This is a genomic window from Ruegeria sp. G2 (genome assembly GCF_056533505.1).
This window is the reverse complement of record NZ_JBQFON010000009.1, coordinates 1-57671: the sequence shown is the minus strand read 5'-3', so window position 1 is coordinate 57671 and position 57671 is coordinate 1. Positions and strand designations below refer to the sequence as shown.

The following is a 57671-nucleotide window of genomic DNA, read 5'->3' as shown; positions in this document are numbered from 1 at the left end:
GCCACCACACCATAGATGATCATCCCGATGCTCGGCGGGATCAGAAATGCGATGTCGCTCGAATTCACGATCAGGGCGAGGATGAACGAATCCTTGTAACCCCCTTTGAGCATCCGGGGCCGCAAGGGCGTACCGACGGCGACAACGGTTGCTTGGGTGGAACCCGACACAGCGCCAAACAAGGCGCAGGCCGTCGCAGTGCTGACCGCCAGACCCCCTCGAATGTGGCGGACAAAGGCCATGACCATATCGATCAAACGGCCTGCGGATTGGCCCCGAGTCATGATGTCCGCTGCCAATATGAACATAGGCACGGCGATCAAAGACGCGGGTCGGATTCCCCCAAGCATCTGTTGAACCAGAAATTCGGTCTTATCGATGGAGCCGAACAATTGAACGACACCGATGAACGCCCCGGCAATCAGCGGAACCATCATCGGAAAGCCTAGCAGCAGAAGCACGACCATTACGGAAAACATCAACAGGGCCATATTAAAGCTCCAATTCCAGTTCCTGCGCATCCGCTTCGCGCAGATCCGTGGACAGATAGATGTCCGGCTCTTTGAGGTTTTGAAGGCAGGTCAATGCGTACTGAATGCCCGAGACGAGCAGCCCCACTGGGACCCAAAGAAAGCTGAGGTAAACAGGAAATCCAAGCGCAGGATAAACGCGCCCCTTCGATTGAATGCTTACGATGTATTGCACCGCATACCAGGCCAGAAGCAGCAGCAGTATCGAAGTGATCCCTGTGATGATGATCATCAGAATTTTCCGGATGCGTTTAGGCATAGCATCGGAAATGGCCGACATCCGAATATGGCGCCCGTGTCGGGCGGCGTAGCCAAGCCCCGCAAACGTCACCAACAAAATGAAAATGCTATTCAATTCTTCCGCGAAGATGATCGAGTGATTGAACAGGAACCGGCTGATGACATTGGCAATGGTATTCACGGCCATCAGGATCACGCCGATAGCCATGATCACTCGCTCCAGTGCGGCTATGCCGTTGTCCAAACTGTCGATCAGACCCGTGACGCCGCCTTTTTTGTCTGACGTGTCGTTCATTTTCTCTCCCCACTGCCAGCCGACCCGGCGCATCATTTTGATTTTTTTTGACGGCCTGCGGGCCCCGGAATTTTGGAAAGGGCCCGCAGTGCACCGCACCGTGAGAGGTTTTGGTTCTTCTGGTGCAGCCTATTGCCGCGCTGCTTCCAGATCTTTCTTCATCTGCTCAAGGATGGCCTCGCCTCGTGGCCCCGCCCGCTCGATGAATGCAGCTTCCACCAATGCAGCCCGTTCTTTGAACGCTTCGCGTTCTTCTTCCGTCAGGCGCACGATCTTGTAATCAGGATTGGATTCCTGGATCTTTTTCAGGCCGATGGCGTCCAGCTCGACCGCCACATCCAGAATGTAGTCCAGAGCTTCCTGCGATGCCTTTTGAACAAGGGCTTTGTCCTCGTCGCTCAACCCGTCATAGAATTCGGCGTTTGCCATAACGGCTGTCGTATATTGCCCGTGACCGGTATAGGTCATGACCTTGGTGAGATTGTCCAAGTCATAGGCTTCAATCCAGACCGTGGGGTTTTCCTGCCCGTCAACCATGTTGGTTTTTAGGGCCCCGATCAGTTCGCCCCATGGCATAGCAATCGGAGACGCACCAAAGGCCTTGTATGTCTCCAGAAGCAATGGTGAGGTCATGGTGCGGATTTTCATCCCCTCCATATCTTCTGGCGTTCGGAATTCTTCCATTGTGGTCACGACCATCTCGCCCTCGGGGAACATGGCCAAAAGCTCCAGACCCTGTTCGCGATAGCTGTCGTGGAACATCTCGTTGACGGCGACGCCTTCCTTGAAGAACTTGCGCACTTCCTGCGGATCTGTCGGCTGAACATAGGGTACCAGAAACGCTTCGGCCTCGGGGATCATTGCGCCTGTAAAGCCCGGCGACTGATCAATGAACTGAAGCAATCCGGCCTGTGCCTGTTCCATGGCATCAGCGGATTCCCCAAGCGAGCCGATGGGGAAGATCTGAACGGTATGATCGGAATTGGCTTCGATCACCTCTTTGAACTTCAACGCATACATGCCCTGCGGATCCGTCAGCGCCTCTTCCATGGCATAGCGCCAGTTGTCGGCGCTGGCCGAGGTCGCTCCGACCAACATTGCAAGTGCAGACGCCGCTGCAGCAAATTTCTTAATTGTCATGTTTGACTCCCTGTTTCATTGGCACGTCTCAGGTTGGCCCTGATTGGCCGCTGGTAACTTCGAGGGCGCATGACACAGCATCCGGCCCTGACGCGGCCAATGTTTTTGTGGAAATTAAAATCATGTCAATTTAATTATTAAATCATGACAATTTTATCCAGTGTTTCTCAACAAACTCAAATTGCAAGAAGCGCCGGTTCCGGCGAATTGCCTGCCAAACGGGCGATAATACTCAATCCTTTTGCAAGCTCTTGTTCTGTCCCGATTCCGACACATACGCGGACGGCTTCCGGCGCGGCCTCTTCTCCGGTCCGAAAATTCGAGGACGCCGCAACCGCGACACCTTCGTTGCGCGCATGTTCGACAAAATCCCGCGCTTTCCACGGCTCGGGCAGCGGAAGCCAGACGTGCATTCCATATGGCGAAGAGGCAAAATCAAGCGGGCCGAACTTGGATCTCACGATCGCGTTTCTGTGGTCGAGATTTTTCCTTTGCCACTTCAAAAGGGTTTGCGCCGTTCCATCTATGATCCAGCGCGTGGCGATCTCGGCCATAAGGGGTGTCGCCATCCAGTTCGTGACAAGATGCCGGTTCCGCGCGGCCGATATCATCGAGTCCGGAACCACCAGCCAGCCAAGCCGTAACCCGGGCAGCAGGCATTTGGTCACCCCGGTAAAGTAGAAGGTTTGATCCGGCGCCAGTTCAGCAAATGCCGGGGATCTTGCCGGGTTGATCGGACCCCAGGCATCGCTTTCGATGATCCAGACACCATACTTATTTGCGATGTCACACAAGGCCTGCCTACGCTCAGTCCCCGCGAAGGCGCAAGTCGGGCCGAGGCCGGATGGCATTAAAAACAAAGCTTTGACAGCTTCACCTATGCAGGCTGCTTCAAACGCCTCGGGCACGACACCTTCTGCGTCAATGGACAAACCCTGCAGGCGCAGACCCAGCGTTGAGGTCAGCGATTTGAGCGTATGGTGGCCCAGCGTTTCAGTGACAACCAGCTCGCCCGGCAAGGCGGCCGTCTGCAGTGCGACGCTCATGGCCGCGGTATTGCCATTTGTCGGAATAACGCGCTCGGGGTCGACCGGCACCCCGCCCGATGTGATCCAGCGCGCGGCCTCGGTGACATGTCGTTCCAGTGTCGAGCGCGGTCGAAACGAAACGAGCGTGCTTTGCGGCAAGTCCTTGGACAGCTCGCTCAGCGTCCGGGCCATACATTCTGCGTGTATGTCACCGGTGACAGGGGCGAGCATCGAGAGGTCAATAATGTCCAAACCACCCGACGTGCGATTCCACGGCACCTGAGCATCACCATCGCGCCCGCGCACAAAGCTGCCGCGTCCGACCTCTCCGCTGATGAAGCCCAAGCGGCTCAACTCGTCATAGGCACGGCTGACTGTCTGAACACTCAGCTCCAGCTCATACGACAGCGCCCGATGGGTCGGAAGCTGCGTTCCGGCGGGCAAGTCGCCGCTCTCAATCGCCTCAACCAGCTTTCTCGCCAGCGAGCGGTAAGCCGGGCGCACCAGATCTTGTTTTTGTATCGGCCATTTTGTCATGATATTATCCTGAATAATACCAATACAATTGACAAGTACATTCCGATTTCGGATTGGTTTCATATGAGCATGCAACTTGACAATCGGGACCTCGAAATCCTGCGCATCCTGAGCCGCGAGGGTCGGATATCGAAAACCGAGCTCGCCAAGCGCGTGAACCTCTCTCCGACACCCTGTTGGGAGCGTTTGAAACGATTGGAGAATTCAGGGCTGATCCGGGGCTACCGCGCAGATATCGAGCTTTCGGCGCTCGGACCCAGCGTCACAATATTCGTTACTGTCGAATTGGAACGACACAGGGTGCAGGATTTTCGCGCCTTCGAAGACACGGTTATCCAGCGCGATGAGGTCACCGCCTGCTGGGCATTAGGTGGTGGGTTTGACTACATCCTGCAAGTTGTGACGAAAGACGTAGACACTTATCAACGCTTCATAGACACGCTTCTGCACGCCGATCTCGGGCTGGCGCGATACTTCACTTACATCGTCACATCGACCGTCAAGGCCAGCGCACCCCCGTTTGCCGTCCTCGATGGCACACAGAAAAAGTGATGCCTTTCCCCGGCTGATTTCAGAGAAATCGTCTACCCAAAGCCCCACAATCAGAAACACCCTCTGCGGCGTCTCGCGCTAACAAGGGTGCAGCCTTTGTCCAGGAGTTGCACCCATGCTTGCAGAAACTGACCTTACTCACGCTCCAACGGTTGATCTGGCTGATGCGTCACTGCTCAGGCATTTCGCCTATGTCGGAAATCAGTGGATTGCCGGACGCCGCCGAGAAGAATTTGGCGTCACCGATCCGGCCACAGGACATGTGCTGGGCCAGGTCGCCGCGATTGATGGCGAAGACAGCGCAGGCGCGGTCAATGTAGCCCATCGCGCCTTCACGTCCTGGGCAAAATCGCTGCCGCAGGACCGGGCAAAGGTGCTGCGCAAATGGCATGATCTGATTGTGGCCAACCGAGAGGACCTCGCGCAAATCATGACTGCCGAGCAGGGCAAGCCAATCTCGGAGGCGCGCGGCGAAATCGACTATGCTGCATCATTTGTTGAATTCTACGCAGAAGAAACCCGCCGACCCAATATCGAAGGGGTCACGTCGCATCTGAACACAGCCGAAGTCGAACTTTGGCGCGAACCGGTCGGTGTTGCGGCCCTGATCACACCGTGGAATTTCCCCTGCGCGATGATCACCCGAAAGGCGGCAGCAGCCATCGCTGCGGGCTGCAGCGTGCTTGTCCACCCGTCGAAAGAGACACCTTTTTCCGCGCTGGCCCTCGCCGAGCTGGCTGATCGTGCGGGTTTTCCGGACGGTGTCTTCAATGTTGTCACCGGAGACCCTGCGACAATCGTCGAGCCCTGGCTGACCGACACCCGGGTTCGGGCGCTGTCCTTCACCGGCAGCACCGAAATTGGGCGGATGCTTTATGCCCGGTCGGCGGAAACCGTTAAACGGCTGGTCCTGGAACTTGGTGGGCACGCCCCCTTCATCGTTTTCGAAGATGCCGATCTGGACGTCGCTGTGCGCGAAGCCATCAACGCGAAATTCGCGACAACTGGGCAGGATTGCCTCGGCGCCAACCGGTTCCTTGTTGCTCGACCGATCTATGATGAATTCGTCGAACGATTCGTCAAAGCCACCGCGGCGCTTTCGATGGATGCGGGGATCAACGATCCAGACCTCGGCCCACTGATGAACGCGGCAGCTGTCGCGAAGCAAGTCGAACAGGTCGAAGACGCCGTCGCGCAAGGCGCTCACTGCCTGCTCGGCGGCAAGGTATCGGACAAAGGCCCTCTGTTCTTTGAGGCCACTGTTCTTAGCAACGTGCCGAAAAGCGCAAAGATCTTCCACGAAGAGACATTTGGCCCGGTGGCAGCGATCACGCCCTTCGATACCGAGGAGGAGGCGGTCGAGATCGCAAATGCGACGGAATACGGGCTGGTTGCGTATGTCCACACACAGGACCCGCGTCGGATTTATCGAACAAGCCGGGCCTTGCAATTCGGCATGGTTGCCGTGAACCGGACCAAAATTACCGGCGCGCCGATCCCGTTCGGCGGCGTCAAACAGTCCGGGCTTGGGCGCGAAGGCGCCAGACAAGGGCTCGAGGCTTTCACAGAAATCAAATATGTCTGCCGCGACTGGGCGTGACAAAGGCGAGGAACAAAACAATGCTGACAAATGATCAACTGGCCGCATGGGATCGCGAGAATTTCTTTCACCCCTCAACACATCTGGCCAACCATGCGCGCGGCGACACGCCGTCTCGAGTCATCACGGGCGGGGAAGGTGTGTATATCGAAGACCGCGATGGCAAGCGTATGCTGGACGCGTTTGCCGGGCTCTATTGCGTCAACGTCGGCTATGGACGACAGGAAATAGCCGACGCAATTGCCGAACAAGCCAAAGAGCTGGCTTACTATCACGCCTATGTCGGCCATGGTACAGAGGCGTCGATCACGCTAGCCAAACTGATTCTGGATCGCGCGCCGGATCATATGTCCAAGGTATACTTCGGACTGGGCGGCTCCGATGCGAATGAGACCAACATCAAGCTTGTCTGGTACTACAACAACATCCTCGGCCGCCCTGAAAAGAAGAAGATCATCAGCCGGTGGCGGGGGTATCACGGATCAGGCCTAATGACCGGTTCACTCACCGGGTTAGAACTCTTCCACAAGAAATTCGATCTGCCGCTGGCGCAGGTCATTCATACCGAAGCGCCGTATTACCTGCGCCGCCCCGAGGCGGGCATGAGCGAACAGGAATTTTCCAAATGGTGCGCCGCGCGCCTCGACGACCTGATCCTCGCCGAAGGGCCCGACACGATTGCTGCGTTCATTGGAGAACCCATTCTTGGAACCGGCGGGATCGTCCCGCCGCCTGAAGGGTATTGGGCGGCCATTCAGGAAGTGCTGAACAAATACGATATTCTGCTGATCGCAGATGAAGTGGTCACCGGCTTCGGACGGCTCGGCAGCATGTTCGGCTCGACGCACTATGGATTGCAGCCGGATATCATCACAATCGCCAAAGGCCTGACCTCGGCCTACGCGCCGCTATCCGGTTCGATCATGTCCGAAAAGATGTGGTCTGTTCTGGAACAGGGGACAGATGAAAACGGCCCCATCGGTCATGGATGGACATATTCCGCCCATCCCATCGGGGCCGCCGCCGGTATTGCCAATCTGCAGCTAATAGACTCGCTGGATCTGGTAAGTAACGCAGGTACCACCGGCGCCTATCTGAATGCCGAGATGCAAAAAGCCTTGGGTAACCATCCAAACGTCGTTGAAATACGCGGCGAGGGTATGCTCTGCGCCGTCGAATTCGCGCGTGATCCTTCATCCCGGTCGTTCTTCGAGCCCGGCAAAGGAATCGGTGCAAAGGTTGCTGGAGCACTCTTGGCAGAAGGCGTCATCGCACGAGCCATGCCGCAAGGCGACATTCTGGGCTTCGCCCCTCCATTATGCCTCACGCGCGACGAGGCCGACCGGATCGTCGAAGCAACACGCCGAGCGGTTGCTTCCACCGACTTTGCATAGGCTCATCTTTTCGTTGCCACACCGCAGAGTCTTAAGTCGAACGTGCTGGGGCACCAGGGCCAATTGAAACTCGACGCATCGGTAGCTTTTGGGTTCACTTTGAACCGCAATTGCTACCGTCGACGTGTTTGAAAGGACGCGCGCCCTGTAGCCTTTTGTGCTGATATTGTTGTGCTCTCCTCAACAGTGGTTCTGAACCAGGCTCCATAAAGCGGTCGTTGGACCAATGGCCGGTCTGTCCGCAACTGGATCTTTGAGGGCGTGGTGTCCGCGGCGGCTTGCATGAATGGCCGGTCTTCCCGCCGCACAGCAGCATCGAGATTGACGCGGTTGCAGCGATTTCTACGCTGCGTGCGCACGCAGCACAAAACTCGAATTCACAGGGTGGGCTCCGAGTAGTCTTTCGCTGCGGTGTGCATCAATGTCCGCTTGCAAAAAAACCAGGTGCAAAGCTCGTCAGCTGTCACCCAAAATGTCACCCAGAACCAAAATGTCACCCAGAACAAGGAGTCATCGCTACTAGTGATGCCAGAATGCATCCAGTATTCTGATATTGTTAAGGGAATTTGGTAGCGGAGGAGGGACTTGAACCCCCGACACGCGGATTATGATTCCGCTGCTCTAACCAACTGAGCTACTCCGCCACGAGTGAGAGGCGATGTAAGCGACGGACCGGAGAGGGTCAAGAGGGAAATGAGGGTCTGATGGGATTCTTTATGTGCGCTTTCAGTGAGGGTTTTGTTTTGCCATGTCGGCGTGGGCCATGCCGGCGATTTGGCGGATGAAACGTGCGCAGATATCAGGCTCAGTGATCAGGATCATGTGACCTCGGTGTTCCAGTTTTTCGAAGGTGAGGCCGAATTTCGTCATTGATGCACCGTGTGTCTCAGCCGACAGGATCGGATCTTCGGTGCCGAACAGGATGCCTCCGGGCGTTTTCAGATCACTGTATCGTTGGGCTAATTCACCCATGCTGCTTTCTACGCCGATGACGTCTTGCGACGCGGTTATGAAGGCCGAAGGTCGCAGGCCCAGAGCGCCCCCTGCGCGGTTTAGAAAATCGGCAGGCGCGGGTTCGGGGGCGAAGACATCTTTCAGGACCAGCGGTGCTGTTTTACGGGCCATCGGGACGGCGATGGTGTTTCCGATCAGGCTACGCAACCAATCCGTGCGGATTTCCAGTGGCTTAAAGACGGCAGGCGGTTCGGGCATCTGCTGCGTGAGAGGGGCCAGAAGTGCCAGTGCCGAGATAGTGTCGGGATAGTCCAATGCCATTGCCAGCGATAGCGCTCCGCCAAGCGAATGGCCAACCAGTATCGCCTGGTCGACGTTCTTGGTTTCCAGAAACGCGTGGATCATCCGGGCCTGTTCAGGCAGGGCGGCCAGCGCAGCGGTATCACGGGTTGAGTAACCGCAGCCTGGTCGGTCGACCGCGAGAACGTGATAGTCCTCTGCCAGATCATCCATCAATGCGTATGTAAAGTGCTGCAATTGGCCCGAGAGGCCGTGGATCATGACAATGGTCGGGTTGGCGGGGTCGCCCTTTTCGACATAGTGGATGCTACCGCCTCGAACGGGCACGATTTGCCCCAATTGTGGCACCATCTCGATCCCTTGACGGGTCAGGCGGCGCGTCCAGAGGTTCATGCACAGCAGGAAAGCCGCCAGCAGCAGGACAATCGTCAGCAGGATCGACATCATGGGTCTCCGATTGTTTCTCTTACAGAATGGTATTGTTCGAGCCCGGATCGCGCCATGCGTTTTCTGAACTCGGACACAGTGCCCGGCCAAAGCGTTGTATTGCGCCCCTCAGCGTCCTGATACCATGAGGTGCAGCCACCTGATTGCCAGACGCTTTCGAGGTGACGGTCCTGCATCTCTTTCGTAAACGCCGCCTGTTTGTCGGTTTTCGGGGTGATGGTACGAAGACCACCCTCCTGCATTTCTGTTAGAACACGACCTATATGAGCCACCTGTGCTTCGATCATAAGCACGACAGAGTTGTGCCCCAGCCCGGTATGCGGGCCGAGTAACATGAAGAAATTAGGAAACCCGGCAATTGCGGTGCCAAAGTTGGCCTGCATACCCCCTGACCAGGCCTGTTTCAGTGTCCGATCATTGGTTCCAGTTATGTCGAGATTATCGACCACATCAGTGACATGGAATCCAGTTCCCCAGACCAGAACATCAGCGATGAACTCGCGGCCGTCACCCGCGATGATGTGATCACCTTCGACCCTGGAGACGGCATGCGGCACCACATCCACGTTGTTTCGTGCCAGTGCCGGATACCAGTCATTTGAGCTGAGGATGCGTTTACATCCAATTGTGTAGTCAGGCGTCAGCGCGGCTTTCAGGTCTGGATCGGTGATCGCGCCGTCCAAGGCCTGGCGCCACATTTTCATTGCAAAATCGACAGCCCGCGGTTCGCCCCGAAACACGCGATGACGAAACTCAAACAGCATATAGATCAGTTGGCGCCGGATGCGGGGCAGCACTGGGAAGTACCGATACAAGCGGCGCACCCATGGTGCAATCGGGCCGTCCGGGCGAGGCAGAACATAGGGCGCGCTGCGTTGGAAGATGGTGACCTGCGCCGCAGTTTTAGCGATCTCGGGGACGAACTGAACGGCTGAAGCTCCAGTACCGATCACAGCCACTCTTTTACCAGCAAGCGAAACATCGTGATCCCATTCTGCGGAATGGAAGCTAGGGCCGGGAAAGCTATCAGCGCCGGGGATTTGCGGGATGCGCGGCACGTGCAGCGCGCCGATAGCCGAGACCAGAAACCGCGCTGAACAATGGTGACCGTCCGCTGTCTCGACCTGCCATCGCGCACCATCCCACCGCGCAGATTTGAGTTTCCGATGAAATTGACAGAGTTCGTACAGCCCCTCATCCCGCGCGATTTTCTGTAAATAGGATTGGATTTCGGCACCACCTGCATAGGCGCGGCTCCAATCCGGGTTCAGATGTGTCGCCATCGAGTAGAGATGCGAGGGGATATCGCAGGCGACGCCAGGATAAGTATTTTCTCGCCATGTACCGCCGATGTCGGCTGCTTTCTCCAATATGACAATATCTGCGATGCCGCGCTTTCGCGCCTCAATTGCCATAATTAACCCGGAAAAACCTGCGCCGATGATAAGCATATCTGTTTGCTTCGTCATCCTTCGGCCTCCTCCGTATGCGCTCCACTCGGCTTATCAGATGATAAAGGTGGCAAACGCATTTTGAACAGAGTGCCGTTTGGTCAACCACTCCCGCTTAGAATGGCAGCTGAGGGCCGTGGAAGCAGATCAAGCATGCGAATAATGCTGTTTCGACAGGCAGGGCCGACCCAATCCGGTGGGTAAAAGGCTGCGGGCAGGTCCGGTTGGCGCAGCACCACACGCCGCCATCGATGCACCAGCAGAGTCCGTAATGTGGCGCTCTGCAATGGTGTTGGTGTCCATTCCTCGGGGTGAGTTTTTGCTGCGTTCTGGACTGCAGTTAGCAATGCCCGGCACGAAGCGCGCAGCTCGGGTGGGCATAACCGATCCTGAATCCACTTCGGGGCTGTTTGCGGCGAGATATCCAGCGCAAGTAATCCTTCCGCCTGAAGCGGAGCCGCACCTGCCCTCATTGCTATGTTGCGTCCGATTGGAATATAGTCATCGCTGAGCATTACATCGTCAAGCAACTGCGTACCCGTTCCGTCCTCTGCAATCAGCAGATGCCAATGTTCAACAGGCGCCGAGTCACGCGCATAAATGCGCGGTGTGACAGCCGCTGATTGGGTTCTGCCAAATTCCGAGAGGACATGGCGCGAGACGCGACCGATCCGGTCACTCTCGATCCAACCGTCCTTGCGCAATCGGTGGAGCGCCACCCGGATCGCTTCGGGTTTGATGCCCATCGGTTCAATGATCTGGGTCAGCGCGCCGCCTGAAATCTGCGCGCCCGGTTCCTGTGCCATATCTCCGAACAAAGAGACAATAATCGACCAGACCCGCTGGTCTTGCGGATCCACTAGATCGGCTACGGCCGTTTCGAACCATGAGCTTTGATTGGTCATGGGACCAGTTTAACCCATTAGGCCCAATAAGAAAAACAGGTTACGCTACCGAGTTAGCGGGCATTCATAGTCAAAAGTTCGTATTCTGCGACCGGCTCGTCATCCTGATTGGTCAGGGACACGTGCCAGCGAACCTCACCATAATCGTCATTGCGTGGGGTTTTCTGCTTGACCGTCAAACGCACTTTGATGCTGTCCCCGGCGACGACCGGCTTCATGAACCGCAACCCGTCCAACCCGGTATTGGCCAACACCGGCCCCTCGTTCGGTTCAACAAACAAGCCCGCCGCGAAGCTGAGCAAAAGATAGCCATGCGCCACACGACCGGGGAAGAACGGGTTTCGCGCCGCCGCGTCCTCGTCCATATGAGCGTAGAAGGTATCACCGGTGAAATTGGCGAAGTGTTCGATTTCCTCCAGCGTGATTACGCGCGAGGCGGTGTGCAGCGACTCTCCGACCTGCAACTCACCGAATTTACGAGTGAACGGATGTGCCGGACCTTGGATTTCAGGCGCCCCAGGCACCCATTTGGTGCTGATACCACTGAGCATGCGCGGCGAGCCCTGAATGGCGGTGCGTTGCATAAAGTGTTTCACACCGCGCACGCCGCCCATTTCCTCACCGCCGCCCGCGCGGCCCGGCCCGCCATGCACCATATGCGGAAGAGGAGAGCCGTGGCCGGTCGATTCTGCCATCGAGTCGCGGTCGTTGATGTAAATCCGCCCGTTATAGGCCGCGGCCCCCATCACCACATCCCGCGCAACCTCAGTGTCGTGGGTAATCAGTGAGGTGACCAGAGACCCCTGCCCGCGATTGGCCAGTGCCACCGCATGATCCAGATCGCGGTAACCCATCAAGGTTGAGACCGGGCCGAACGCCTCGGTATCGTGCACGCGCTGCGCCTTGTCGGGGTCAGCGCAGTGAAACAGCATTGGGGGAACGAAGGCCCCAGTTTCGGGGCCGTTCAGGTCGAACGCGTCGGGGTTTCCATAAACCCGCTCAGCCTCTTGCCCGATCAGGTTGGCCTTTTCCAAAACGTCTACTTTTTGTCCGTTCGACACAAGTGCGCCCATGCGCGTGGTCTCGGCCCGCGGATCGCCGATGGTGATCTTCGCCAACCGCTCCGAGAGCGCGGAAATCACGGCGTCGACCTGACTATCGGGCGCAATGATGCGTCGGATAGCGGTGCATTTCTGGCCCGCCTTGGTGGTCATTTCACGAGAGACTTCCTTAACGAACAGATCGAATTCCGGCGTGCCGGGCTCTGCATCCCGGCCGAGGATTGAAGCATTCAAGCTATCCTGCTCAGCAACGAACCGGACTGAGTTCTGCAAGATCGCAGGTGTCTGGCGTAGCTTCAACGCGGTGTTCGCCGAACCGGTGAAGCTGACCACATCCTGACAGCTTAAGTGATCGAGCATATCTCCCAACCCGCCTGACACCAATTGCAGCGCACCGGCGGGCAGGATGCCACTGTCCAGAATTATCCGCACGGCCAGTTCGGTGACATAACAACTATTGGTGGCTGGTTTCACGATGGCAGGAACGCCCGCCAAAAGTGTTGGAGCGAGTTTCTCCAACATGCCCCATACCGGGAAATTGAACGCGTTGATGTGGACCGCAACACCCTGCAGAGGGGTGCAGATATGTTGCCCCAGAAACGTGCCGTTGCGCGACAGTTGCTCGATATCTCCATCCAGGTAGACCTGCGCGTCGGGCATCTCGCGCCTACCCTTGGAGGCGAAGACAAACATCGTGCCGATGCCACCGTCTATATCGATCAGGTGGTCCTTCTGCGTGGCCCCGGTTTCGAAACTCAGGTCGTAAAGGGCTTGTTTGTGCGCTGACAGCTCTTGCGCCAGTGCCTTGAGCATCCGGGCACGATCATGAAACGTGAGTTTGCGTAGGGCTGGGCCACCGGTGTTGCGTGCATAATCAAGCATCGCCTGCACGTCGAGCGCCGCGTTGCCAGCGCTGGCAAACGGTGCGCCGGTGATGGCGGATGCGATGGTGCGTGCGCCTTCTCCGGGCGCGACCCAAGTGCCAGCGGCAAAGCTGGAAATCTGATGCAGGGACATGATGTTCTCCTGTTTGATGAGGCGGGGCTCAGTGCCCCAGCGCGCCCATTTGCTCCGGCAGATACAGCACCACGATGGGCACCAGCACGATCAGCGCGAGGCGGAAGATATCGGCTACCCAGAACGGAGTGACGCCGCGAAAGATGGTTCCTGTCGAGACGTCGCCCACAACGCCTTTCAGAATGAAAACGTTCAGACCAACGGGTGGGGTGATTAGCGAGATTTCGGTAACAACCACAACGACGATGCCGAACCAGATTGGGTCATAGCCCAGAGACGTGACCAGCGGGAAGAAGATCGGAACGGTCAGCAACAGCATCGAGAGGGATTCGAAGACGCAACCCAGAATGATATAGATACCAAGGATCATCAGGATCACGACAAACGGTGCCACATCATAGGCCGTGACCATCGCGATCAATGCCTCGGGTAAGCCAGCCAGATTGATGAAGTTCGAAAATATTTGAGCGCCGATCAGTACTGCAAACAAGGCAGACGCGGTAAAGCAAGTCTCTTTCAGCACCTCAAAGGTCGAGCCCACAGTAAGACCGCCTCGAAACAGGGCGATCAGGAAGGCCCCGGCGGCGCCCATGCCTGCAGCCTCGGTCGGTGAGAAGGTTAGGTTCAGCGGCTCAAAGTCGAAAGCTCCGTACAGCCCGCCGATCACCAGAAAGAACAACAGCAGCACGGCCCAGACCGAGCCCAGCGCGCGGATGCGTTCGGACCAGGTGGCGCGTTCCCCGGCTGGTCCGGCCTCGGGGTTGCGCCAGACGGTCCAGCGCACGGCGAAGAGGTAAAAGAGGATCCCGAGGATGCCAGGGATGATTCCCGCCATGAACAGTTTCCCGATCGAGGTTTCGGTCAACAGCCCGTAAATGACCAGAATGACCGATGGGGGGATCAGAATGCCCAACGTACCACCGGCGGCAATCGACGCGGTCGAGAGTTCATCGGAGTAGCCATAGCGGCGCATCTGCGGCATCGCGACCTTTGACATGGTCGCGGCGGTGGCCAGAGACGAGCCGCAAATGGCCGAGAACCCGCCGCAGGCTGCGACCGTGGCCATAGCGATTCCGCCGCGCATGTGGCCCAAGAAAGCGTTGGACACCGCATAAAGCTCGCGCGCCATGCCACCCTTGTTCACGAACAGGCCCATCAAGATGAAAAGCGGAACAACGGATAGACCATAATCCTGAGCAGTATCAGTGATCTGGCGGCCCACCATGGACATGGCAGCCTTCAACCCGCGCTCATCAAAGATCGATCCGCCACGTTCGTAGGCGAAGCCCAATGTGCCGACCAGTCCCATGGCAAAGACGATGGGCAGGCGCACCAGCACCAAGATCAATACAATCGCAAATCCGATCAGCGCTGCGGTCATTACATAGGCTCCGACAGTGTATCTGGGGCAAAGGCCTTTAGCAGGCCGGTAGCAATCATCACTAGTGCGGTGACGGCAACTGACAGGGTAATGAACCAGCCGATCAGGTAGGTGGGGATTGAAAGATATTCGGTCACATCCCCATAATCCCGCGCCCGCTCGGCCAAGACCCAGACGCGTTGGACCGGCCAGAACAGCATGATGCCGCTGACCACATAGATCACCACGTCCCGCGCGCGCGACAGGTGCAGACGGTGGAAGAACCCGTCGGTCAGATCGACCGCGATATGGCCGTTGGTAGTGGAGACAATCGGTAGGACTGAAAACACCAGAATGGCCATCAGAATCCGCGTCAGTTCGGTTGCGGCCTCAATGGGCGCATTGAAGACCGAACGCAGGGTCACGTCGCAAAAAGTCATTGCCATCAGGATGAACAGGGCGATGCACGCCACGATCACGGGAAGGGCGCTGGCGCGTCGCACAAGCTGGATTATCGGGGTCATGGGAAACTCGCGCAGGGTAAGTCAGGGCGGCGCAAAGGCCGCCCTGAAGTTGGATCAGTTCGAGGACATTTCCGATTTGATCATGTCATAGGCGGCCTGAGCGTCGACACCTGTTGCGTCAACCTCGGCGATGACCTTGCCGCGGATGTCTTCGGCAATGGCCGAGAACTTCTCCATATCGGCGTCTGTGGCAGCGTTGATGGCATTACCTTCTGCCGCCTCGGTTGCCTCGCGACCTGTGGCGTCAATCTCATCCCAGATCTTGCCGATCTCACGGCTCAACGGTTCACCGAATACGTTTTCTTCCAGCGCCGCCTGCAGCTCGGCTGGCAGATCTGCGAAGGTGTCTTCGTTCATGATGAAGGCAAACGAGCCACGATAAAGGCCACCGGGCATCTCGTAGACATTCTGTGCAACTTCGGTCAGCTTGAAACCCTTACGCGATTCCAACGGCATGACGACACCGTCAGCGGCTTTCGACGCCAGTGTCTCATAGACCTTCGGGGCCGGAACCTGGATGCCGGTCGCGCCCAGCGCGGCACCAACGTCACCGCCAACACCGCCCGGGATACGTACTTTCAGGCCCGAAACTTCATCCAGAGTGGTGACCGGCGCGCTGGAATGCAGCTGCGCGGGTCCATGTGTGTGCAGGGCGATGACTTTGACACCACGGTGCTCGTCAGCAGCTTTCAGATGCTGGTCATAGGCGCGCCAGTAAGCAACCGAAGCGTCCTCGGCCGAGCCTTCATAGCCTGGCAGTTCGATCAGCTTGGTGGTGACAAAACGCCCGGGCTGATAGCCGTGGAAAATAATCGAGGCATCGGCGGCGCCGTCCATGATCAGATCCATCTGAGCGGGTGGAGGGGCGATACCCAGCTTGAGCTCTGCAGTAACCTGCCCGTCAGTGGCCTCTTCCACCATCTCGACGAACTTGGGCCACATCTTCGCGTTGATGCCGTGGGTGGGTGGGGCCCAGCTGGAAATTGTCAGGGTGTAGTCAGCCGCAAAAGCAATGGTGCCTGACACCGCCAATGTTGCCGAAGCCAGCAGCGTGGTGAGCTTGGTGATTTTCATGACCGGGTCTCCTCCTCAAAAGCGCAAGTCGTGAATGTGTTAATGGTACGTTTTGTAACTATCAACGACGAGAAAAGCAGTTCAGCGCGTAGGCCAGTGGGCATTTCTGATCGCCGAGTCACAAACGGCTATAGAATTTATTGACCAACCGTTCGGTTTATGCAAGAAGTTTGTTGTAACTTATGAAAAGCGAACCGGGCATGTCTGATACGATTATTTCGCAGAATATGGGGCAATGGGTTGAAATCACACTCAATCGCCCAGATCGCCTGAACAGTTTCACGGATGAGATGCACTATGCCTTGCGCGCCTCGCTTGAGGCCGCGCGTGATGGTGGAACCCGCGCTGTGTTGCTGACTGGGGCCGGACGCGGGTTCTGTGCCGGGCAGGATTTGGGGGATCGAAACCCTGCAACGATGGAGGGCCCGCCAGACCTGGGCAACACGGTGCGCACGTTTTATGCACCTCTGGTGCGCCTAATCCGGTCGCTGAATTTCCCCGTCGTCTGCGCCGTCAATGGTGTTGCGGCAGGCGCGGGTGCCAATATCGCCTTGGCATGTGACCTGGTACTGGCCGCCGAATCTGCCAAGTTCATACAGTCGTTTTCCAAAGTGGGACTGATCCCCGATACCGGGGGCAGTTGGCATCTGCCCCACCTGCTAGGTGAGGCACGGGCCAAAGGGCTGGCTTTGACCGGGCAGACATTGCCCGCGCAACAGGCTGCGGATTGGGGACTGATCTGGAAGGCCATCCCTGACGCTGACCTGATGACTGAGGCGCGAGCGATGACGGAACAGTTCGCCAATGGTCCAACGCTGGGACTTGGCTTGACGAAACAGACGATTCAGGCAGCAGCCATGAATTCCCTGACCGACCATCTGGAGGTTGAAGCAGACGCGATGAAAACCTGCGGTGAAAGCGCGGACTATGCTGAAGGTGTCACAGCGTTTCTGGAAAAACGCGCGCCGGTCTTTCGGGGAGAATAAGATGACGCCAAAGGAGCGCGCCCAAAAAGCCGCGGCCGAAATGTGGGGGCGAGACAATGCCTCGAAATGGGCGGGCATGGAATTGGGCGAAGTTGACGAAGGGACCGCGATCCTGATGCTCGCCGTTCAGGACCATCACTGCAATGGGCACGGTATTTGCCATGGCGGTGTAACCTTCATGCTGGCCGACAGTGCCTTTGCCTTTGCCTGCAACAGCCGCAACCAATCGACAGTCGCGCAGCACAATGTGATCAGCTACGTCGCGCCCGCGCGATCCGGTGACTTGCTGACGGCCCGCGCAACGGAACTGAGCCTGACCGGGCGCAGCGGCATCTATGACGTAACCGTAACCAACCAGACCGGCCAGAAGATCGCTGAATTTCGGGGCTTTTCCCGCGCGGTCAAAGGCCCGGTGTTTGACGAGACCTGAGATGAGGGGGATGGCATGAAGGATCTTACTCCGAACAAGGCGGATCTTGATCCGATCGAGATCGCCTCGGTTGATGAAATTCGCAGCTTACAGTTGGATCGGCTTAAATGGTCGCTGCGCCATGCCTACGACAACGTACCTATGTACCGGCAGCGGTTTGATGAGGCCGGGGTGCATCCTGATGACCTGCAATCTCTCAGTGATCTCGCGCGTTTTCCGTTTACCTACAAAAACGATCTGAGGGAAAACTATCCTTTCGGTCTGTTTGCCGTACCGCGTGAGCGGATCATCCGTGTTCACGCTTCGTCAGGAACCACGGGCAAGCCAACCGTGGTGGGCTATACGCAAGGCGATATCGATAATTGGGCCGATCTGGTCGCAAGGTCACTACGTGCCAGCGGGTTGCGCCGGGGTGACATGGTACATAACGCCTATGGCTATGGCCTGTTCACCGGTGGTCTGGGCGCGCACTACGGGATTGAGCGTCTGGGGGCCACAGTTGTGCCGATGAGCGGCGGGCAGACTGCCAAACAGGTTGATCTGATCACCGATTTCAAACCAGACGGGATCATGGTTACGCCATCCTATATGCTAAATATTCTTGAACAGTATCATAAGGTTGGCCTAGATCCGCGCGAATGCTCTCTGGCTGTCGGCGTCTTTGGCGCCGAACCTTGGACAGATTCCATGCGCTCCGAGGTTGAACAGGCCTTCGACATGCACGCTGTCGATATCTACGGCCTGTCCGAGATCATGGGACCAGGCGTCGCCAATGAGTGCGTCGAAACCAAAGACGGACCGGTGATCTGGGAAGATCACTTCTATCCAGAAATCATCGACCCCCAAACCGGTGAGGTCATGCCCGACGGTGAGATCGGTGAACTGGTCTTCACCACGCTGACCAAAGAGGGCCTTCCGATGATCCGCTATCGTACCCGCGACCTGACGCGGCTGTTACCCGGTACGGCGCGGTCGATGCGACGGATGGAAAAGATCACCGGCCGCTCGGACGATATGATCATCCTACGCGGCGTAAACGTCTTCCCCAGCCAGATCGAAGAGCAGGTTTTGGCAACCGGCGGTCTAGCACCCTATTACCAGATCGAACTTTACAAAGCCGGACGGATGGACGCGATGCGCGTACATGTAGAGGCAACGCCGGATGCGGCGGATGAACTGAGCAAAACCGCTGCCGCCCGGATGTTGTCGCGACGGATCAAAGAGGTGGTTGGAATCTCGACCGAGATCGATATAGGCGAGCCGGGCGAGGTCGAACGCTCGCAGGGCAAGGCGCGGCGCGTGATCGACAATCGGGATAGTTAAACAAGAGACGGAGGGTCGGCCCTTGGCGCGGACGATAGCAAAAGACCACGACGATAAGCGGGCTCGTATCCTGAAATCCGCCGCCCGCGTCTTCGCGCAGGAAGGGTTTGACCGGGCGTCGATGTCTCAACTGGCGCGCGAGTGTGGAATATCCAAGGCCAATATCTATCACTATTATGACAGCAAGGACGCGATCCTGTTTGACATACTCGACAGCTATCTACGACAGTTACGCGACCAAATTTGCGGCCTTGATCTTGAGAGGCAGGCCCCTGCGGACCGCCTGAGACGGGTGCTGCAGGAAATCCTGCTGGCCTATCAGGGCGTGGATGATGAGCATCGTGTGCAAACCAGCGGCATGTCCGCCTTGCCCGAGGAGCAGCAGAAACTGCTGCGTGGCTATCAGCGGGATCTGGTGGAGTTTGTCAGCGACATCATCGCCGGCGTTGCGCCCCAAACTTTCACGAACGACACCGCCAAGCTTCGGGCGACCACGATGTCCGTTTTCGGGATGTTGAACTGGTTCTATATGTGGAACGCAGGCGCAGATGCCGAGGCGCGTAGTGACTACGCTGCGCTGGTAAGCAATCTGACTTTGTTCGGCGTTGACGGTCTCTGACGCTCGGCTGGCACAGAGTTGATTTGGCTCAGTCACTCAAATGGGTTTGAATGGGGGCGGAGGTCGCCCATGCAACGCCCTGATCGTTTCGACAAATTCTATTTCGCCAAAGTGGGTTTGGGCGAAGCCTGTGGTTGCGCCGAACGCGTGATTGATGTGTTTGAATTCAACCGGAAGGCTGGCGCGCAGACACAATCAGCGAAGAAGGACCGACGCAAACGGCGATCTCTGCGTGGGTTGGCCGTGAAATACGGATTGCTCAGCCGCAAGCGTCAGCCCTGAAGGTCAGGGCGCTTTTAGCCCCAGATTCGCTACCTGCTCAGTCGCCTTCGCCACCCACTGATCTTTCATCTCGGCTCCGGTCAGTTGTCGTAGCCCCAGCTTGCGCAGCGTCTCGATTTTCTCCGCACCCCCGGCCCCAAAACTGGCCGCCACGCGGGGCCACCAATAGTCAATTGACGCCTGCATCTCGGCAGCCTTCCCCTGTTCGATCAGCTTGAGCGCGCCTTCAAGGGCCAGTTCTCCATGGCGCGCCTCGATCGGAGCGATATCCCGGAAGGCTTCGGCTAGAGGTTGATAAGATATCTGAGAGAATTGAGCGAGTTGAACTGCAACCGCCTGGCTCATCAGCAGGTTCATCACCACAGCGTCCTCCCACCCTTCGATGGGATAGTTGAACACCGCAAGTCGCATATCATGTTCAGACCGGGTGGCCCCAATATCTGCATCGCGATCCAGACGCGTGGTCCAGGGGTGATGGTTTGCATAGCGATCAGTGTTAGCCCCGAACTCGCCCATGATTTTCAGCACACGATCCGCATTGTCGGTCTTTTCCAACACAATCTTTGCAGCCGCGATGCGTTCCTTGATGCCGGGTCCCTGATTGATGATGTCGGCAAAACCCGCAGCACCTGCCAGCTCACTATCCACGAAGGTCGCCATTAACTTCATAAGTTCTGCGCGATAGCGTGGCGGAACATTGGTTGGATTGCTCAGGACGCCACCGGCGGCCAGATAGCTCTCGATTGTCATGTCTTCAGCCATCATTCCCTCCGTCTACTGATCGTAGTCCACGACCACGGTGTCGGTCAGCGGATAAGCCTGACAGCTCAGGACGTATCCTTTTTCGACCTCGTAATCTTCCAATGCGTGATTGGCGACCATCTCAACATCGCCCTCGAGCACACGGCAACGACAGGTCGAGCACACCCCAGCTTTGCAGGCGTAAGGCGCGTCCATCGCATTCTCTAACGCGGCATCAAGAATCGATTGATCCTTGGGCATGGTGATTGACTGCGTTGCCCCGTCCATTGTGATCGAGGCCTTGGTCTGGTTGGCCTGAGACGCCGTGTCCGCACCACTTACCTTGCGCTTGGCCCGACCGGGTTGGGCGCTGGCGAAAAGCTCGAATTTGATTTGTCCATCATCCAGCCCATGTGCACGCAGGGCAGAAGCGATGCCCAGCATCATGGGCTCGGGGCCGCAAATAAAGGCTGTGTCGACATTCTTGATGTCGATCCAGTGTTCGAACAGGTCGGCACATTTCTCTTGCGTGACCAAACCGGTGAACAACTCGATTTCCTGCGCATCCGTTTCCAGAATGTGGATCACGTTCAAGCGCCCCATATAGAGGTTCTTGAGATCCTCAAGTTCCTCTCGGAACATGATCGTGTTTACGCCCTTGTTGGCATAGACCAATGTGAAGCGTGAATGCGGCTCCCGGGCGAGCGTGGTTTTCAGGATCGACAGAACCGGGGTGATACCTGACCCACCAGCAAAGCCCAGATACTGCTTTTCGGCGGACGGATCGATCGCGGTGTGAAAGCTACCCATCGGCGGCATCGCCTGAACCGTGTCGCCCACCTTCAGGTCAGTGTTGGCCCAGGTTGAGAACGCGCCGCCATCGACGCGCTTGATGCCGACCTGCAGAATGCCTTCATCCTTACCAGCGCAGATGGAGTATGATCGGCGCAACTCTTCCCCGTCGAAATCGCGACGGAAGGTCAGGTATTGGCCTTGGGTGAAATCGAATTCCTCAGCCGAGCCGTTCACCGGTTTCAACGTCACCACCACCGCGTCGCGGATGGTTTTGTGAATGTCGGTGACTTCCAGATCGTGAAAGCGTGCCATCCGGTGATCCTCCCTCAGATGCACTTGAAATAGTCAAAAGGTTCCAAACAGTCGGTACAGCGCCAATGGGCCTTACACGGGGTCGAGCCGAATTGGCTGACCTTCTCGACCGCTTTGCTGCCACAAAGTGGGCAACGTTCGGGTCCGCCAGCGGGCTGGGGCGGAGCGATGCCGTATTCCTCAAGCCGAGCACGGCCCTTGTCGCTGAGCCAATCGGTGGTCCACGCGGGCGCAATGCTTGTTTCGATCCGCAAATCGTCAATCCCGTGATCACGCAACGCGGTTTCGATATCCATGCTGATCACCGAAGTCGCCGGGCAGCCCGAATAAGTCGGGGTAACTGTGACCAACAACGTGTCATCGTCCCACTGCACATCACGCACAATGCCCAGATCGACGACCGAGATCACTGGGATCTCGGGGTCGGGAACAGCGTCCAGCCACTCCCATACCTGATCAGTCGAGGCCCTCATGCGCTCTTACCAAGAGGCGCCGGGATAGGCGCGTTGAAGCCACTGCATCTGTGTCAGTAAATGGCCCAGATGTTCGGTATGCATACGCCCGTCACGCCCACCTTTATGGGCAAAGCGGCTTTCGGGAATGGTCAGCGTTGCCTCGCTCAGAACCCGCATGATCAGAGCGTCATATTCTGCTCGCAGAGATGCCGGGTTCGGAGCAATCCCCGCCGCAACCATCTCAGCATCAACATCATCGCTGGCAAACATCTCGCCTACATAGGGCCAGAGATAATCCAGCGCCTCCTGCATCCGGGTGTGGCTTTCCTCGGTTCCATCGCCGAGCCCCACAACCGTATCGCCAGAGCGTTCGAGGTGATAGGTGACCTCTTTGCTGGCCTTGGCAGCAATCGCCGCGACCCGCTCGTCGGATGATTTCATTAATCGCCCCAGCATGATCGAATGCCACGCATCGAACAGGAACTGGCGCATCAGAGTGCGCCCGAAATCGCCATTCGGGACCTCGACCAGCAACACATTACGAAAGTCCCATGCGTCGCGCAAAAAGGCCAGGTCATCGGCGCTTTTGCCGCCGTCGATCTCACCGGCGAGGCCCAACCACATCTGGGTCTGACCGATCAGGTCCAACGCAGTGTTGGCCAGAGCGATATCCTCCTCCAGCACCGGCGCGTGGCCGCACCATTCGCTAACGCGATGGCCGAGGATCAGGGTATTATCCCCCATCCGCAGCAGAAACTGCAGGAATGCTTCGTCCCGGGTCATCACATTGCCCCCACTTCATCGGGAATGTCGAAAAAGGTCGGGTGGCGGTACACTTTGCTCTCACTGGGCTCGTAAAGCGGGCCTTTGTCGCTAGGCGAAGAGGCCGAAATGTTGTTGGCCTCGACCACCCAGATCGACACGCCTTCGTTGCGGCGGGTATAGACGTCGCGCGCATTCTTGATTGCCATCTCCGCGTCAGGCGCATGCAGCGAGCCGACGTGACGGTGGCTCATCCCATGCTGACCACGGATGAAGATTTCCCACAGGGGCCATTCATTGTTCATTTGGTATCCTCCTTGGGTTTACTCTGCGGCCAGATTTCGTGTTCGTTTCTTGCGGGCATGGGCCAAAAACCCGTCGCGCACCCATTTTCCATCGTCCCACGCCTTGTTACGCGCGGCCAAACGATCGACATTGCAGGGGCCGTTGCCTTTGATCACATCGAAGAATTCGGACCAGTCCGGGTCGGTGTAGTCGTAGTGGCCCCGCTCTTCGTTCCACTTCAGGTCGGGGTCGGGAATGCTCAGGCCGAGATACTCGGCCTGCGGCACGGTCTGATCCACGAATTTCTGGCGCAGCTCGTCATTGGTATTGATCTTGATCTTCCAAGCCATAGATTGCGCTGAATGCACGCTTTCCTTGTCGGAAGGTCCAAACATCATCAGCGACGGATACCAGAGCCGGTTCAATGCATCCTGCGCCATCTTGCGCTGTTCTGGCGTGCCTTCTGCCATCTTGCGGATCGCATCATAGCCCTGACGCTGGTGAAAACTCTCTTCCTTGCAGATGCGGATCATAGCGCGCGAATAGGGGCCAAAAGACGTCCGCTGCAGCGGAACCTGGTTCATGATCGCCGCACCATCGACCAGCCATCCGACCGCGCCGATATCGGCCCAGTTCAATGTCGGGTAGTTGAAGATCGACGAATACTTCATGCGGCCATCCAACAGCATCTCGGTGATCTCGTCCCGGCTGACGCCCAGCGTTTCGGCCGCACAATAGAGATACAGCCCATGCCCGGCCTCATCCTGCACTTTGGCCAATAGGATCGCCTTACGCTCCAGCGTTGGAGCGCGCGTGATCCAGTTGCCTTCGGGTAACTGGCCGACAATCTCGGAATGCGCGTGCTGGCCAATCTGACGGATAAGGGTCGCGCGATAGTCATCGGGCATCCAGTCTTTGGGCTCGATTTTGATATCGGCGTCAATCTTGTCCTGAAAGGTGCGCTCCTGCTCGGTCATCTCCTCGCGGGATTTCACGCCTGTTCCGGCTGTCTTGATCATCTGAGCGTACATGTGAGGTCTCCTCCCTTACACGCGTTCAAGAATAAGTGCGGCACCCTGCCCTACCCCGACGCACATGGTACACAGCGCATAGCGCCCGCCCGTGCGGCGCAGTTGATAAGCAGCGGTCATAACCAACCTTGCGCCGCTCATCCCAAGCGGATGCCCGATCGCAATGGCGCCTCCGTTCGGATTTACATGGGGCGCATCATCGGGCACCCCCAGTTCACGAAGCGTGGCAAGGCCTTGCGAGGCAAATGCCTCATTCAATTCTATCACATCCATCTGATCGATGCTGAGACCCGCGCGGGCCAGTACCTTGCGGCTGGCTGGAACAGGGCCGATGCCCATCACGCGCGGTTCGACCCCGGCAACGGACATTCCGACAACGCGGGCAATTGGGGTCAGATCGTTCTTCGCCGCTGCGGATTCATTCGCCATCAAGATCGCCGCCGCGCCGTCGTTTACGCCCGAAGCGTTCCCAGCCGTGACGGTCTTATCCAACCCGTTGATGCCCTTCAGGCCCGACAGTTTCTCGGCTGTGGTTCCAGGACGCGGATGTTCATCCGTGTCGACCACCACAGGATCGCCCTTACGTTGCGGGATTGTGACCGGGGTGATCTCCTCCTGAAACACCCCGGTCTGGTGCGCCGCGGCCCAGCGGGCCTGGCTGCGTTCGGCAAACGCATCCTGATCGGAGCGGTTGATACCGTAAGCTTCCGCTACGTTATCTGCTGTTTCGGGCATCGAGTCGATACCAAATTCCTGCTTCATCTTGGGATTCACAAAACGCCAGCCGATCGTTGTGTCGTAGACTGAATTCGCGCGCGAGAAGGCGGACGTCGCTTTGGGCATCACAAATGGTGCGCGCGACATGCTTTCAACACCCCCGGCGATGGCCATGTCATAGTCCCCGGCGCGGATCGCGCGGGCCGCCATACCCACGGCATCCATCCCAGAAGCACAAAGTCGGTTGATGGTCGTTCCAGGCACATCCACCGGCAGCCCCGCCAGCAACGCCGCCATGCGCGCCACGTTGCGGTTGCTTTCCCCAGCCTGATTGGCGTCGCCGTAGATCACGTCGTCTATGCCTGTCCAATCAACCTGAGGGTTTCGCGCTATCAGCGCAGCAATCGGGATCGCTGCCAAATCATCCGTGCGAACTTGGCTGAGGCTGCCGCCATACCGTCCGATTGGTGTGCGCTGCGCGTCGCAGATAAAGGCGTCCATTGGGCGAGGGCTCCGAGAATTATATCGCGTGATTAAGTGACCGATAGGTCGGTTAATAAGCAACACCGCGATTCGCAGCAAGTAAAATGTAACATGATTTTAAGTTTTAGAGGATAATGGTAACATATTAGGGCTCCTAAATTATTAAAGCCCGCAGATTTGCGGGCTTCAATAATTGGCATGAATGACGACGAAATTCAGACCATCGCAAATATGCGGGCCGGACCGCCAGACCCCCCGCGATGAGCTGGCGCACCCACAATCAATGTCGCTCCACTGGCTGGCACTTTGTCCAGGTTTGCAAGATTTTCGATGCCATACCTGTTCGTAGGTAGCCACGCGTAGTGAGTAGCAAAATCGGCTGATGGTCCGTGATCGAGGGATAGGGAATCCACCGCCAAGGCAACAGCGCCTGTGCCATCCATCAGCATCTGTGCGGCTTCGACATGGAAACCCGGAAAGTGCATTTTGCCTTCGGCGTCTGCGTTGCGGAAGTCTGGCGTTGCGGATTTAGCTCCCCACCCTGAATGCATCGCGACGCAAGCGCCGTCTGGGATCGGACCGTTTGCAGAAATCCAGGCCTCAAGATCGTCAGGCGTAACCTGAGCATCCGCATCCTCTGCTGCCCGCGCAGCGATATCAATTACGCAAAGTGGACATACCAGATTGGATACAGGAATTTCATCAACCGACTGACCATCGGCCGAGAAATGTAGCGGCGCATCGATATGCGTGCCTGTGTGTTCGTTTACAGCGAGATTGAACAGATTGAAACCGTGGTCCTTGAAGTTGAAGGCTTGAGTTGCCTCGATTCCGGGTTCACCAAAATAGGTCGGAAAATCGGCATCATATATATGTGTCATGTCTACGACTTCGCCATGGCCCATCGCCATTGCAGGTGTCGTCGCAGCTGAGCTTAGTGCGGTTCCAGCCGCCATTGCAGCCCCGGCTTTGAAGAAAGAACGCCGAGATAGCATCCGATCTTTTACCGCATTCATTACGCAAACATCACACATCTTGTAGCTCCCTTATTAAATGACACCGACAGCGGAATACTGCCCGACATGCTTGACTGAGTCCAATTCAGCCCCCTTGAGTTCAGTTTAGCCCAACGCTGATGATGTGCGTTTCACATGTTCGTAACGCTGCGACCGTAGCACAAAAACCGAACGGTTGGTCGATTATAGGGTTGAATACTGTCTCAGTACGGTTCAGTCTCTGGCTGCGTGGCAAATCGGGTTGACTGGACCACAACGCATATCTTTTCGGGAGGCAGGAACAAATGTCCCAGGTTATTGGCTATGAAAAAGTAGGCGACATCGCGGTTTTGTCGGCGAATAACCCGCCGGTAAATGCTCTGGGTGCAGAAGTACGCCAAGGCCTCCTGTCAGGGATCGAGCGTGCTGAAGCTGATGGCGTACGGGCCGTTTTGATTTACGGTAAAGGGCGGACCTATTTTGCCGGCGCTGATATTCGCGAATTCGGCAGGCCACCACAGGATCCTTGGTTACCCGCGCTCTGCGATCGCATTGAAGCATCACCGCTTCTGGTGGTTTCATCTTTACACGGAACAGCCCTTGGCGGCGGGCTTGAGGTTGCCCTGTCCTGTCACTACCGTATTGCGACCCCATTAACAAAAGTCGGACTGCCCGAGGTCAACCTTGGCATCATCCCCGGCGCGGGTGGAACCCAACGATTGCCACGGGTCGCTGGCGTCGAGGCCGCATTGGAAATGATAACGACGGGCCGCCATGTGCAGGCCTCTGAAGCGTTACAGATGGGCGTGCTGGACAAGGTGCTGGACGGAGATCCGCGCGAGATTGGGTTGGCCTTCGTACGAAATCTACTTGAAACGGGCGCACCGCGCCGACCTGTCTGCGAAATGGCTAAACCAACGCCGATCGACTTTGACGCGACCTATGATGCCGTATTGAAGAAAGGACGGGGGCAGCTGTCGCCTGCGATTGCCGTGCGTGCTGTGCAAGCCAGCTGTGAAGCCCATGATTTTGCAGCAGGACAGGCTCGCGAACGGGAACTGTTCACCGAGCTGATGGCGTCAGATCAGCGTAAAGGACTGATCCATGCCTTCTTTGCTGAGCGCGCTGTCTCCAAACTCCCGGAACTGCAAGGGATCAACCCCCGCGAGCTTCATCAGATAGGTGTTGTCGGAGGGGGTACGATGGGCGCAGGCATCGCCACATCCGCTCTGCTGGCGGGGCTTTCGGTTGTATTGCTTGAAATGTCGGTGGACGCAGCCAAGGCTGCAAAAGACCGGATCGCAGCAAATCTGGCGGGTGCTGTGAAACGGGGAAAGCTGAGCCCAGACGCGCAAGTGGAAATTCTGGAGAACAGGATAACCCTGTCCACGGACTATGATGGGCTGAGTGGCGTTGATTTGGTGATAGAAGCCGTTTTTGAGGATATGGAGATCAAGAAACAGGTTTTTGCAAAACTGGATGCGACCTGTAAATCCGGTGCCGTGCTGGCAACAAATACCTCATATCTCGACCTGAACGAAATTGCAGCATCCACAGGCAGGTCCAGTGACGTGATCGGTCTGCACTTTTTCTCACCTGCACATGTGATGAAACTGCTTGAGATCGTTGTTGCGGACCACACTGCGCCCGAAGTTATTGCGACAGGATTTGCTTTGGGCAAACGGTTAGGGAAAGTGTCCGTCAGGGCTGGCGTATGCGACGGTTTCATCGGTAACCGTATTCTCAACGCCTACCGAACCTGCGCGGATCACATGGTTCTGGATGGGGCAAGCCCTTTTCAGATTGATGCCGCGTTGACCGGATTTGGATTTGCAATGGGGCCATTTGCGGTATCCGACCTTGCCGGGCTAGACATCGGTTGGGCCGCGCGCAAACGCAAACGGGCTGCGGGCCTGGATCCGCGTGTGCGTGACAGCTTCTATGCCGATAAACTATGCGAAGCAGGGCATTTTGGTCAAAAGACCGGCAAAGGTTATTATGCCTACGAGCAGGGGAATCGAAACAGAAGGCCCAACCCTGAAGTCATGCCTTTGATCGAAGCCGAGCGTGCCGCCAAAGGTATCTCTCCACGAGAGTTCACCGACGAAGAGATCGTGCGTCGTTATATGATCGCGATGGTGAATGAGGCGGCAAAGGTAGTTGGTGAGGGGATCGCCCGCAGACCACTGGATGTGGATATCACGCTGCTTTATGGTTATGGATTTCCACGATATTGGGGCGGACCATTGAAATGGGCAGACATGCAGGGACTGTCAAACGTGGTGGATGACATTCGCCGATGGTGTGGAGAAGATCCATATTATTGGCAGCCCGCGCCTTTGCTTGAACAACTGGCAACCGAAGGTCGTTGTTTTGACGATCTCAACAAAGCAAGTTGAGATCCAGGCCTCCTTGCCCGCCAGATATTGAAATTGCCAATGTTGCCGGGCGGAGCAAGAGAAGGCGTTTCCAAAGAAACGCCAATACCTGACAGGTGCGTTTGGGATTAGTTCAGTACACCTTCAGCAGCTGCGCGAACTGCACGAATATTGTCGCCATAAACAGACGGATTTGAAACTGACCCGCCCTTGAAAACAGCCGAGCCAGCGACCAGCACATCTGCACCGGCGGCTGCAACCAGAGGTGCGGTGCTGGGATCGACACCACCATCTATTTCGATATGCACCGGGCGGTCACCAATCATCTGACGCAAACGGCGCACCTTGGCGGTCATATCAATGAACTTTTGCCCGCCAAAACCGGGGTTGACGGTCATAACACAAACCAGATCGGTCAAATCCAGCAGATGCTCTACCGCCTCAGCAGGTGTTCCCGGGTTCAAGGCAATACCTGCTTTCATCCCGGCGGCGCGAGTGGCCTGTAACGTGCGATGCGAGTGCGGCCCGGCCTCAACATGGGCTGTGAGCACATCAGCCCCAGCATCGGCATAAGCCTGAATGTATGGATCGACCGGTGAGATCATCAGATGCACATCCATAACCGTCTTCACATGTGGTCGGAATGCTTTGACCGCCGGGGGGCCAAATGTGAGGTTGGGCACAAAATGCCCATCCATAACATCCACATGAACCCAATCGGCGCCTTGCGTTTCAATGGCCTGAATCTCTTGTCCGAAGTTTGCGAAATCTGCCGACAGGATCGACGGTGCGATCTTGATGGAACGGTCAAAGTTCATGGCGGGCCTCATGTGGATATGCAGTTGCGAGGGGATATATCTGTGATGGGCAAGGAGCGGTAGACCCGAGATACGAAAATCTTACCAGTCTCCCCTAACCTACCGCCGCTCATCCAAGCCTCGGTACAAGTATCTTATTTATCGAGAGCGCGAGTGGGATTTCATACCTGAAAGTGAAAGCTATATGCGACTCAAATGTCGGTCGTCCTTCCGTTCAGGTATCAGTATTTCGCAACCAAGACCGCCGAGGCGTTCCGAAACGCCAAGTTTAAGCGTACCACCATAAGCCTTCAGCAGATCGACAGTAATAGCCAATCCCAAACCAGTCCCGCTGACAGAGGTATCCAGGCGCTCGCCAGATCGTAGCACGGCTGATTGCGCCTCTTCTGGAATGCCGGGTCCATCATCCTCAATACAGATTTTTATGTTGCGCCCATCACGATGTGCCGAGATATGAATTGTCGTTCGGCACCACTTGAGGGCATTGTCGAGAAGGTTACCCAACACCTCTTCAATGTCCTGAGTGTCGATGCTGACCCAAAGACCGGCTTGGTAGTCTGAAGTTAGAGATTTGCCTTCGCGCTCTGCCATAATTGAAAAAAATTTAGACAGCCTCTCGACCGAATTCGAGATATCCGTTCGCGAATGGGTCAATTCGGCGGTATTTGACGCACGCATGCGTGCAAGCGCTCGACCAAGTTGGGAATCTATACGTGCCAGCGCCTCTTCCGCGGGCCCGGTATCGGATCCGGATTCCGACAAGTTCAACAACTCGTTTCGGAGAATCGATGTTGGCGTCTTAAGTGCATGGGCCAGATCTGCGGCCTGACGTCGAGAACTCGAAACGATCTCGCGATTTCGGTGTAACAGCTGATTGAGGTCTTCCACAAGCGGCGATACTTCTTCAGGATAATCATCCGGCTTCAGGTCGTCTCCGTTATCCCAGCGATGGGCAACATCAGCACGCAATTTCCTGAGCGGGCCAATGACCGCAGACATCAACAAAAGAGAGCCCGCAACACCAATCAGCCCAACCAGCCCAAAGACTGGAAGCAGGTTTGATTGTGCAGCCCGGCGTTCGCTTAGCAGTTCAAGCCTACTTTCCGCAACGCTCACGCCCCATTCCGTTCCGTCTTCAAAGGTGATTTTCTGATAAATGCTGCGAATAGCTTCATCGTCTGGTCCCAGCGTGTTCCAAATGGTTGCTTCGTTGCCAGTACGCGTGGGCTCTGCGATCGTTTCGTCGAACAATGAGGCCGATGTATAGATGTCGCCTTTGTTATTCGTCACCTGCCAATATCTGCCTGAATAAGGCGTACCATATGCGGGGTCGAATATCAGCTCTCTCAGGACATCCGGAGTGTCGGTGGTGACACTTAGTCCGACAACTAACTGAGTGTGACGGTCGCGTAACGTTTCATCAAACTGCTGGAGCACCCTCGTATTAATGTAGGAGAAAACGACCAACGTTCCGACACCTACCGACACTGTGGCAGACGCCAGCCCACTAAGTAGGGCGCGATGGCGCAGCGATAGCATCAGGCGGAATCGATCATATAGCCGCGTCCTCTGACCGTAGTGATGAGATCAGGCCCCAATTTCTTGCGTAGCCGGGTAATGAATACGGCGATAGTGTTGGAATCTCGGTCACCGTCGTATTCGTATATATGTTCCGATAATTCGGTTCTGGAAACCATGCGCCCCAAGTTGTGTGCAAGGTAGGTGAGAACCGCGATCTCCTGCGCGGTTAGATCAACCGGAATCCCCGCGACACTGACCCGCCCGTTCCTGGTATCCAGCGAGACGTCTCCCATTTCGATAACCGGATTGAGCTGACCACTCTGCCTGCGCAGAATTGCCCGCACACGCGCGGCCAGTTCCGGCATGTGAAACGGTTTGGTCATGTAATCGTCCGCGCCCGCATCAAGACCATCGACACGCTCGCTCCAACCGTCACGGGCCGTCAGTATCAATACCGGTGTCTTAACACCTGAGCTGCGCCATTCACGCAAAACGGAAATTCCATCCCGTTCAGGCAACCCAATGTCGAGTATGATCATGTCATATGGTTCGGTCGCGCCCATATGAAGAGCGTCCGTTCCGTTATGGGCCACATCCACCACATGACCCTCGACCCCCAGAAGTTTTTTAATCTGTTCGCAGAGCTGGGGTTCGTCTTCAGCCAGAAGTATTCTCATATCTTAAAACTACAGGCACATTCGCGTTGGTTTAAGCCCTAATTTCTGCCATTCCCGTTCCCACCGGAATTGCCGCCGCCATTTCCACCGCCGTTCCCGCCAGCATTACCTCCGCCGTTTCCGCCAGAATTACCACCGCTGTTATCGCCGCTGTTACCGCCGCTGTTTCCACCCGCATTTCCGCCGCCTCCGGGACCATTTCCATTGCCACCAGCATTCCCTTTACTGCGATTTGCAGCTGATCCGGCCCCATTGCGGTTACCACGATTGCTATTGGCTTTGGTCGAATTGGAACGCGCAGCATTCGAAATCTGGTTACCCACCCCAGACCGGTTGGACACAACAACTCCCGTCTGCGCATTCACAATCACGCTAAAGATTTTTCCATCCGGCTTTTTTACAAGAATTCGATAATAGATCTCACCCGCCTGAAACGCGCGGGCATCTACCGGGGTGCCTCCGTAGGTTTTTGCGACGCCTTTGATGACCCGTGCAAGCCGAATCGTATTGCCCGATAGGGTCGCCCTGCGCAGTTCGCTCTGTTTGAGTTCACGGACGTCGGCGGCTGCTTCCCTAACGGGTAAAGCAACAAGCAAACTTACCACCGTCAATAAAACCGCTACACGCATCTACTTCCTCACACTTGCCGGTCAGAGAATACGCCAATCGACGTGAACCGGTGATGAACAAGCAGTTAGCCCTGCGTTCAATCGCTCTCAAGTTAAATGATTGAGAGATCAGATGATTCGCACGTGGATTGCAGCATTCGAACACAGCACGCCATTTCATAGAAGAAAGCGCGCTGCTGTTCCATCAAGGAGACCGATATGAAAACCTCTATCCTCAGCCCTATTAAAGCTTCTGCGGTGGCTATTGCTTTGCTGGGATCGACCGCCGTTATTGTTACAGTCGCAATGCCAGATGTTGCAATTGCCAAAGAAGGAAAAGGCAACGGCGGGGGTAATGGCGGCGGCCAGAGTGGCGGAAAAGGTGGTGGAAACGGGAACAGCGGGAACAATGGTGGTGCCGACAAAGGCGATCGCGATTCAGCCAGTAACAATAAGAAAGGGTCTGACGGAAACCGCAAAGTTGGAAAATCCGGGAGGTCCATTTTCGGCGGTTCAAAAAGCAAGTCTTCGCGTTCCACTTCAGAGAACCGCGGTCGATTTTCACTAAAAGATCTTTTTAATGGAGGCGGCAAAGCAAAAGGCGCTGTAAATTCCAGAACGCGCACGACCACCAGCGGTGGAAAGCAATTATCCAAGACCAACAAGCAGACTACAGAAAATTTGATTGTCGACGAACCTGTTCGCCCCGCAGTTCGGCCCACGGGTAACAGGGTGGCGGCGCTTCTTGGTGCCCACCCTTCTGAACTGGGTGCGCTTAATGCTGCGAACGCAAGTGCGACGGCCTTGGCCAATGCTTCACCTAATTCACGTGTCGGAAGAATAGCGACATATCGTGACACGGTGCTGGCCGGAGAACCCTTGCGGGAGGATCTTGCAGAACAGTTGGAAGAGCTTACCGGGCTGGAGCCACCAGAGCGCACTGTCGCGGAGATCGAAGAAGATTTAGAAGTCGCATTGGATGATGTTCAAACCAATCAAGAGCTTGTTGACGAACTTGAACAGGCTTTGGAGGATGCCGGTGGAACGGACCCTGTGATCGAAGAGCAACTCGATCAAGCGCAGATGGATCTGGAAGGTTCAATTGAGGAGGCGCGGGACCTCAATGAGGAACGTCAGGCAGCATTAGAATATGAAGAAGCGACAGAAGAGGTTCGGGAACTGGTTGAACTTGTTGAAGAACAAGAATTAGCCGAGCGCGAAGCCTTGGAAGCGGCGGCCAACAAACCTGTTACCGATGCCGTGGAAGAAGAGGTCAAGTCGCTTCTGGGTCTGTAATCGAAACCTCAAATCTCAGGTATAACTTCCTAACGGTGCAGACAACTCACGGAAGCACCATAAGCCGGGGCGGTCATTTACTTCATCAGAAGCGGAATGGCCGCCCCTTGGTTTACTGGCATTGAACTATGCTTTGTGAGCTACAAGCCACGATTTCATTAGCACCAAACGAAAGAATCCCGCCTAAGTTAGGCGGGATTCTGTTGTCAATTCCGTTGTTTAGGACGAGTATCAGGAATTGAACAAGGGTCGACTGAACTACCTTCAGACGTTGGTTAGCGCCTCAGAAAGTCGCTTGTTTTTTACAATTTCTGTTAGTGCATTTTCGATAGGAGGGAAGCGACCGCTGATTGTAGGGCGTTTGGTTGGCAACTTGTCCGCAGCGATACCGCCAGAGGTTTGCATCACAGCAACAGTGTCGGACTCTTCGGTCTTAAAGGCAGACTTGATCATGCGTTTCCCCTCATTTGCAATTGAACAATAACTCGCTCGTTCAACTCTATAGAGCACTATGCCTCATCTCGGTTGAACGTCGCGAAAATACATTGTTCATGTTCAGTTAATGTTGTCCCCAAAACGAAAACAATGGGATAGTACGGCCATTTGCCGGGGTTTGTTGCGCAGATCAGGGCATGCCTTTGCTTCACTGCGATCTGTCAATGATCTTATTAGGCTATGCTAAATTGCTTGTTTGACCCTCGTTTGCCTCAGCTCTCTCGAATTGTCGGCCTCCGGGATCGTCTAGTTGTGTTCAGCGCCCTGAGAGTGGTCCTTTGTTCAAGCCTACAGTGTTACTTATTGGCCCGCACTTCTAGGGGGACCTCTTGATTGGGGTCGTAGACACTAGAAACCGCTTAAGCGCTCGATAAGCCAGTACATTGAAACCGATCCGATGCCATAGGCGGTGAGTACGACCGGTCCTCGACCAGTCGGCGAGGCAACCAAGCGCCAAATCGCAGTGAAGACGGCCAGCGCGGCGATGAAACTCAGCTGACCAGCCTCGACACCGAGGTTAAATGCCAACAACGCTGCCGGAATATCGTTTGGTGGTAGTCCAATTTCTGCCAGGGCACCTGCAAAACCAAGGCCGTGCAAAAGGCCAAACCCAAAGCAAACAATCCACGGTTTTTGCTTGGAAAGTCGGAAGCGACCTTCGCCACCTTTGACAATCTCCATCGCCAGAAACACGATTGAAAGCGCTATTACTGCCTCGACCGGTGGCCCAGGAACATTCAAAATACCAAAGGTCGCCAGCGCCAGAGTTATTGAATGCGCTAGTGTAAAAGCTGTTACGGCTCCTACCAGTCTCCAGACATCTCGGACCAGAATAAACAGCGCGAACACGAATAAAAGGTGATCCCAACCTTCCAGTATGTGTTCAAATCCCAATTGAAAATAGGATATGAAAACTGACCATGTCGTCTGTTCAGGAGGTATGGTTTGGATTGCTGTATCTGAGGTGAGACGAAGGGTCGTCGGTGCTGCCTCTAAGGGGTGCAAGCGCACCAAAACATCGTTTCTTTGTGCCTCCAAGCCTTCAATCGCAATGGATTTCCCCGCAATATCTTCACGACACTCCATGACCCATGATGAAACCCAGGCCCGACTGTCACGTGTTGCTTCCGGACCACGTGACGGAGCGCAACCATTTGGCAGCACTGCATCAATCGCCATTGGCTGACCATTCACATCGGGCTTTCGCCAATGAACGCTCCATGTGTTTGATGCGATTTGACGGATTTCCAAATATCCCGGATCAAGCGCATGTGCGTTGGCGTCGCCTTCGGGCCACACGAACAACAACGCAATTAACATACAGACCAAATGTCTCATTTGGTTGGTCCCGCGATATCGGGCACCACAATCTCATAGGCATCAGCAAGCGCCTCATATTGCGCTTGCGCCAGATCTGCACTCATGGTGCGACGCCAATCCTGTAGGACCGCATTGCGTATCTCTGATAACGGCGGTGTTTGAGCAGGCTCGATAGCGACCACTTGAACAAGATGAACACCGTAACCTGATTGGATCGGCCCTCCCCAGTGACCTGGTTCGAGTTCAGTTAGACCGTTCGAAAACCCGGCGCCAAACACCGAGTCGACAACCCGAGTTGCGGTCAAAGGCATTGAGGCAGGCAGTAATGTTGAACGCCCAAATTCAGGAAGCTCTTGTTCCTCACGCACCGTGCTCAACGCGTTTGCGATCGCAGCGTCACCTGGCGCTTCGCCAAGAAAGATCTGATTGAAGGCTACCTTTTTGGACGTCGCGTATCTTTCGCGGTTCTTCTGAAGATAGGCCTCCAAATCTTCGTCTTCAGGGGTAACTGATGCAGCAATCGCTTCAGTAAGAAAATCCATCTTTTGGCTTAGCCGCGATCTGATCACGCTATCTCCGCGATCCAGCCCAAGCTTTCTTGCTTCTCTGACCAAAACTTCTTCACGAATTGATGCATCGATCAAAGCTTGCAGTTCAGCTTCGTTTGGTTGGCGTTTCCACCTGGCCTCAAATTGAGTAACCAGAAGCGCGACATCATCTTTGTCGATTGATATTGTCACGAGATTTTCGGTGGTCTCATTTTCCGGCGCGACGATATGGAACCAAATGAATATAGCCGCCCCAATCAGGAAGAAATGGAACAAAGGTTCTTTCAATAGGCGCATGCAGGCTCCTGCGTGAAATGCATCAGGTTCTACGTACCAATGCTGACATCAGCGAGTTAGTTTTTGCAATAAAGTGGGCTCTTGTCGCGCTGCAGAAGTATAGGCATCTGCCGAGGTAACAATCGCCACCTCGACTTATACTAATGTGATTAATGCTGATCACTCTGCCGGCGTGTACCAAATCGGTGATGAATACGCGCGTTCCTGATGCGTCAGCACCGCATCCTCGGGCAAGTCGATGCCATATCTCAGCTTGTCATACAGTATCCAACGCGGAGTCGGAATTTCCAATGCGCGTACATAATAAAATGCCCGTGCATTTGGGTCGAATTCAGGGTCGGACCAAACGGTCACAAGCTCGGAGGCACCGATTGTGTTGGCCCAACTGGCGGCTTCAACATCCACTGTATTTCCCACAGCAGGAACCTTTCCGCTGTCATCGGCTACACGACCATCCGACCACGCAACGTCGTAGACCTTTTCTTGCAGGGCGCCTTCAGAATCAAGCCAGCCTTTAATCACCTGCACACGATCCAAATTGGCACCTACTGGGTCGCGCAGCGCAGCGATCAGGAATGAAGGTGCACCATCTCCCTCGCGTGGGCGCATGTCCGAACCCATTGGAACGCCTTTGGTATAACCAACATTAGCAAGAAAACGGGTCTCAACATCAGCTTCACTGAAATCCCAACCACCAAAAAACCTCAGGCCGATCCGAGGACCTGTTGTCGCGTATGTCTCACGTCGTTTGAACGCGTCGAAGATCGCAGCACGCGTATTGTCGGTGGCCCAAACGGCCGTGTATCCGGATGCCACCAAAAGGTCGCCCGGAATTTCGCCAAGATCATTCGCAATAAAGGGATGCTTGATCCGCGAGGCCGACGGTTCAACGCTGACCGACTTGCCAAAGAAGTTGTCTTCTTCGGCAGTGGCCAAAGACGTATGGCTGTCCGTCGCGCCCCCCATGCCAAATTTATAGGGATTCACGCCAAACTTTTCTTCCAGCAGCAATCCTCGTTTCAGAGCTTCTCGGGCGTACTCGCCTGCCAGCATGTCATCGGTCTTCAGCTCGGTTATGTCGAGATTGCCGACGTCCCAGTTCTCGTAATCCGCAAATTCGTCGTCTGGGCTCAGGAACGGATGCGCTTCTCCGTCACCCTTGATTTGAGTGACTTCATAGTGAGGCTCCCATTTTGCGCGGGCGGCTACGTAATCCGCGTCGACCTTGCCACCGTGATAGGTATCTTCGGTTGGGAACATCCACCCGTTTGAAAGGTTGCCGTTATGCGCAAACGCAACTGCGCGTCCTCCGGTTTTCTCCTGATATTCTTCAAGCCAAGCATATAGCGCTTTTGGGTCGGTATCGCCGTAGGGTGGTTGTGTGACCGGTGGCACCATCTGCAAGGCACGGATCGGCCCATCGCGCAGCATGACGTTCCGGTGCAGGTTGAAACCCTTAGGCACCGAAGTCCATTCGAACCCGATAAATGCAGTAAAATTACCCGGGTCGTTGTGCCGCTCGGCCGCAAGCACAATATGTTCCCAGGTAAAGGCAAAAGCGTCGGCACCGGGGCTGTAAGACTCCAACAGAATTTCTGGCAGGGTCATTTGCGAGAAATTGGTTATTATGTCGAAGGCTGCTTTCCCGGCCTCTTCGCCACCTGCTTTGTAGCCTTCGTACCATTCCAGCCCTTTTGGATCAGCCAGAACACCGGGTTTCCCAGCCTGCAAATCCGGAGCAAAGCCCATGAGGTCCGTATGATCTGTCAGAACCATCCAATCCAATGGTCTGGCCAGCCTTACGGGCTGCCCTGTGGAGGAAATGACCTGCTCTCCCTTTGCAAAACGCCAAGCTTCATCGGGTAGCAGGGTATTTCCAAATGCTCCCGCATCTAATGACAGCCCGGTATGTAGATGTGTATCACCCCAAAGCGGGCGTTCGGGGAAAGAACGCTGTGCGTACGGCGAATATGGTTGATTGGAAAACAGCCCTTCGACTGCCTGTTCACTTGGAACCGCGTCAGAAAGCACAACGGTCGGCGCAAGAATAAGAGATAGAAAACAAGCAGAAATTCGATACATAGTGCCTCCCAAAAAGCAAAAAATACTCAGCGAGTTCCCAGAGTCTTTTGTGACTCCAATATATTCGATTTTTATGATATCATATCTGACGGGCTCGTGGAAAAAATTTTGCTGCTAAGTCTTTGAGCTAATTGTATTCGAGGCGGTCGGCTCCTCGTTCCCGGATCAAAAATGCTGTCTTTCGCGCTTGAATACGTGTCCAACAGTCCGGGGGAGCACCGGAGCGGACCGCTAAACGATTGCTTTAGTGATCGGCCAAATTTCATGTTGAACTCAGGGGTTTTCCCACCAATCGGTCGGCTTGGCGCGTTTGCCGCGGTTACGGTCAAGCCAAAGGGCAAATCTACGCAAGGGTGAAAGCGCCAGTGCCAACCAGAAACGATGACGCCATAGCGTAAAATCGCGGTTGAACGGACAGACGCGCATGCAAATTGCGCAGTCGGAAGACAGTTTGGCCCAGAACCCAAAGCACCTAGCCGCGTCGGAAGTCCACTTGCGCACACCCTTTATGGCCGAGGGATCCTCCGTTGTCTCCGGCGCTCCGTAAGGGAGCGCTTTGACCGGGCAGGCATCTGCGCATTTGGTGCAAATGCTACAGAAAGCACGTACACCCAAAGGCCTGGGGGGATCATGTGCCAGTGGAAGATTGGTGAATATCTTGGAGAACCGCAATCGCGGACCATATTCAGGTGTTATCACCATCTGGTTGCGGGCATATTCACCCAAGCCCGCCTTGATCGCATAAGGGATCACGAGACCGGTGTCATTCATAGAGGCTGTGGCCTCATAGCCCAGATTACGGATGTAGGCTGCAAGCTGCATCACGATACTGGCCTCATGGGAGTATTCGCGTCCAGTGGCAGCCCCCGCGAGAGCAGACGGATAGGTAGCCACAAGGTCTTCATCCATCTGATGGCCCATCACGATGACGGATGTCATGCCTTCCGGCAGGTCGTTGGGCGCATCAGAGAAGTCGCGAGTGTCAACTCGGGCCGCGTAAAGCCAACGGTCATCCATATCGGTGATGCCACAGAGATCGGCCCCAAAGAATTTCGCAATTCGTTTGACCTCCCTTGCCATCGCGACAGGGTCGTCTATCGGGTGCTGTGTCGGAGCCACAGGTGTGTCATTGTTGATGGGGGCTTGGAAGCCCTCGCGCCTGCCGGTCTCGCCTCCTCTTTCGGAGATCAAGTCTGAAATCAACCAAGCCGCGTTTCTAAGCGCAAAGTCGCGTTGGGTGAAACCATCCCCACGACGCGGAATGGCTTCCATGCGGTACGAGGCAAAGAAGGCGTCGGTCTGATTGCTGCGGATACGCTCATCCCAGAAAGCGCGGGTAAATATATCATTACGCTGATTGAAGCGCTCAAAGTCATCGGTGACATCAATGCCTGCGGCAGCATCGTCGGGTCGTTGGGGGTGGTTGGAGGGATAGCCCATTGCGAGACGATGCCGCGCGATAGGTCAGTTGTCAAAGGGGAGCAGATGCAACGCTTACATTTGCCCGTCTGAGTTTCCGGTTATGGTGCTGAGGAGGATTGATCGTGAAGCAAGCAGTTTGGTGGACTGTTTGTAGATCGAACGGGTTGTTTGGAATTTGGTTGCGGGAGTAGGATTTGGCCTTTGCCGAACAGCAACGAAACTTTTCACCTAACAAGCTATCTATATGTAGCCCTTGGGCGTTCGTGCAGGGCCATAAAGAAGGAACTCTAGAAGTTGATTGATTGAAGCGGTCGACAGATGTCCACTCCGCTTGGGTAAATTCAAGACCAAGGTTGTCCCGGAGACCAACGCCGTGCAACCCCTGCAATGAAATGGCCGAGGTGACCGACCATTGTGTCCGCATGGCAGACATCAGGCTGAAATCACTGAACATCCGCTTCGAGCCCAAAGTTACCGGGTGCTGCGGTCCGCGCTAAGGACGGCAATGCGCAGGAAAGCGGATTTTGCAAATTCTAGCTATCGGACAAACCAAATGACAGGCTGGAAACGATCAACAGGCGTTTTCTACCCAAGGCTGCCGTTTTACAGGCCGGAGTTCTCTGGTAGCGTCGGCTATCTGCCAAAAAACCTAAAGCTGCGAACCAATTGGTAAAATACTTAGAAATCCAGCAACTATGTGATCCCAGGCCGATCCCGTCGGCTCGGATTGGTACTCAATTACGGTGCCATCATCGCCTCTTGTCGTCCATTTAAGCTGACCAGCTTTCTCGAGCGTCACGTTATATGTGTATGCAGGTAACGCGTCGTCCAAGGCACCCATGGTCTGTGTAGCCAATGCTGGCGAGTCAATCAGAATTCCCATCTCGGTGTTGATGTTGACAGATCGCGGGTCCCAGTTGAACGACCCTACGAACAAGTATCGGTCATCAACTGCAAACGCCTTGGAATGTAGACCTGACCTGGATTGAGCCCAGTTAATACCCCGGCGTTGGACCTGATAGGCGTCGGGTCGCAGCTCATAGAGTTCTACCCCACCGCGCAGAAGTGCTCGGCGTTTCTTGGCGTAGTGCGCGTAAACGGGTGCGACGTCGTTAGATGCAAGTGAATTGGTTACAACCTTTACTTCGACCCCACGGTTCTCGAGTTCGGTCAGCCATTTCACACCCTTGTTGCGCGGCACGAAATAGGCGGAGACGATGTTCACCTCACGGCTGGCATTCTCAAAGTACGGAAGCAATTGAGATGCCAGAACGGGACCTGAGTTCTCGAGACCAGCGGCTTTCGACGGAGGATCAGCATAAAGCTTCGCAGGCAGCCAATCCAATGACAGAGCTCCATCCGCGAAGTTCTCTTGTGCTGACTTTCTGAGAGCCGCGCCATACTGCGTTTGCTTCGCTTCATCGACCAGTTCGTTCAACCTGACTCGCGCATCACCAAGGTCAAATTCCTGAGGTTCTCCAACAACCACCCGAGCTGGAACGGCAAACTCGCTGTTCCAGTAAGAGTCAAAGCTACGCGACACCTCCCGTACAACGGGGCCTGCGGCCAACACATCCAGATCAGCATAGTTCATTTCTTCCCGAGCGAGAAAGTACTCGGCACCGATGTTTCTCCCACCCACAATCGTGAACACGTTGTCTGCCGTCATTGACTTGTTGTGCATTCTGCGATTGATTCGTTTGAAGTCCGTCAGCCCCGCGATCAACAGGCTTTGATCTCGCCAAAATGGATTGAACAACCTGATCTCAATATTTTTGTGATTGTCCAACGCGGCCGTCATCGCGTCATAACTGGACGTATCCATGTCATCCAGTAGCAATCGGATGCGAACACCCCGATCTGCCGCCTGCAAAAGACTGGCTGCAAAAAGGTGGCCCGTTGGGTCGTTGTGCAGAAGGTAGTATTGCGCGTCTATCGTTTGCTCAGCCGCAGCCGCTAACAGCAAACGTGAAACAAGCGCTTCTTCGCCGTCACTGATCAGCTTGACCCCCGACCGACCGTCTTTGGGATCGCCAAGCCGGTTGGCTGCCTGACTAAGAGCTGTGCGCGAGTTTGCTGGAAGCGAGGCCGATACCGTCTTTTCATAGGTGCGAGTTTTTGGAGCGCAAGCGACAAGAGTCAGCGCACACCAAACACAAACCACAAACTTCCATCGCGTCATCAGCTTCCTCCATCCCCGTATCCTAGGTGACTACGCCGAGACGGGTGATTGCAAGTTTGTTCTGTGAAGCATGAAGTTGTTTCGCTTGTCGTTGTTGATTTGGTGAAACCCGCAACTGCCCCATGCAGGTATGTGATTTTGACGCAACCTCAATTCAAACGTACTCTACCAGCAGCCAAGCGCAAACGAGGACCATGTCTGATCCCGAACACAGAAATGACTCTGCCGCGGAACCTTCGCCGCGTGTTGTGGACGACGGTATCGGCGTGGCAACAGAGGAGTTCAGAATTTCGATGCCAATCGGGATCGGGGCTGTCTTGGCTGCTCTGGCTTCTTTGGCCACGTGCTATTCCGGGATTTTGCTGACCTATTTGGTTGGCTACGAAGCGCTTTCCATAAACCCACATGCGCAAGCGGTGCTCATGTGGGTGTTTGCATTGTTGGCGGTTAGTTTCTTATGGAGAGACCGGAAACGGCATGCCAAGGAGCTTCCACTCGTCCTCGGAGGGATTGCTGCCGTCATCCTGATTGTCACGCTGTACTTCGGCTATGACGAACGTGTCGAAGCGCTCGCCTATGTGTTTTTGGTGATCGCTGCTTTGCTAAACCAGAATTTTATACTCGATGCTTTGAACCACACGGTTCGCAACCAGACACATGAAATAGAGGCATTGAACGAAAGACTGACCGAGAAGGTAAAGCGCCAGGAAGGCGAGATTGACAGGCTAGCGCGACTCAAACAATTCCTTGCTCCTCAGGTTGCGGAGCTTGTCGTAGAAGAAAACTCTGACGAGCTTCTTAAAACTCATCGTCAATACATCGCTTGCCTATTCTGCGACATCCGCAATTTCACGGCGATTTCCGAGGCGATTGAGCCAGAAGATGTCATCACCCTTCTCCAGCATTTCCACGATGAAGTCGGTCATTTAGTTGCCCAACACAAGGGAACAATCGGATACCGAGCTGGAGACGGATTGATGGTGTTCTTCAATGATCCGGTTCCCTGCGATCAGCCCGTTCTGCAAGCCGTGCGGCTGGCTAAAGAAATAAGCGAAGCCTTCGAGGTAATACGAGCACCCTGGCAGAAACTCGGGCACGCGATGGGTTTGGGTATTGGGATCAGTAGTGGTTACGCGACGCTTGGGCTTATCGGGTTTCATGGTCGCGCCGACTACACCGCAATTGGTGGAGTTGTGAACACCGCATCCAGGCTTTGCGACTTTGCCAGCGACGGGCAGATCCTTTTGAACCAACGGGCGCTTCTAGACATAGAACAACATGTGGAGACCGAAGAACTGGGGGAACGGGAACTGAAGGGCATCGGTAGCCCTGTGCAGATTTTTCGCGTTATCAGTCTCTTTGATCAAGCAAAGTGATGCTCTCTCTTGTTAGGACTTCAATCGTTCTTTGCATTTTTGAAGGTCCGCTTAGGGCTGCGAGCGGTCAATCTTGCTCGTCGCGGAAAATGGCAGCGTTGAGCCCAAAGCCGATCTTTTTCAAAGGATAATATTCAAAGTCAGCAAGTTAAGTCGGCCTCTTTGTGCGACATTCCGACGCGCCGTTTGCTTCAGGCAAGTTTATCTATGATACTAATATTTCCATAATTGAATTTTTCTTAGCTGAGCGAGATAGCTATGTCAGACCAATCCGTCAGCAGCTCGAGAGGCGCAGCCAGACGCGAATGGCTGTCCTTCTTGTTTATTACTTTGATATTATTGCCAGGCATTACAGTCCTGGGAGTAGGAGCTTACGGTTTTACCGTTTGGATTCTGCAAATGATCTACGGCCCACCAACTGGATCTCTATAAGCCCAGAACATGAACCGAGGAGCACGTTCTCATGTCTCTGAAGTCCACATTGTCATCATTTTGGAATACGGTTTCGCGCCCAGCTACGACGATCAGTCTTGGTGTAATTAGCCTCGGCGGCTTCATTACAGGGATAATTTTCTGGGGCGGCTTCAATACCGCGATGGAGCTTACCAACACAGAGGAATTCTGCGTTTCCTGCCATGCAATGCGCGATAATGTCTACGTGGAACTTCAGTCCACTGTCCACTGGGAGAACCGTACGGGTGTGCGTGCAACATGTCCGGATTGTCATGTGCCACACGAGTGGACCAATAAGGTTGCCAGGAAAATGCAAGCCTCGAAGGAGGTCTGGGCAGCTGTATTTGGAACCATTAACACCCGTGAAAAGTTTGAAGAGCGCCGTGCAGAATTGGCAAAACACGAATGGGCTCGACTGGAGGCAAACAACTCTCTCGAATGCCGTAATTGTCATGATTATGACAGCATGGATTGGGACGCTATGTCGGCCGAAGCGCGGTTTTACATGGAACCTGCAGCAGCACTAAATACCGGCTGCATCGAGTGTCACAAAGGCATAGCCCATCACTTGCCAGACAACGTTGCGGTCGGAAGCCCGGCCATGGCCAAATTGGAAAACAAGGCAAATTCTGGAAGTGTATCCGTCGGTGAAGACTACTTCGCCATTCGGGATATTCCCGTTTACGACAGCGCAGAGTCGACGGAACCAGTGGGCAACCTAACCCTCGGTGCCGCCGTCGAAATTCTGGATGAAAGCGGCGACCGTATTCAGTTTGCACTGAAAGCGTGGCGAAAAGATAAAGGGTTTGGCCGCGTCATATTTGACGAGTTTGGGCACAATATTCGGGTTGCGGTTCTGTCCAAGGACACCGCGCAAGACGCACAGTTGGTTGAGGCTTCTGCGCCCCAAACGGATGAGGCGACAGGGCTCGATTGGGCCCCTGTTACAGTGACCCTCTGGTCAGACAAACAGGGATACGTGGACGAGATAGATGAGCTTTGGACTGTGGCAGAGGAAAGTTATGCTTCAAATTGCTCGACTTGCCACGCACAACCGGACCCAGATCACTTTGGCACCAATTCCTGGCCAGCACAGTTCAACGGTATGGTCGGCTTTACCAACATGGATGAAGCTCAGGCCAATTTGGTGCTGACCTATTTGCAAAAACATTCCGCTGATTATGGCGGCTCTCATTGAGGAGAAACCAATGTCCACGCGCCGTGATTTTCTTAAAGGCACCGGGGCAGCAGGATTATCTGCTCTATTAGGCCCCAGCTTGCTCCAGCCAGCCGCTGCTCGAGCTGAGCAACTAACGTCTGCGGGCGTTTGGAAAACATCAGGTTCTCACTGGGGCGCTATTGAAGCTCTGGTAAAAGGCGGACAAGTTGCCGAAGTCCGTCCTCTCGCCGACGATCCGCATCCGACAGACATGGTGAACGGCATCCAGGGCCTGATCTATTCACCGTCCCGCGTCCGCTATCCCATGGCTCGTGCAGAATGGCTCGATAAACGCAAGGATGCTGATCGGACGTCTAGGGGCGACAACCGGTTCGTTCGTCTAACCTGGGACGAGGCTTTGGATCTGTTCTTTGAAGAGATGGAGCGAGTTCAGGTTTCGCACGGGCCTTCGGGGCTCTATGCTGGTGCGACCGGGTGGCGGCAGACGGGTCAGTTCCACTCGTGCATCAATCACATGAACCGGGCCGTATCCATGTATGGTGGATATGTGAAAAAAGCGGGCGACTATTCAACTGGCGCCGGTCAAACTATTCTTCCATATGTGCTGGGTTCCACTGAAGTGTACTCTCAGGGAACTAGTTGGCCGCTGATCTTGGACAACGCCAAGACCATCGTATTCTGGGCAAATGACCCGCTGAAAAACCTGCAAGTCGGCTGGACGTGCGAAACACACGAACCTTTTGAGTATTTTGATCAGTTGCGGGACAAGATCGCTTCTGGAGAAATCCGGTCCATCAGCGTGGATCCAGTGCGCACAAAAACGCAAAAACACATCGGAGCGGAGCAGCTCTATATCAATCCGATGACGGATGTACCTTTCATGTTAGCGTTGGCACACACACTTCACACCGAAGGCCTGCACGACCAAGAGTTCCTGAGTGTCTACACGCTCGGTTATGAACCTTTCATCGCCTACGTCATGGGTGAAGCTGAAGACGGAGTTGAAAAAACGCCCGAATGGGCTGCACCAATTTGTGGCGTGCCGGTTGATACGATTAAGGAGTTCGCTCGACTTCTTGCTTCAGACCGAACTCAATTGATCTTCGGTTGGTCTGTCCAGCGGCAACAGCACGGCGAACAGCCGTATTGGATGGGAGCGATCATAGCGGCTATGCTGGGGCAAATCGGGCTGCCAGGTGGTGGTATTAGCTACTCTCACCATTATAGCGGTATCGGTGTAGCACCTTCCGGCGCCAGCATGCCTGGGGCGTTTCCCCTTAACTTGGATATTGGTGTCGATCCTGTGCGAACGGACGACAACTTCCTGGGAGCAAGCAGTACGATCCCCGTCGCCAGATGGATTGATTGCCTGATGAACCCCGGTGGGGCAGTCGAACACAACGGTCATACGGTTACTTATCCGGACATCCGAATGGCAATCTTCACTGGTTGCAATCCCTTCCATCATCATCAGGACCACAACAAAATGCGTGTGGCCATCCAAAAACTGGAGACCATTGTTGCAATAGACTATGCGTGGACTGCCACATGCAGACACGCCGATTTGGTACTGCCCGCGTGCACTCAGTTTGAGCGAAATGATATCGATAGCTACGGTTCCTATTCACGCTCCGGTGTGATCGCGATGAAGAAACTGGTCGATCCGTTGTTCCACTCCAAAACCGATTTTGAGATATTCTCGCTATTCTGCAAACGCTTCGATCGCGAAGAAGAATACACACGCGGTTGGGATGAAATGGAATGGGTCAAAAGCCTTTATGAAACGACCCGCAGCGCAAACGAGGGAAGCTATGAGATGCCGTCCTTCGACGAGTTTTGGGAAAAAGGCATCGTTCGGTTTGAGAGGGGTGAACCCTGGGTCAGGCACGCCGATTTCCGCGACGACCCGGAAATAAACGCTCTTGGAACGCCTTCAGGTTTTATTGAAATCTCCAGCCGTACTATCGGCAACTATGGGTACGATGATTGCGGAGAGCATCCTAAGTGGATGGAAAAAATCGAACGTTCTCATGGGGGGCCGGGGTCAGAGAAGTTTCCGCTGTGGCTACAATCCTGTCACCCTGATCAGCGACTTCATTCTCAAATGTGCGAGAGCGATCCATACCGCGCGACGTACGCGGTTAAGGATCGAGAGCCAGTATACGTCAACCCGGAAGACGCGGCCGAACGAGGTATAGAAGACGGGGATATCGTGCGCGTTTTTAATGATCGCGGTCAACTTTTGGCGGGTGCAGTTCTGAGTGAAGATTATCCGAGAGGAGTAATTCGCATTCATGAAGGTGCTTGGTACGGTCCAGTCGATGCATCGCCAAACGCTTTAGACACTTATGGTGATCCAAACACCGTCACTTTGGATGTGGGGGCCTCAAAACTTTCTCAAGCTACTTCAGCCAATACCTGTATAGTTGAGATGGAGAAGTTTGAAGGAGAAGTTCCGCAAGTAACGGCTTTTGGCGGGCCGACTAGTGTATGAAAGAAGTTTCCCCGGAACTGATACGCTTTCTATCGAATGCATTCGCGCGTGAACTTGACTTGGCAACAATTGCGGCATGCTACAACGGGGTCGCAGACGAGCTTTTGCGTGGTGCTGCTGGAACAGATCAATTGATCCAGGAAATGAAAACGTGGTCCAATGCTCAGGAAACGCAAAGAAGGCTCGCAATCAGTTACGGAAGTGTGTTTCTGGCAGGAGGAAGGGAAGCGGCGCCACTATATGCTTCCGCCTGGCAAGGAAACGGGACACTCATGTCCACCCCACATTACAGAATGCTGTCACTTCTGAAGCAAGCCGGAAAAGAAGTTGCCAATAGCTACTCTGAACCAGCCGATCACTTGGCAATAATGCTCGAGTATCTCGCGATTTGTTTGGAAGGGCATCACGCCGCACCAGACGCCGCACAATTTGCTTCCAGTGACATATCGCCATGGTACCGAGGTTTTTCAAAAAAGGTCCATCGCCATAGCGAGTCCGATCCTTTTTACTTGTCGCTTGTGAAGATTACTGAAGCCGTGGTGGAGGACCTAAAAACGAGTATAGTCAAAGTGGAATAAGCGTTTTGTGAACAGATTATTGCTAGGCTAACGGGACATCTTGGTTTGCGTAGAAGAAGATCAGTCCGCATCTCAGAACCACATGGCGGCGAATGACAACTTTGTCCCGCGAGGTGGACGTTCAGATCATTGCGCATTGCCGCACAGCAGCGAACGGCCAATTTGTCCGCAAAGCGGATGCTCATACCGAGTGCAGTGAATGACCGCCATGAGCCCAGAGCAGAAATTGCATTTCGGAAGCAAAGTCTGCCTTTCTGAACTTTAGATTTGACTTTAACTGATCGCCTCCGCCACTATTGCAGTTGTAAAATATCCGGAACGCAAAGTTTTCTTTTTACCGGCATTTTGTCCGCACCATCCGATCGTTTCAGTCTTTTAGGCCCGTCTTTGACCTTAACCTTCGGCTTAGCCAGCGGGCCCTTTAAAGTCACTGGCCAGGGGCTTTTCGAAAGAGGTTCTCCGATTTTACGGGGTTGTAGATTTAAGTCCAAGGCCTTGCCAGTCAAATCAACAGCGCCAAAGACGACAACCTGGACGTGATCTGTTTCCAATGTGGTTTGTTTCGTCGAGAGGTTTCCATTAGAAATAATAATCGGCGCTCGCAAACATACAATTGGAGCTACCTTTTGTTTGTCCTTGGTAAACACCCAAGGTAGCACCCCAAGCCCCGCCAGATCTAAAAGCTGAGTCTCAATCGAGCCATCACGCAGTGAGACTGTGGCATTGCCGCTCATGCTGTTAGCAAAATGCTTGGGTGAATCGGTTCCGCCTGTAACCGAAAAATCTGCATAGACTGTACCGCTTGCGCCCTTTTTGAAGTTCAGGTTGTGAAGAATATCATCCAGCTGCCAGCCACCTGCGTTGCCGGTCAAAGTGAGTAGATGCGCGTCGTTTGATAGATCCATTTGCCCGCTAACGTCGAAGCTTGCGCCTCCGTATTCAAACTTCAAAGGCCCAGCCTTAAGCTCGTTTTTGTTGAGCGTCAGTTCGCTCTGCAAACTGCTGATGCCTTTCGCACCCTCTATGTGACGAAGGTCTACGTCGACATCCATATCCATACCGGACAAGAGAATTGAACGTCCGATAGGTTTAAGCGTTACATCTCTCAACGCACCTTGATCGCCTTCGTCTTCTTGCTTAGACCCTTTCTCCTCTGGCTCTGAACCGCCTATTTTCCGCAACTGTGCAGCGGCCTGTACGATAGTTCGGATCTGATCTATCTTTATCAGGTCACTCTCAATGGAACCCCGCAGCACCGGCTCACTTGTTGCATCATCTAGATCGGCCAATATCTGTAAGACAGAGTCGGCGACCTCAACATTGGCACTAGCGTTCCAATCGGTGCCTTCGCTAACAAGGTCGATTTCAAGGCGTGCCTGTCCGGTTTCGACGCGTTCAAGCGACAAGGCTTCCAAAAGGTCCGCTCCGGATGGGACTGAGACATCAATTCCCAAATCCAGGTCCTCGAATTTGAGTACATTCTTGACAGTGCCATGCACTTCAAGGTTCCAGACGTCCGTATCGCTTGTCTTCCCATCCAAATTCGTCAGCGAAAGCTGATTGATGTCACCGTTCAAGTGGAAGTCACCGGAAAACCTGCCAAGCTGGTCGTCTGGTCCCAACAATTCTGGCGAGATCAAACTGCTTGCCGGTATATCGATTAGGCCTTCTGCTGATATGCCTTGCAACTGAAGCGCGTCATCGACCGAACCGTTCAAAATGATAAACGGATCGGCGGGGTTTCCAATTCTCAGGTTGATGTTTCCGACCTTTAAGGCGCCTTCTGGTGTTTTGGAAAGCTCGGAGAACTTAATCGGTGGCGGGCCTTCGCCGGACGTGTCCAACGTGAAGCCGTTGGTCTTAATGACCATTTGTCGCTGCGGCACCTGCCCGGGTACGCTGTCAATAACCATGTCGACCGCGATAAGTTTAAGATCATATCGCGAGGCGGCTGGCGCTGGTTCCGCATCTTCTGGGTACAACCTAATTCGGGTTGTCAGCGATACGTCTTCCGGGTTGCCCAGTTCCCCGATCTGCCCCGTCAGCGAAAGGCTTTGCCCGCCATCCAACTCAGCCAATACAGATAGGCCGTCAATCCGTGCTACGCCGTCGACTGAATTGAACGTTGCACCAATATTCCCCGTACCGTCCAAAACTCGGTTAAGCTTCAGGATATCGAGAAGTTGGCCAAGTTCTGCAATCTCTATGCTCGTCTTCACTTGTAGGCCGTTTTCTTGAGGGACTTCATCTGCGGCAATCGCAATCTGTTCAAAGTTCAACGCCACTTGAAACGGGTCTTTCGCGGGAAATGTCGCGTTCAGTTCAAACCTCTCTCCGTTTAGCGAACCGGCCCCGACTGCAGTCGCAACATCGGTTTCCGTATCACGCTTTAAGAGCAGCTCAGGAAGCTGCAGATCCAACTCAAGTCCGTTCAAATCGTTCTGATAAAAAATGGCGATATCAGTCAGATCAATTTTGCGGTCCGTCAGAATTCCGGCTAACGGCGGCATCGGGGAATTTGCAGGTTTCCCGGCTTCAGCTTCGGTTTGGGAAATGGACTGCCAGTTTCCGAAGCCGTCTTTGTCTGTGATTAGGTTCAGACGAAAACCTGAGAGCGAAAGACCACTTAGTGACAGTTTACTGTTCCAAAGGTCGCGCGCGGAAACTTCAAACTCGATCTCATCGATTGCTGCAAGTTTCACATCAGCATTCTGAGAACTGGGTAGTTCCAGCCCTGTCGCTGACACCTGCAATTGCCAACCAAGTCCCAGACGCACTTCATCTTCAATTCTAACGTCTTGGCCAAGTTTCTTAGAGATCAGATTTTCGACGAAAGTAGTCCTGATCGAAGAAAACAACGCTGAAGACAGAAAAAGCCAAGCTGCCAACATAGCGACACACGCGACAACGAAACAAATCAATACACCTTTTGCAACGTATCGCACGTACTTCTCCTAAATTTCCGATTCATCCAGTGGACAGCCTAGACCATTTAATCATTAAGTTAATGGAGTATATGGTCAGTAAAGGATCTGAAATCTGAATGATCTTGACTATATAGCCGATATTCTCGCCTATTTAGTCGAACCGCTAAGAAGCGGGTAATCGATAGACGTTCGACTAGTGCTTCACGCCCGGTTTCTAAACGACAGGCTTGAGCGTTGCATGAGTGCTGACTAAATCGGTCCGACTATCCCTCCAACCGAGAGAAAGCAGGGTTCTTTCGATACCTTTCATTTATTCAGTAACTGCTACAAATGAATTCATAAAACAATGATGACACGACGAGCTCACTAGCCAGAAAACAAGAGGGTCAGGCTGCGTTTTGTTCCAGAGCCGGGGCCGTTACTAGACAGATTGTTCACATTGTCCGGCTCCTTAGTCGGAGTCAATATCGGTCTATTGCATCTCTTGGGTGGGGCCGATGGATCAAAGAGCGCTTTATGAGGCCTTGCGTTGGAAATGCTTACCGTGTTGCTGCAGCTTGGCTTGGTGCCGTGTCATCACTAATGCGGGCACTTGGCCTATCAGCTATAAATCTGCCTACGTGAACAAAATAACTCCCTCCCGCTTAGGATCGGGTGCCCCAGCATGGGAAGAGTTGGCAATTCGCCGCTCGGGGCAGTTTGCGTCAACAAGTGAAGTTCGACTGAATGCTAGCTTTGCCACCAGCGCGGCGGATGCACTCGAGCACATAGTCGTCATGGCGCAATCCAAACGGAGTGGCGAGTGCCTCCGTTTCGTCCTTCGATATTGGCGCGAGATCAATAGTGGTAAGTGACGCTGGCCGATCTCTGTCCCGCCAAGTCCGGTCCAGCGGATCGCTGTCGATGCGTGTTGTCAACAAGATCAGCACGCGATCTGTCGAAAGTTGAGCGGCGAGGTCGGCCAATGCGTCCATTGTAATCACATCTGCCCAATGGAGATCTTCGACTACTAGGACAAGCGAACGCTCCTTGCAGCGATCCCGTGCAAGAGCGCCGAGGATCGCTCGTTTTCCTGTGTTTCGGGCGCTGTAGCCCATGGCTTGATATAGGTCGCTCAACATGCGCGGCTGGGGCAAATCAAGCAGATCGGTAAGAAACACCTCTTGATCTTCGGGTAGCCATTTTTGGAGACTCGAAGTCATCGTGGTCTCGCCGTCCCGTCTTGCTCCACCCTATTCAAGCAGTGGCTACCATCGTAGCGGGAAAAGCTAACATTCGGGCGCAGTCATTTTAGAGACTTGATCTTACGTCAGGTCTGCGAACAAAACCGCCTGTCGATCAAACGTATTCAATGACCGCTTCGCGCCCCATAGCGAACGACGCTTAGGTTGCCATCAACGTCAGTGATGCGCAGAAAGCGGACTTTGCAAAGTTTGGCGTGCAGCCCACAACTGTCGTTGGACAAGTTCTCTGGATGCCGTCGGCGTTGGCTCAACATTCCATAAATCGAATGGTTGTATTTGATTAATCCAGCGCGATACTCTGAATGCAGCTTTATATCTTCGGAACAAGTGTGGGGCATCGAATGAACAAGTTGGCGCTGACAGCAATAGCATTGATCTCCACCGGCGCGGTGTGGGCCGCGGGTATGGAACGATGGGGTGAATCCGGGGACTGGACAATCCTGATTGATCCCGAAAAGGGCAATGGTTGTCTCGCGTGGAAGCCCTTTGAAAATGAAATGACCGTTGAAATTGGCGCGGTGCCCAATCAGGCAGGTGGTTTTTTTGCCGCCTACAATCCGGCCTGGGTGCAGATCGAGGACGGCGCGACTGGCATCGTAAAGTTCGACTTTGGTGACGCAAAATTCGAAGGTGAAGCGGTTGGTATCTTCAAGAATGGAGTTCCCGGTGGCTACGCTTTTTTCGACAACCCGGCGTTTGTAACCGAGTTTGGAAAACGCCAAAGTGTTACGATTATTGGCGAAAGTGGGGCCGAGGTTGAACTCGACCTCAGCGGGTCCGCAAAAGCCATTGAAGCCGTTCTGACGTGTCAGGCCGAACAACCGGAACCACTGAAGAACTAGGTCGCGTCCGATTACTGCAATTGATTGATGTCCGGCACACAGGGTTGCCTTTCTGCGGGCATCTCATCGGCACCATCCGACGCTTGGTTTCTCGACCCACCCACATCCAGCTTGAACTTTGGCGACGAAAGCTGGCCCGTCACATCAAAGGGCCAGGCGCTTCTGGATAGGGGTTTACCTACGCGACGAGGCTCTGCTCTTAATGCGATGCGATCGTTCAGCCAGTCTACTTGCCCCCTGGCTACCAATTGAACCGATCCTGTTTCGATAACGATCGAGTTTGAACTGACCCGCCCGGCCTGGATATCGACCGGGGCAACCACGCAAGTGATGTCGGTGTAACCCTGCCGAAACTCCTCTGAAAACAGCCAAGGGAAGATGCCCAGCCCCGCCAGTTCCAAGAGGCTGGTGCTGATATAGCCCTGCGACATCGACATAGACGCTTTGCCGCGCATCGAGTTGATGAAGGCCTTGCCCGAGGTGGTATTGCCCGAAACGTTGAACTCACCGCTTAAACGTCCATAGGCCTCAATATCAATGCCCAACTCATCCAAGATTTCGCCGAATTCCCATCCGGAGGTCGATCCCGACAATGAAAGCCAATCAGGTGAGTCAATCAAATCCATCACCGCCCGCAGGCTGAAGTTTCCGCTGCCATAGGCCATTTGAAGAGGTCCGAAATCCACGGTTCCTTCTTTGGCAGACAATTGGCTGGAAACTGATGTTACGCCTTGCTGGCCTACAATCTCTTTGAATTCGATCTGCACCTCGACGTCAGCTTCTCGCAGCACGCGCTGCACATCCAGAAGATCGGCAGGTTTCCCTTTTTCCTTTGGCAACAATAAGGGCTGGACGTCTGTCTCCTTCGGTAAAACCAAAGGTTGAACCTCGGCTTCAGGTTCCTTTGTGGTCTCGCCTACCAAGCTTTTCAGTTGGTCCAGCACGGCAGTCAGGTTCTTCAGGTCGTTGAGATCGAGCCTTTCGCTCGTGATGTTGCCCCGAACAACAGTAGCGCCCTCGGGGAAATCAGCGTCTAAAGCCGCAAGAAGTTGCGAAGACCCGGCTTCAAACTGGATCGCGGCATCAAAGTCCTCGCCCTGTTTGGAGGTTTCAGCATCGATAGCTAGTGCTCCGATCTCGACAGGTTGCAGATTCACTGCGGTTAGAAACTCGGCGCTGTCGTCGACGTCCAATTTCACGTCGAAATCGAGACCGGCAAGCCCTTTTAGCTCGTTGACAGATAGTGCGAGATCGAGCGCCAAGAGATCGGTCCCGTAGGTGGTCGCGTTAAACCTGTTGAGTGAAACCGGCCCACCCGCATTGGTTATGTTGAAATCGGCTTTGATGCCGCCGAACTCGTCGACATAGTCTTCATCGAGGTTGGGCAGAATCAACTTTGCGGGCCCGTCGAGCACACCATCGAATGTTACGTCCTGAAGCTGAAGCAGATCGAGAATTTCCCCTTCGGCTTTCAGGATCGGTTCCTCAGTTGGCCCAGCTTGCAGCGCGATGCCCAGCATGGCCAAGCGGCCATCTGGCATGCGGCGAATGCTTTCGATAGAGGCTGGACCGATTACGTCTAACCCCTGGTCAAATGCATTGGTTTGGAACAGCAACTTCTCAAATTCGAAGGAAGCCAGGGATCCGACCATATGCATTTCAAAGCCCGTGAACTTCAATTCCTGGATACTTTTGGCTGCTGGCGGCGGCTGTCCTTCCGGATGTAGTCGCGCGTTGAAAAGCAGATCGACGCCCTGAGCGGTGTAGAGGTCATCTATTGAACCTTCGGCTTCGAGTCTCTGTCCATCCTCCAGGCTTACCGTGGTTGTAAACGCTTCGATCTTCAGGGCGTCCTGAGACACGAGTTCAGCCTGCAACTGGCCATTGCCTTCCAAAACGCGTTCCAATCCGATGACATCTAGAAAATCGCCGAATTCACCGGTGTCCATCTCCAATACTGCTCGATAGCCACCACCTTCGTCCTCCGAGAAAGGCTCACCATCGTAGTTTACGGTCATTTCCCCGAAACTGGCGCGTGTCGTAAACGGTGCGGCGTGTGGGTAGTCGCCTTCGATTTGGAAACCCTGACCGTTGACGGAGCCGGAACCAGAGACCTTCGTTCTTTTTTCATTATCCGCTTGTTCAAGAGCGAGTGACTTTAGGTCAAACACAAACGAGAAGCCTGAGACCTTGTCGTCGATGTTTAACCCGATTGACGTGAAACTGACGTTCTTGTCGCTCAGGAAGTTCAGGATCCCACTGCTTTCGGTGTCGCTTTCATCGATACTATCAGCGCTAGCGACGTCTTTTTGATCATCCGCTGATACAGATTCCTCGGACACGGGCCTGGGTGTTGGCCTATCTATTCGCCAACTTGTGGTGCCGTCTGCGGCTGTAAGAATATTCGCTTGGAGGCCTTCCACTACCAGATTGTCAAAATGCAGACGCCCGCTGGTCAAAGCGGCAATGTCCAACTCAAGTTCCAGCAGGTTCAATTTTACAAGTGGTGAATCCGGCATTGTCTGGCTCGGGATGACCACCCCACCGACGTAGATGTGACTAATACGTCCAAGCGCGACGCTTACATCATCGTTGACAAGAAGTGGCCGACCAATTTGTTCCGAAAGAACTCTTTCCACAAGGTCGCGCCGCATGTCCGAGAACATCGGAGCAGCAAACAACAACCAAACAAACGCGACTGCTGCGAATGCGAGAAGTGCGACAAGCCCAATTATCCTAAATAGCCAAACCCTCATGCGCCCCCCCCTATCGCCGCTTTCGCCCTTCAGACTCTGACAAGCAGATATTCGGCCCACCTAACTGAACGCTCGTTCTGAACCATATTCAGGTCAATTGGGCTGTGTCACTAATCGTCTCTGGTAGCCCCGCCAGTCGCTTTTGTTCTTCCCATATGTACACTTGCCCTATTGGTTGTAGCCTCTTCGGACGTCTGGATTGGTCCAAAAGTCTGAACGTCATCGACCTATTGGACGCGCGTTGCTGAAAAGGTAGTAAGCGCAAAATGTACAAGAAGGGCTTTTTTCATCGCCAGGTCCAGTGTCCGGGTTTTCAACTTGGGCCGGGGTTCACAGAAAGATCGCCCCGGCCAGCGTCAGGACAAACGAGGTAGTTCTTGCCCTGAAACATCGTAATTTCGTCTAGTTGAGAAGATCACCGACGATGCCGACCGCATCGACTACGGTAGACAGGTCATTCGTAACTTCGAGGACTTCGCCATCGACCTGAATGTAGCGGTTTCCTTTGCCCGGCTCCTTCAGCTTCCATTTGGAAAGGTCCCCAATATCCTCGAACTCCAGATCAGATGGGAGCTTGGCACCGCGCGTGTAGCGTTTGATCTGACCAGGTGGGATAGTCTTTGGGCCTTTGCCGGGTTTGTCTTCAATCTGAATACTGACATCACCGTCCTTGCCCCCCTTGTTGGGCTTTTTACCCTTGTTGTCTTTGGCATGGGCATCGCTGCCTCCAAGGGTGAAAAACACAACTGATAAGGCTGCGAGAATTCCGTATACGATCTTCATAGACTTTTCCTTTGCTTCCTAACTTCATTCAACCGGAGTTGAAAATTCCGGCACGCGCTTCAGGGCTTCGATCATGTCCGCGCTCGTCATCAGTTCGATGAATGTGTAGTATTTCAGAACCCCTTGGCTCAGACGCGAAGAATACATGGCCTGCACTATCCGAAGAGCGAGCCAGTGCTGCGCAGCCGTTTTCAGCTACGCAGCAGACAGGTCACAATGCGCCTTCGTCGCCCAGGAATTCGATACCAGCTGTCGCGCCATCAGTGTAAGCAATGCAATTCCAAGGAGCACGATCCTCGCCAACACCGACAGTGACTTGTGTTCCAGCTTCGCTAAACGCAGACGACAGCACAACGACTTGCGAATTGTTCGTTGTGTTAGCTACATCTCGCAAACACGCCCGCTGAGCGGGCGTGAGCTCGGCGGATGCGCTTGATGTACTCGTATCGTCGCAGGCTGCAAGCAGTGCGAAACATGTCGCGCCTGCAATCATCATCACTTTGTTAGTCATTTTCTTCTCCCTCTGGGTTCGTTGATCTTGATGGAATTGGAGGCGACTTTTTGAAGCTCTCGCGTCTATGCAGCCAATAGAACATACCTCGATCCGGTGCCTACCTTTCCCAAATACTTGCTGTGGAGGGCTTCGGCGGCAGAACGAAATTAAGTTGATTACCGGGGCCGCCAACAACGCGTGACGACCAAGTAATATCACCGGCAAAAGCCAGAGCGAACTTTGGAGCGAGGGCCAGAACCTTAAGTTTGAGCATTG

The 57671-nt window shown here is 54.6% G+C and carries 51 protein-coding genes and 1 tRNA gene (1 of these 52 running past the window's edge); 16 read left to right on the top strand and 36 right to left on the bottom strand.

What is annotated here, in order from left to right:
* The 4 genes from ACR0DU_RS16205 to ehuR form a co-directional block, all read right to left on the bottom strand.
* Positions 1-491, bottom strand: partial view of a TRAP transporter large permease gene (locus ACR0DU_RS16205; RefSeq protein ID WP_170514396.1) — the 5' end (the start) only. The gene continues 796 nt to the left of window position 1, outside the view; 491 of the gene's 1287 nt are visible here — the first part of the coding sequence; the start codon lies at positions 489-491; its stop codon lies off the left edge, out of view.
* A gap of 1 nt (position 492) precedes the next feature.
* Positions 493-1065, bottom strand: coding sequence for a TRAP transporter small permease (locus ACR0DU_RS16200; protein ID WP_170514393.1), 573 nt, complete (start codon positions 1063-1065; stop codon positions 493-495).
* A gap of 129 nt (positions 1066-1194) precedes the next feature.
* A complete protein-coding gene (dctP, locus tag ACR0DU_RS16195) occupies positions 1195-2205 on the bottom strand; it encodes a TRAP transporter substrate-binding protein DctP (RefSeq protein WP_170514391.1) in 1011 nt (336 codons plus the stop codon).
* 176 nt (positions 2206-2381) lie between these two features.
* A complete protein-coding gene (ehuR, locus tag ACR0DU_RS16190) occupies positions 2382-3770 on the bottom strand; it encodes a MocR-like ectoine utilization transcription factor EhuR (RefSeq protein WP_170514388.1) in 1389 nt (462 codons plus the stop codon).
* Positions 3771-3839: 69 nt separating this feature from the next.
* Here ehuR and ACR0DU_RS16185 point away from each other — a divergent pair, with 69 nt between their 5' ends.
* From ACR0DU_RS16185 to ACR0DU_RS16175, 3 genes are all read left to right on the top strand, one after another.
* Positions 3840-4322: an Lrp/AsnC family transcriptional regulator gene (locus tag ACR0DU_RS16185; protein ID WP_170514669.1), complete on the top strand. Its 483-nt coding sequence runs from the start codon at positions 3840-3842 to the stop codon at positions 4320-4322.
* A gap of 115 nt (positions 4323-4437) precedes the next feature.
* Positions 4438-5922, top strand: coding sequence for an NAD-dependent succinate-semialdehyde dehydrogenase (locus ACR0DU_RS16180; protein ID WP_170514385.1), 1485 nt, complete (start codon positions 4438-4440; stop codon positions 5920-5922).
* A gap of 20 nt (positions 5923-5942) precedes the next feature.
* The gene (locus ACR0DU_RS16175) at positions 5943-7316 is read left to right on the top strand and encodes an aspartate aminotransferase family protein (protein WP_170514381.1); all 1374 of its coding nucleotides are present in this window, start codon (positions 5943-5945) and stop codon (positions 7314-7316) included.
* A 567-nt stretch (positions 7317-7883) separates the two neighbouring features.
* On the opposite strand, the gene ACR0DU_RS16170 is transcribed toward ACR0DU_RS16175, so the two are convergent.
* The 8 genes from ACR0DU_RS16170 to ACR0DU_RS16135 form a co-directional block, all read right to left on the bottom strand.
* A tRNA-Met gene (locus tag ACR0DU_RS16170) sits at positions 7884-7960 on the bottom strand.
* An 82-nt stretch (positions 7961-8042) separates the two neighbouring features.
* A complete protein-coding gene (locus ACR0DU_RS16165) occupies positions 8043-9014 on the bottom strand; it encodes an alpha/beta fold hydrolase (RefSeq protein WP_480875968.1) in 972 nt (323 codons plus the stop codon).
* Positions 9014-10486 (bottom strand): flavin-containing monooxygenase, encoded by a 1473-nt coding sequence (locus ACR0DU_RS16160; RefSeq protein ID WP_480875966.1) that lies wholly within the window; start codon positions 10484-10486, stop codon positions 9014-9016. Before ACR0DU_RS16160 ends, ACR0DU_RS16165 begins: the two co-directional genes overlap by 1 nt.
* Positions 10487-10569: 83 nt before the next feature.
* Positions 10570-11373, bottom strand: a complete 804-nt coding sequence (locus tag ACR0DU_RS16155) for a PaaX family transcriptional regulator C-terminal domain-containing protein (protein ID WP_170780943.1) — start codon at positions 11371-11373, stop codon at positions 10570-10572.
* A 53-nt stretch (positions 11374-11426) separates the two neighbouring features.
* The gene (gene paaZ / locus ACR0DU_RS16150) at positions 11427-13451 is read right to left on the bottom strand and encodes a phenylacetic acid degradation bifunctional protein PaaZ (RefSeq protein WP_480875964.1); all 2025 of its coding nucleotides are present in this window, start codon (positions 13449-13451) and stop codon (positions 11427-11429) included.
* Positions 13452-13479: 28 nt separating this feature from the next.
* Complete coding sequence (locus tag ACR0DU_RS16145; RefSeq protein ID WP_010437888.1) at positions 13480-14832, bottom strand: TRAP transporter large permease; 1353 nt, start codon at positions 14830-14832, stop codon at positions 13480-13482.
* On the bottom strand, positions 14832-15335 hold the full coding sequence (locus tag ACR0DU_RS16140) for a TRAP transporter small permease (protein ID WP_480875962.1): 504 nt from the start codon (positions 15333-15335) through the stop codon (positions 14832-14834). Before ACR0DU_RS16140 ends, ACR0DU_RS16145 begins: the two co-directional genes overlap by 1 nt.
* A gap of 54 nt (positions 15336-15389) precedes the next feature.
* Complete coding sequence (locus ACR0DU_RS16135) at positions 15390-16409, bottom strand: TRAP transporter substrate-binding protein (protein ID WP_480875959.1); 1020 nt, start codon at positions 16407-16409, stop codon at positions 15390-15392.
* 200 nt (positions 16410-16609) lie between these two features.
* Between ACR0DU_RS16135 and paaG the strand changes: the two genes are divergently transcribed.
* The 5 genes from paaG to ACR0DU_RS16110 all read left to right on the top strand — a co-directional run bounded on the left by paaG (position 16610) and on the right by ACR0DU_RS16110 (position 20049).
* Positions 16610-17395, top strand: coding sequence for a 2-(1,2-epoxy-1,2-dihydrophenyl)acetyl-CoA isomerase PaaG (gene paaG / locus ACR0DU_RS16130; protein WP_480875957.1), 786 nt, complete (start codon positions 16610-16612; stop codon positions 17393-17395).
* Position 17396: 1 nt separating this feature from the next.
* Entirely contained in the window at positions 17397-17825 is a 429-nt protein-coding gene (gene paaI / locus ACR0DU_RS16125) for a hydroxyphenylacetyl-CoA thioesterase PaaI (protein WP_480875954.1), read from the top strand.
* Positions 17826-17840: 15 nt separating this feature from the next.
* The gene (gene paaK, locus ACR0DU_RS16120; RefSeq protein ID WP_170780938.1) at positions 17841-19148 is read left to right on the top strand and encodes a phenylacetate--CoA ligase PaaK; all 1308 of its coding nucleotides are present in this window, start codon (positions 17841-17843) and stop codon (positions 19146-19148) included.
* A gap of 22 nt (positions 19149-19170) precedes the next feature.
* A complete protein-coding gene (locus tag ACR0DU_RS16115) occupies positions 19171-19767 on the top strand; it encodes a TetR/AcrR family transcriptional regulator (protein ID WP_170780937.1) in 597 nt (198 codons plus the stop codon).
* A gap of 69 nt (positions 19768-19836) precedes the next feature.
* A complete protein-coding gene (locus ACR0DU_RS16110) occupies positions 19837-20049 on the top strand; it encodes a hypothetical protein (RefSeq protein WP_480875950.1) in 213 nt (70 codons plus the stop codon).
* A 3-nt stretch (positions 20050-20052) separates the two neighbouring features.
* On the opposite strand, the gene ACR0DU_RS16105 is transcribed toward ACR0DU_RS16110, so the two are convergent.
* The 8 genes from ACR0DU_RS16105 to ACR0DU_RS16070 all read right to left on the bottom strand — a co-directional run bounded on the left by ACR0DU_RS16105 (position 20053) and on the right by ACR0DU_RS16070 (position 26664).
* On the bottom strand, positions 20053-20811 hold the full coding sequence (locus ACR0DU_RS16105) for a Phenylacetic acid catabolic protein (protein ID WP_029621651.1): 759 nt from the start codon (positions 20809-20811) through the stop codon (positions 20053-20055).
* Positions 20812-20823: 12 nt separating this feature from the next.
* On the bottom strand, positions 20824-21897 hold the full coding sequence (locus ACR0DU_RS16100; protein WP_170780935.1) for a 2Fe-2S iron-sulfur cluster-binding protein: 1074 nt from the start codon (positions 21895-21897) through the stop codon (positions 20824-20826).
* 14 nt (positions 21898-21911) lie between these two features.
* Positions 21912-22370, bottom strand: a complete 459-nt coding sequence (paaD, locus tag ACR0DU_RS16095; RefSeq protein WP_010437869.1) for a 1,2-phenylacetyl-CoA epoxidase subunit PaaD — start codon at positions 22368-22370, stop codon at positions 21912-21914.
* 6 nt (positions 22371-22376) lie between these two features.
* Positions 22377-23135, bottom strand: coding sequence for a 1,2-phenylacetyl-CoA epoxidase subunit PaaC (paaC, locus tag ACR0DU_RS16090; protein WP_170775009.1), 759 nt, complete (start codon positions 23133-23135; stop codon positions 22377-22379).
* Complete coding sequence (gene paaB, locus ACR0DU_RS16085) at positions 23135-23419, bottom strand: 1,2-phenylacetyl-CoA epoxidase subunit PaaB (protein ID WP_010437865.1); 285 nt, start codon at positions 23417-23419, stop codon at positions 23135-23137. The genes paaC and paaB overlap by 1 nt, the downstream gene beginning before the upstream one ends.
* An 18-nt stretch (positions 23420-23437) precedes the next feature.
* On the bottom strand, positions 23438-24430 hold the full coding sequence (gene paaA / locus ACR0DU_RS16080) for a 1,2-phenylacetyl-CoA epoxidase subunit PaaA (RefSeq protein ID WP_480875945.1): 993 nt from the start codon (positions 24428-24430) through the stop codon (positions 23438-23440).
* A 15-nt stretch (positions 24431-24445) separates the two neighbouring features.
* Positions 24446-25648 (bottom strand): 3-oxoadipyl-CoA thiolase, encoded by a 1203-nt coding sequence (pcaF, locus tag ACR0DU_RS16075; protein WP_480875942.1) that lies wholly within the window; start codon positions 25646-25648, stop codon positions 24446-24448.
* Positions 25649-25845: 197 nt separating this feature from the next.
* Positions 25846-26664: a cyclase family protein gene (locus ACR0DU_RS16070; protein WP_319545275.1), complete on the bottom strand. Its 819-nt coding sequence runs from the start codon at positions 26662-26664 to the stop codon at positions 25846-25848.
* Between the two features lie 266 nt (positions 26665-26930).
* Between ACR0DU_RS16070 and ACR0DU_RS16065 the strand changes: the two genes are divergently transcribed.
* Positions 26931-29024, top strand: coding sequence for a 3-hydroxyacyl-CoA dehydrogenase NAD-binding domain-containing protein (locus ACR0DU_RS16065; RefSeq protein ID WP_480875939.1), 2094 nt, complete (start codon positions 26931-26933; stop codon positions 29022-29024).
* A 107-nt stretch (positions 29025-29131) separates the two neighbouring features.
* Here ACR0DU_RS16065 and rpe read toward each other — a convergent pair whose 3' ends face one another.
* The 4 genes from rpe to ACR0DU_RS16045 form a co-directional block, all read right to left on the bottom strand.
* The gene (gene rpe, locus ACR0DU_RS16060) at positions 29132-29821 is read right to left on the bottom strand and encodes a ribulose-phosphate 3-epimerase (RefSeq protein WP_480875937.1); all 690 of its coding nucleotides are present in this window, start codon (positions 29819-29821) and stop codon (positions 29132-29134) included.
* 180 nt (positions 29822-30001) lie between these two features.
* Complete coding sequence (locus tag ACR0DU_RS16055) at positions 30002-31360, bottom strand: sensor histidine kinase (protein WP_480875934.1); 1359 nt, start codon at positions 31358-31360, stop codon at positions 30002-30004.
* Positions 31360-32019: a response regulator transcription factor gene (locus ACR0DU_RS16050; RefSeq protein WP_480875932.1), complete on the bottom strand. Its 660-nt coding sequence runs from the start codon at positions 32017-32019 to the stop codon at positions 31360-31362. The genes ACR0DU_RS16055 and ACR0DU_RS16050 overlap by 1 nt, the downstream gene beginning before the upstream one ends.
* Before the next feature lie 38 nt (positions 32020-32057).
* Positions 32058-32648 (bottom strand): PepSY domain-containing protein, encoded by a 591-nt coding sequence (locus ACR0DU_RS16045; protein WP_480875930.1) that lies wholly within the window; start codon positions 32646-32648, stop codon positions 32058-32060.
* Positions 32649-32846: 198 nt separating this feature from the next.
* Here ACR0DU_RS16045 and ACR0DU_RS16040 point away from each other — a divergent pair, with 198 nt between their 5' ends.
* Positions 32847-33923: a hypothetical protein gene (locus ACR0DU_RS16040; protein ID WP_319545279.1), complete on the top strand. Its 1077-nt coding sequence runs from the start codon at positions 32847-32849 to the stop codon at positions 33921-33923.
* A 264-nt stretch (positions 33924-34187) separates the two neighbouring features.
* Here ACR0DU_RS16040 and ACR0DU_RS16035 read toward each other — a convergent pair whose 3' ends face one another.
* From ACR0DU_RS16035 to ACR0DU_RS16010, 6 genes are all read right to left on the bottom strand, one after another.
* Positions 34188-34376, bottom strand: coding sequence for a hypothetical protein (locus ACR0DU_RS16035; protein WP_319545280.1), 189 nt, complete (start codon positions 34374-34376; stop codon positions 34188-34190).
* Between the two features lie 390 nt (positions 34377-34766).
* Positions 34767-35756 (bottom strand): HupE/UreJ family protein, encoded by a 990-nt coding sequence (locus ACR0DU_RS16030; protein ID WP_319545281.1) that lies wholly within the window; start codon positions 35754-35756, stop codon positions 34767-34769.
* Entirely contained in the window at positions 35753-36583 is an 831-nt protein-coding gene (locus tag ACR0DU_RS16025) for a peptidyl-prolyl cis-trans isomerase (protein WP_480875926.1), read from the bottom strand. Before ACR0DU_RS16025 ends, ACR0DU_RS16030 begins: the two co-directional genes overlap by 4 nt.
* A gap of 159 nt (positions 36584-36742) precedes the next feature.
* A complete protein-coding gene (locus ACR0DU_RS16020) occupies positions 36743-38665 on the bottom strand; it encodes a DUF3604 domain-containing protein (RefSeq protein ID WP_480875923.1) in 1923 nt (640 codons plus the stop codon).
* Between the two features lie 273 nt (positions 38666-38938).
* Positions 38939-40105 carry a reductive dehalogenase gene (locus tag ACR0DU_RS16015; RefSeq protein ID WP_010437842.1) on the bottom strand — a complete coding sequence of 389 codons (1167 nt, stop codon included), beginning with the start codon at positions 40103-40105 and terminating at the stop codon, positions 38939-38941.
* Between the two features lie 631 nt (positions 40106-40736).
* Complete coding sequence (locus ACR0DU_RS16010; RefSeq protein ID WP_480875921.1) at positions 40737-42269, bottom strand: phospholipase D family protein; 1533 nt, start codon at positions 42267-42269, stop codon at positions 40737-40739.
* Between the two features lie 194 nt (positions 42270-42463).
* Here ACR0DU_RS16010 and ACR0DU_RS16005 point away from each other — a divergent pair, with 194 nt between their 5' ends.
* From ACR0DU_RS16005 to ACR0DU_RS15985, 5 genes are all read left to right on the top strand, one after another.
* Entirely contained in the window at positions 42464-43645 is a 1182-nt protein-coding gene (locus ACR0DU_RS16005) for an adenylate/guanylate cyclase domain-containing protein (RefSeq protein WP_480875918.1), read from the top strand.
* A 258-nt stretch (positions 43646-43903) separates the two neighbouring features.
* Positions 43904-44077 carry a periplasmic nitrate reductase, NapE protein gene (locus ACR0DU_RS16000; protein ID WP_083828987.1) on the top strand — a complete coding sequence of 58 codons (174 nt, stop codon included), beginning with the start codon at positions 43904-43906 and terminating at the stop codon, positions 44075-44077.
* A gap of 31 nt (positions 44078-44108) precedes the next feature.
* Positions 44109-45296 (top strand): pentaheme c-type cytochrome TorC, encoded by a 1188-nt coding sequence (torC, locus tag ACR0DU_RS15995; protein WP_480875914.1) that lies wholly within the window; start codon positions 44109-44111, stop codon positions 45294-45296.
* A 10-nt stretch (positions 45297-45306) separates the two neighbouring features.
* Complete coding sequence (gene torA / locus ACR0DU_RS15990) at positions 45307-47772, top strand: trimethylamine-N-oxide reductase TorA (RefSeq protein ID WP_480875912.1); 2466 nt, start codon at positions 45307-45309, stop codon at positions 47770-47772.
* Complete coding sequence (locus ACR0DU_RS15985) at positions 47769-48350, top strand: molecular chaperone TorD family protein (RefSeq protein ID WP_480875910.1); 582 nt, start codon at positions 47769-47771, stop codon at positions 48348-48350. Before torA ends, ACR0DU_RS15985 begins: the two co-directional genes overlap by 4 nt.
* Positions 48351-48643: 293 nt before the next feature.
* Here the strand turns inward: ACR0DU_RS15985 and ACR0DU_RS15980 are convergent, their stop codons facing one another.
* Positions 48644-51295, bottom strand: coding sequence for an AsmA family protein (locus ACR0DU_RS15980; protein WP_480875907.1), 2652 nt, complete (start codon positions 51293-51295; stop codon positions 48644-48646).
* A 686-nt stretch (positions 51296-51981) separates the two neighbouring features.
* Positions 51982-52479: a hypothetical protein gene (locus ACR0DU_RS15975; protein WP_480875904.1), complete on the bottom strand. Its 498-nt coding sequence runs from the start codon at positions 52477-52479 to the stop codon at positions 51982-51984.
* A 383-nt stretch (positions 52480-52862) separates the two neighbouring features.
* On the opposite strand from ACR0DU_RS15975, the gene ACR0DU_RS15970 reads away from it, so the two are divergent.
* Positions 52863-53363, top strand: coding sequence for a hypothetical protein (locus ACR0DU_RS15970; RefSeq protein ID WP_260023479.1), 501 nt, complete (start codon positions 52863-52865; stop codon positions 53361-53363).
* A gap of 11 nt (positions 53364-53374) precedes the next feature.
* Here ACR0DU_RS15970 and ACR0DU_RS15965 read toward each other — a convergent pair whose 3' ends face one another.
* From ACR0DU_RS15965 to ACR0DU_RS15950, 4 genes are all read right to left on the bottom strand, one after another.
* Complete coding sequence (locus tag ACR0DU_RS15965; RefSeq protein WP_480875901.1) at positions 53375-56119, bottom strand: AsmA family protein; 2745 nt, start codon at positions 56117-56119, stop codon at positions 53375-53377.
* A 402-nt stretch (positions 56120-56521) separates the two neighbouring features.
* The gene (locus ACR0DU_RS15960; RefSeq protein WP_480875898.1) at positions 56522-56902 is read right to left on the bottom strand and encodes a hypothetical protein; all 381 of its coding nucleotides are present in this window, start codon (positions 56900-56902) and stop codon (positions 56522-56524) included.
* Positions 56903-56926: 24 nt separating this feature from the next.
* Complete coding sequence (locus ACR0DU_RS15955) at positions 56927-57049, bottom strand: hypothetical protein (protein ID WP_010437819.1); 123 nt, start codon at positions 57047-57049, stop codon at positions 56927-56929.
* Between the two features lie 64 nt (positions 57050-57113).
* Entirely contained in the window at positions 57114-57413 is a 300-nt protein-coding gene (locus ACR0DU_RS15950) for a hypothetical protein (RefSeq protein WP_480875895.1), read from the bottom strand.
* Positions 57414-57671: the final 258 nt, after the last annotated feature.

Coding starts and splice junctions, on each gene's coding strand:
- ACR0DU_RS16200 (WP_170514393.1), bottom strand. CDS start 1,065: ATGAACGACACGTCAGACAAAAAAGGCGGCGTCACGGGTCTGATCGAC.
- dctP (WP_170514391.1), bottom strand. CDS start 2,205: ATGACAATTAAGAAATTTGCTGCAGCGGCGTCTGCACTTGCAATGTTG.
- ehuR (WP_170514388.1), bottom strand. CDS start 3,770: ATGACAAAATGGCCGATACAAAAACAAGATCTGGTGCGCCCGGCTTAC.
- ACR0DU_RS16185 (WP_170514669.1), top strand. CDS start 3,840: ATGCAACTTGACAATCGGGACCTCGAAATCCTGCGCATCCTGAGCCGC.
- ACR0DU_RS16180 (WP_170514385.1), top strand. CDS start 4,438: ATGCTTGCAGAAACTGACCTTACTCACGCTCCAACGGTTGATCTGGCT.
- ACR0DU_RS16175 (WP_170514381.1), top strand. CDS start 5,943: ATGCTGACAAATGATCAACTGGCCGCATGGGATCGCGAGAATTTCTTT.
- ACR0DU_RS16165 (WP_480875968.1), bottom strand. CDS start 9,014: ATGTCGATCCTGCTGACGATTGTCCTGCTGCTGGCGGCTTTCCTGCTG.
- ACR0DU_RS16160 (WP_480875966.1), bottom strand. CDS start 10,486: ATGACGAAGCAAACAGATATGCTTATCATCGGCGCAGGTTTTTCCGGG.
- ACR0DU_RS16155 (WP_170780943.1), bottom strand. CDS start 11,373: ATGACCAATCAAAGCTCATGGTTCGAAACGGCCGTAGCCGATCTAGTG.
- paaZ (WP_480875964.1), bottom strand. CDS start 13,451: ATGTCCCTGCATCAGATTTCCAGCTTTGCCGCTGGCACTTGGGTCGCG.
- ACR0DU_RS16145 (WP_010437888.1), bottom strand. CDS start 14,832: ATGACCGCAGCGCTGATCGGATTTGCGATTGTATTGATCTTGGTGCTG.
- ACR0DU_RS16140 (WP_480875962.1), bottom strand. CDS start 15,335: ATGACCCCGATAATCCAGCTTGTGCGACGCGCCAGCGCCCTTCCCGTG.
- ACR0DU_RS16135 (WP_480875959.1), bottom strand. CDS start 16,409: ATGAAAATCACCAAGCTCACCACGCTGCTGGCTTCGGCAACATTGGCG.
- paaG (WP_480875957.1), top strand. CDS start 16,610: ATGTCTGATACGATTATTTCGCAGAATATGGGGCAATGGGTTGAAATC.
- paaI (WP_480875954.1), top strand. CDS start 17,397: ATGACGCCAAAGGAGCGCGCCCAAAAAGCCGCGGCCGAAATGTGGGGG.
- paaK (WP_170780938.1), top strand. CDS start 17,841: ATGAAGGATCTTACTCCGAACAAGGCGGATCTTGATCCGATCGAGATC.
- ACR0DU_RS16110 (WP_480875950.1), top strand. CDS start 19,837: ATGCAACGCCCTGATCGTTTCGACAAATTCTATTTCGCCAAAGTGGGT.
- ACR0DU_RS16105 (WP_029621651.1), bottom strand. CDS start 20,811: ATGGCTGAAGACATGACAATCGAGAGCTATCTGGCCGCCGGTGGCGTC.
- ACR0DU_RS16100 (WP_170780935.1), bottom strand. CDS start 21,897: ATGGCACGCTTTCACGATCTGGAAGTCACCGACATTCACAAAACCATC.
- paaD (WP_010437869.1), bottom strand. CDS start 22,370: ATGAGGGCCTCGACTGATCAGGTATGGGAGTGGCTGGACGCTGTTCCC.
- paaC (WP_170775009.1), bottom strand. CDS start 23,135: ATGACCCGGGACGAAGCATTCCTGCAGTTTCTGCTGCGGATGGGGGAT.
- paaB (WP_010437865.1), bottom strand. CDS start 23,419: ATGAACAATGAATGGCCCCTGTGGGAAATCTTCATCCGTGGTCAGCAT.
- paaA (WP_480875945.1), bottom strand. CDS start 24,430: ATGTACGCTCAGATGATCAAGACAGCCGGAACAGGCGTGAAATCCCGC.
- pcaF (WP_480875942.1), bottom strand. CDS start 25,648: ATGGACGCCTTTATCTGCGACGCGCAGCGCACACCAATCGGACGGTAT.
- ACR0DU_RS16070 (WP_319545275.1), bottom strand. CDS start 26,664: ATGTGTGATGTTTGCGTAATGAATGCGGTAAAAGATCGGATGCTATCT.
- ACR0DU_RS16065 (WP_480875939.1), top strand. CDS start 26,931: ATGTCCCAGGTTATTGGCTATGAAAAAGTAGGCGACATCGCGGTTTTG.
- rpe (WP_480875937.1), bottom strand. CDS start 29,821: ATGAACTTTGACCGTTCCATCAAGATCGCACCGTCGATCCTGTCGGCA.
- ACR0DU_RS16055 (WP_480875934.1), bottom strand. CDS start 31,360: ATGCTATCGCTGCGCCATCGCGCCCTACTTAGTGGGCTGGCGTCTGCC.
- ACR0DU_RS16050 (WP_480875932.1), bottom strand. CDS start 32,019: ATGAGAATACTTCTGGCTGAAGACGAACCCCAGCTCTGCGAACAGATT.
- ACR0DU_RS16045 (WP_480875930.1), bottom strand. CDS start 32,648: ATGCGTGTAGCGGTTTTATTGACGGTGGTAAGTTTGCTTGTTGCTTTA.
- ACR0DU_RS16040 (WP_319545279.1), top strand. CDS start 32,847: ATGAAAACCTCTATCCTCAGCCCTATTAAAGCTTCTGCGGTGGCTATT.
- ACR0DU_RS16035 (WP_319545280.1), bottom strand. CDS start 34,376: ATGATCAAGTCTGCCTTTAAGACCGAAGAGTCCGACACTGTTGCTGTG.
- ACR0DU_RS16030 (WP_319545281.1), bottom strand. CDS start 35,756: ATGAGACATTTGGTCTGTATGTTAATTGCGTTGTTGTTCGTGTGGCCC.
- ACR0DU_RS16025 (WP_480875926.1), bottom strand. CDS start 36,583: ATGCGCCTATTGAAAGAACCTTTGTTCCATTTCTTCCTGATTGGGGCG.
- ACR0DU_RS16020 (WP_480875923.1), bottom strand. CDS start 38,665: ATGTATCGAATTTCTGCTTGTTTTCTATCTCTTATTCTTGCGCCGACC.
- ACR0DU_RS16015 (WP_010437842.1), bottom strand. CDS start 40,105: ATGGGCTATCCCTCCAACCACCCCCAACGACCCGACGATGCTGCCGCA.
- ACR0DU_RS16010 (WP_480875921.1), bottom strand. CDS start 42,269: ATGACGCGATGGAAGTTTGTGGTTTGTGTTTGGTGTGCGCTGACTCTT.
- ACR0DU_RS16005 (WP_480875918.1), top strand. CDS start 42,464: ATGTCTGATCCCGAACACAGAAATGACTCTGCCGCGGAACCTTCGCCG.
- ACR0DU_RS16000 (WP_083828987.1), top strand. CDS start 43,904: ATGTCAGACCAATCCGTCAGCAGCTCGAGAGGCGCAGCCAGACGCGAA.
- torC (WP_480875914.1), top strand. CDS start 44,109: ATGTCTCTGAAGTCCACATTGTCATCATTTTGGAATACGGTTTCGCGC.
- torA (WP_480875912.1), top strand. CDS start 45,307: ATGTCCACGCGCCGTGATTTTCTTAAAGGCACCGGGGCAGCAGGATTA.
- ACR0DU_RS15985 (WP_480875910.1), top strand. CDS start 47,769: ATGAAAGAAGTTTCCCCGGAACTGATACGCTTTCTATCGAATGCATTC.
- ACR0DU_RS15975 (WP_480875904.1), bottom strand. CDS start 52,479: ATGACTTCGAGTCTCCAAAAATGGCTACCCGAAGATCAAGAGGTGTTT.
- ACR0DU_RS15970 (WP_260023479.1), top strand. CDS start 52,863: ATGAACAAGTTGGCGCTGACAGCAATAGCATTGATCTCCACCGGCGCG.
- ACR0DU_RS15965 (WP_480875901.1), bottom strand. CDS start 56,119: ATGAGGGTTTGGCTATTTAGGATAATTGGGCTTGTCGCACTTCTCGCA.
- ACR0DU_RS15960 (WP_480875898.1), bottom strand. CDS start 56,902: ATGAAGATCGTATACGGAATTCTCGCAGCCTTATCAGTTGTGTTTTTC.
- ACR0DU_RS15955 (WP_010437819.1), bottom strand. CDS start 57,049: ATGTATTCTTCGCGTCTGAGCCAAGGGGTTCTGAAATACTACACATTC.
- ACR0DU_RS15950 (WP_480875895.1), bottom strand. CDS start 57,413: ATGACTAACAAAGTGATGATGATTGCAGGCGCGACATGTTTCGCACTG.